Origin of the sequence: Streptomyces sp. TLI_053, from assembly GCF_900105395.1 — a bacterium.
Classification (GTDB): Bacteria; Actinomycetota; Actinomycetes; order Streptomycetales; family Streptomycetaceae; genus Kitasatospora.
This window is the reverse complement of sequence record NZ_LT629775.1, coordinates 3,831,374-3,887,822: the sequence shown is the minus strand read 5'-3', so window position 1 is coordinate 3,887,822 and position 56,449 is coordinate 3,831,374. Positions and strand designations below refer to the sequence as shown.

Genomic DNA, 56,449 nt, shown 5'->3' with positions numbered 1-56,449 from the left:
CGCTGACCGGGGGCACCGACACCCATCTGGTGACCGCCGACGTCGGCGCGCTCGGCGTCAGCGGGGCCGAGGCGGAGCGCCGCTGCGCGGCCGCCGGACTGCTGTTCGGCAAGTGCGCGCTGCCCTACGACCCGGCGCCGCCCTCGGAGGCCTCCGGGATCCGGCTCGGGACCGGCACCGTGACCACGCAGGGCATGGGGGAGGCGGAGCTGGCGGAGATCGCCGGGCTGATCGGACGGCTGCTCGCCGGGGGCACGGACGTCCGGGTGGCGGAGCGCGTCCGGGAGCTCGCGCGGGCCTTCGCCGGGCGGCGTTGACCGCGCTTCCGAATCTCCTACCCGGTAGGGCGAACCGCGATGCGCGCCCCCGGCGTCCGACTCAATAAGGTGTGTGCCGTGGCGACGCACCTCGAACCTCGGACAGGCACGGGAGTACCTTCGGTACCCAACCGTCGGACAGCGCTGCGGGAGGCCAGTGGTGCGTGAGTATCTGCTGGTGCTGTTCTGCACCGCGGCGGTCACCTATCTGCTGACCGGGCCGGTCCGGAAGTTCGCCATCGCGGCCGGGGCGATGCCCCCGGTCCGCGCGCGGGACGTGCACCGCGAGCCGACGCCGCGGCTCGGCGGCATCGCGATGTTCGGCGGACTCTGCGCGGGCATCCTGGTCGCCTCCCAGCTCGACAACCTGAGCAAGGTGTTCTCCCAGGGCACCGACATCCGCGCGCTGCTCTCCGGCGCCGGCATCATGTGGCTGCTCGGCGTGCTGGACGACAAGTGGGGCGTGGACGCCCTGGTGAAGCTGGGCGGCCAGATGATCGCCGCCGGTGTGATGGTCTGGCAGGGCGTCACGGTGATCACCCTGCCGGTGCCCGGCGTGGGTCCGGTCGCGGTCAGCCCGACCCAGGGCATGGTCATCTCGGTGGTCCTGGTCGTCGTCATGGTCAACGCGGTGAACTTCATCGACGGGCTGGACGGTCTGGCGGGCGGCATGGTCTGCATCGCCGCGATGGCCTTCTTCCTGTACTCGTACCGGCTCTGGTACGGCTACACGATCTCCGACGCCGCCCCCGCGGTGCTGTTCAGCGTGCTGCTGATCGGGATGTGCCTGGGCTTCCTGGCGCACAACATGCACCCGGCCCGGATCTTCATGGGCGACTCCGGCTCGATGATGCTCGGCCTGATGCTGGCCGTCGCCGCGATCTCCATCACCGGCCGGGTCGACCCCGACCTCATCACCAGCGAGCTGGGCTCCCAGACCGCCACCGTGCACGCCCTGGTGCCGATCTACATCCCGCTGCTGCTGCCCCTGACGGTCATCGCGCTGCCGCTGGCGGACCTGCTGCTCGCCGTGGTCCGCCGCACCTGGGCGGGCCAGTCCCCGTTCGCCGCCGACAAGCGGCACCTGCACCACCGACTGCTCCAGGTCGGCCACTCGCACAGCCGCGCCGTACTGATCATGTACTTCTGGGCCGCGCTGATCGCGTTCGGGACCGTCGCCTTCTCGGTCACCAACACCGGCCGTACCGTCGTCCTCACGCTGGCCGGTCTCTGCCTGGTCGGCCTGGTGGTGCTGCTCACCCCGCGGTTCCGGCCCCGGGCCCCGCGCGCGGTGCAGGCCTTCGTGCCGCCGCGCTACCGCCGCCGTCCGGTGCGCCGGACCGCCGCCGCCCCGGTCGCGGAGACCGCCGGGAGCACCGAGGGCACCGAGCTCACCGCCGACTCGGCCGGGCGTACGAGTCCCGAGCCGATGGCCGAACTGTCGGCCGAGGACAAGCGTCTGCTCGGCGGAGTGCCCAAGGGATCGTCGGCGGTCACCGGCCGCGGGCACGGCAACGGACGCGGCCGCTGGGAGAGGTGAGGGCGCGTCAAGTCGGTTCACCCGATCGGCGGCACCCTTGAGCCATCGGTGTGACAGGTGCCACACATTCATGGTAAAGCTCTCATCAAATAGTTTGTGATACCGTTCACGAGTACCGAGAACGCGCCGAAAGACCTGACAGGTGGATGACTTCCGTCCCTGGCGGGTCCCACTCGACGGGCTCGCCGTCGAGAGGCCGGCCCGCGGTGGTTCCGGTCCGGTACCACCCACCGAGTTCTGTGCCCGTCCCCCCGCCACATCGACATGCCGCCGGAGTTGCCGACATGCCGTCCAACGACGCCCGGATCCTCCGAGGCGCCGCGATCCCCACTGCGGTCGCCGGAGTCATCGCGATGGCGATCTCCTTCGCCGTCGCGGGGGGCAAGGGCCTGCTCGGGGCCTTCCTCGGCGCTCTGCTCGTGATGGTCTTCTTCGCCTCCGGCCAGGTCGCCCTCGACCGGCTGACCAGGTCGAATCCGCAGATGATGATGGCCGTCGGGCTGCTGGTGTACACCACTCAGATCCTGCTGGTCGGCATCGTGCTGGCGGTCTTCAAGAACACCGAGCTCTTCAACCGGCAGGCCTTCGCCTTCACCCTGCTGGGCTGCGTACTGATCTGGACCGGCTTCCAGGTCCGCGGCTTCCTCAAGGCCAAGACCTTCTACGTCGTGACCGACGCCTCCGAAAACAAGGCCGAGAAGCCCTCGGACAAGGGGCGTCAACAGTGACGACGGCCCACTGTCCCCCCAACGAGGGGGGCGGTGTTTATGCCGCACTGACGGACTGCTATCGTCCGTCGCAACAACGGAGTACGGGAAGAGGCCTGGTCCATCCGCAGCGCGGATCGATCGCCCCCCGGATCCGCGCAGTCTTCGATGATCCCGCTGTGGTGCAGTGCTCTGCCGCGCGGGGTCGGCGAGAAACCCATCAAGTTCCAGTGCCGCTCCGTGGCCGCAGGCCATGCCGACACACCGAGGTTGCCGTAACCATGCGTCACGACGAAGGAGTCCGTGGTGAGTGCTGAACTCACGTCCCTCGCCTCAGGCAGTTGCCACTTCGGGGACGCTGGCTGCGGCTTCCCGGCCCCGGGTCTGAACGAGTTCCAGTTCGAGCCGATTTTCACCATCGGCAGCTTCGAGTTCAACAAGCCGATGCTGCTGTCGATGATCGTGGCTGTTCTGGTCATCGGCTTCTTCTGGGCCGCCTTCGCGAAGCCGAAGCTCGTCCCGGGCAAGCTGCAGCTGGTCGGTGAGATCGGCTACGACTTCGTCAAGCGTTCCATCGTGCTGGAGACGATCGGCAAGCGGGGCGAGAAGTACGTCCCGATGCTCGTCTCGATGTTCTTCATCATCTGGCTGATGAACATCCTGTCGGTCATTCCCTTCGCCCAGTTCCCGGTGACTGCGGCGATCGCCTTCCCGGCCGGCCTCGCGGCCGTCGTGTGGGTCACGTACATGGGTCTGACCTTCAAGAACCACGGGTTCGTCGGTGGTCTGAAGAACCTCTGCTGGCCGTCGGGGATCCCGGGCTGGGTCATGTTCATCCTGGTGCCGATCGAGTTCTTCTCGAACATCTTCGTGCGCCCCTTCACGCTCGCGGTCCGAGCCTTCGCGAACATGTTCGCCGGCCACCTGCTGATCGTGATGTTCTCCATCGCCTCCTGGTACCTGCTCAGCCCGACCCTGGGCGCGCTGTACGGCTCGGCCTCGTTCGTCGTCGCCGTCGGCCTCACCGCCTTCGAGCTGCTGGTCCAGTTCCTGCAGGCCTACATCTTCGTGATGCTGGCCAGCAGCTACATCGCCGGTGCCCTGGAAGAGGCGCACTGAGCCCCGGGCCCGTCAGGGCCCGCCACGATCCACACCTCCCGGAATGCCCGGTGGCCAATCACCACCGGTTCACCACCCTGCAAAGGACAACTGCAATGAGCTTCCTCGCTGAGGGCACTGTCTACGGTTCCGTCGCCTCGATCGGCTACGGCCTCGCCGCCATCGGCCCCGGCATCGGCGTCGGTCTGATCTTCGGCAACGGCGTCCAGGCCATGGCCCGCCAGCCCGAGGCCGTCGGCCTCATCCGCTCCAACATGTTCATCGGCTTCGCGCTCACCGAGGCCCTCGCGCTGATCGGCATCGTCATGCCGTTCGTCTTCGGCAACAAGTAATCCCGCCGCAGACCCATTCGAGGAAGGTCCAGATATGAGCATCGCGGCTCAGCTCGCGGCCGAGGAGAAGATGAACCCTCTCCTCCCCGCTTGGCCCGAGATCATCATCGGCCTGCTCTGCTTCTTCATCGTCTTCGGTCTCCTCGGCAAGAAGATCCTCCCCAGCATCGAGAAGGTGCTGGCGGAGCGCCGGGATGCCATTGAGGGCGGCATGGAGCGCGCCGAGGCCGCTCAGAACGAGGCACAGGCCCTGCTCGAGCAGTACCGTGCCGAGCTCGCCGAGGCGCGCCACGAGGCGGCTCGCATCGTCGAGCAGGCTCGCGAGCAGGGCGCTGCCCAGCTCGTCGAGATGCGCGAGGAGGGCCAGCGTCAGCGCGAGGCCATCGTCGCCGCCGGCCACGCCCAGATCGAGGCCGACAAGAAGCAGGCGACTGCCGCCCTGCGCCAGGACGTGGGCTCGCTGGCCACCCAGCTGGCGTCCCGCATCGTGGGTGAGTCCCTCGAGGACCAGGCGCGACAGAGCGGCGTCGTCGACCGCTTCCTGGACGAGCTGGAGGCCAAGGCCGCCGTTGCTCAGGGTGCGGCGAAGTGATCGGCGCCAGCCGTGAGGCCCTCGCCGCCGGGCGGCAGAACCTCGAGAGCCTGACCGACTCCACCTCGGTGGACGCGGCCCGGCTCGCCGAGGAGCTCACCGCCGTCACGGTCCTGCTGGACCGCGAGGTCTCGCTGCGCCGCGTCCTGACCGACCCGTCCCGGTCGGGTCAGGACAAGGCTCAGCTGGTCTCCTCGCTGCTGGCCGGCCAGGTCTCCGGCGAGACGGCCGACCTGGTCTCCGGCCTGGTCCGCTCCCGCTGGTCGGGTGGCCGTGACCTGGTCGACGCCGTGGAGGAGCTGGCCGCGTACGCGGAGGTCATCGCCGCCGACAGGGCCGGTGCCCTGGACGACGTCGAGGACGAGCTCTTCCGCTTCGGTCGGGTGGTGAGCGGCTCGCACGAGCTGCGCGCCGCGCTGACCGAGCCCAAGGCCGGCGCCGTCGCCAAGGCGGGCCTGATCAAGAAGCTGCTCGGCGGCCGCGCCAACGCGGGCACCGTGCGGCTGGTCACCAGCCTCGTCAACAACCCGCGTGGCCGTAGCCTGGAGCAGGGGCTGGAGTCCTACTCCAAGCTCGCCGCCGCCCGGCGCGATCGCATGGTGGCCCAGGTCACCACCGCGGTGCCGCTGTCGGACAGCCAGAAGGAGCGCCTGTCGGGCGCCCTCGGCCGGCTGTACGGCCGCCAGGTCCACCTGAACATCGACGTCGACCCCGAGGTCGTCGGCGGTGTCCGGGTGCAGATCGGTGACGAGATCATCGACGGCACCGTGTCGAGCCGCCTCTCGGGCGCTCGCCAGGTACTCGAAGGCTGAGCACCGAAGCAGCACATCCGACCCTCGGTCGGGAAACCGGCTCCACCGGAGTCGGCAAAACGTACGGCCGGTTCATACGACCCGGCCGAGAGTCGAGCACTTGCGGCCCTCAATGGCGGGCCGAGGATCGCAAACTAGGAGAGCAGGGAAGCCTGATGGCGGAGCTTACGATCCGTCCGGAGGAGATCCGGGACGCGCTGGCCGACTTTGTCCAGTCGTACCAGCCGGACGCCGCCTCTGTGGAAGAGGTCGGCACGGTCACTGACGCGGCGGACGGCATCGCGCATGTCGAGGGCCTGCCCTCGGTCATGGCGAACGAGCTGCTGAAGTTCGAGGACGGCACGCTCGGCCTCGCGCTGAACCTCGACACCCGCGAGATCGGTGTCGTCATCCTCGGTGAGTTCGGCGGCATCGAGGAGGGTCAGACGGTGCGCCGCACCGGCGAGGTCCTCTCCGTGCCGGTCGGCGACAACTACCTCGGCCGCGTCGTGGACCCGCTGGGCAACCCGATCGACGGTCTGGGCGACATCGCCGCCACCGGTCGCCGCGCCCTGGAGCTGCAGGCCCCGGGTGTCATGGCCCGCAAGTCGGTCAAGCAGCCGCTGCAGACCGGCATCAAGGCCATCGACGCGATGACCCCGATCGGCCGCGGCCAGCGCCAGCTGATCATCGGCGACCGCCAGACCGGCAAGACCGCGGTGGCTGTCGACACGATCATCAACCAGCGCGACAACTGGCGCTCGGGCGACCCGGAGAAGCAGGTCCGCTGCATCTACGTCGCCGTGGGCCAGAAGGGCTCCACCATCGCGTCCGTCCGCGGCGCCCTGGAGGAGGCCGGCGCGCTGGAGTACACCACCATCGTGGCCGCTCCCGCCTCCGACCCGGCCGGCTTCAAGTACCTCGCTCCGTACACCGGCTCCGCCATCGGCCAGGAGTGGATGTACGACGGCAAGCACGTCCTGATCATCTTCGACGACCTGTCGAAGCAGGCCGAGGCCTACCGTTCCGTCTCCCTGCTGCTGCGCCGCCCGCCGGGCCGCGAGGCGTACCCGGGCGACGTCTTCTACCTGCACTCCCGTCTGCTGGAGCGCTGCGCGAAGCTGAACGACGCCCTGGGCGGCGGCTCGATGACCGGTCTTCCGATCATCGAGACCAAGGCCAACGACGTGTCGGCGTACATCCCGACCAACGTCATCTCGATCACCGACGGCCAGTGCTTCCTGGAGTCCGACCTGTTCAACGCCGGCATCCGCCCGGCCGTGAACGTCGGTATCTCGGTCTCCCGCGTCGGTGGCTCCGCCCAGATCAAGGCCATGCGCTCGGTCGCCGGCCGTCTGCGCCTGGACCTCGCCCAGTACCGTGAGCTGGAGGCCTTCGCCGGCTTCGGTTCCGACCTGGACGCGGCCTCCAAGGCCCAGCTGGAGCGCGGTGCGCGCATGGTCGAGCTGCTGAAGCAGGGCCAGTACCAGCCGTTCCCGGTCGAGGAGCAGGTCGTCTCCATCTGGGCCGGTACCACCGGCAAGCTGGACGACGTCCCGGTCGCCGAGATCCGCCGCTTCGAGCGCGAGTTCCTGGACTACGTGCGCCTGCAGCACAAGGACCTGCTCGCGGGCATCGTCGAGACCGGTCTGCTCGCCGACGGCACCGTCGACGCGCTGACCGCCGCGATCGGCGAGTTCAAGCAGGGTTACCAGACCGCTGACGGCAAGCTGCTCTCCGAGCAGGCCTGAGTCCGGTAGCGAGGGAAAGGACGTAACGACCCATGGGAGCACAGCTTCGGGTCTACAAGCGCCGGATCCGCTCTGTCACCGCGACGAAGAAGATCACCAAGGCGATGGAGATGATCTCCGCGGCGCGCATCGGTAAGGCGCAGCGCGCGGTGGCCGCCTCCACCCCGTACGCCGATGAGCTCACCCGGGCGGTGACGGCAGTGGCCACCCGGTCCACCGCCAAGCACCCGCTCACCAGCGAGAACCCGAACGCCACGCGTGCCGCAGTCCTGCTGATCACGGCGGACCGCGGTCTGGCGGGCGGCTACTCGTCCAACGCCATCAAGGCCTCGCTGGCGCTCTCCGAGCGCCTGCGGGCCGAGGGCAAGGAAGTGGTGACGTACGCCGTCGGCCGCAAGGGCGTCTCGTACTACGGCTTCCGTGACCTCGCGGTCGCGGACTCGTGGACGGGCTTCTCGGACAAGCCGACCTACGGCGACGCCAAGCTCGTCTCGGCCGCGCTGATCGAGGCCTTCACGGCCGAGACCGGCGGGGTGGACGAGGTCCACGTGATCTCGACCAAGTTCGAGTCGATGCTGACGCAGACCGCCGTCGACGCGCGGCTGCTGCCGCTGAAGCTCGACGAGGTCAAGGTCGGCGAGGAGTCGGCGACGAAGGAGATCTTCCCGCTCTACGACTTCGAGCCGTCGGCGGAGGGCGTCCTCGACGCGCTGCTGCCGCGGTACGTGGAGAGCCGGATCTACAACGCGCTGCTGCAGTCGGCCGCCTCCGAGCACGCCGCCCGCCGCCGCGCGATGAAGAGCGCGACGGACAACGCCGGCGAGCTCATCAAGTCGCTCACGCGGCTTGCCAACTCGGCCCGTCAGGCCGAGATCACCCAGGAAATCAGCGAGATCGTCGGTGGCGCGAACGCGCTCGCTGACGCGAGCCGCGGGAGCGAATGAGTATGACTACCACTGTTGAGCCGACCACGGCGACGGGCCGCGTCGCGCGGGTCATCGGCCCGGTCGTCGACGTGGAGTTCCCCGTCGACGCGATTCCGGACATGTTCAACGCCCTGCACGTCGAGGTGGACAACCCCGACGGCAGCGGCAAGAAGGTCCTCACCCTCGAGGTCGCCCAGCACCTCGGCGACGGCCTGGTCCGCGGCATCTCGATGCAGCCGACCGACGGCCTGGTCCGTGGTTCGCAGGTCACCGACACCGGTGCCGCCATCTCCGTGCCGGTCGGCCAGATCACCAAGGGCAAGGTCTTCAACGCCCTCGGTGAGGTGCTGAACGTCGACAAGGACGAGTTCGAGTCGCAGGTCCAGGTCCGGTGGCCGATCCACCGCAAGGCCCCCGACTTCAAGGACCTCGAGTCCAAGACCGAGATGTTCGAGACCGGCATCAAGGTCATCGACCTCCTCACCCCGTACGTCACCGGTGGCAAGATCGGTCTGTTCGGTGGTGCCGGTGTCGGCAAGACCGTTCTGATCCAGGAGATGATCTACCGCGTCGCCGAGAACTTCGGTGGTGTGTCGGTCTTCGCCGGCGTCGGCGAGCGTACCCGTGAGGGCAACGACCTCATCGACGAGATGGTCGACTCGGGCGTTCTGGACAAGACCGCCCTGGTCTTCGGCCAGATGGACGAGCCGCCGGGCACCCGTCTGCGGGTCGCGCTCTCCGCGCTGACCATGGCGGAGTACTTCCGTGACGTCGAGAAGCAGGACGTGCTCCTCTTCATCGACAACATCTTCCGGTTCACCCAGGCCGGTTCCGAGGTGTCGACCCTGCTCGGCCGTATGCCCTCCGCGGTGGGCTACCAGCCGAACCTGGCCGACGAGATGGGCCTCCTCCAGGAGCGCATCACCTCGACCCGCGGTCACTCGATCACCTCGATGCAGGCGATCTACGTCCCCGCGGACGACCTGACCGACCCGGCCCCGGCCACCACCTTCGCCCACCTGGACGCGACCACCGTTCTGTCGCGCCCGATCTCGGAGAAGGGCATCTACCCGGCCGTCGACCCGCTGGACTCCACGTCCCGCATCCTCGACCCGCGGTACATCGCGCAGACCCACTACGACACGGCCATCCGTATCAAGGGGATCCTGCAGAAGTACAAGGACCTCCAGGACATCATCGCCATCCTCGGTATGGACGAGCTGTCGGAGGAGGACAAGATCACGGTCCACCGTGCCCGTCGCATCGAGCGCTTCCTCTCGCAGAACACCTACGTGGCGAAGCAGTTCACCGGTGTCGAGGGTTCGACCGTGCCGCTGTCCGAGACCATCGAGGCGTTCAACTCCATCGCGGACGGCAAGTACGACTCCGTCCCGGAGCAGGCGTTCTTCATGTGCGGTGGCATCGAGGACCTCGAGCGCAACGCCGCCGAGCTCGCGAAGAAGTAGTCGCGGCCGGTAGCAGCCGAGCGTGATCGTGAGGGGTGGGCCCCAGCCCTGGGACCCACCCCTCGCGTCGCATCGGCTGTGATTCCGGTCAAATCCGTGCCGCCGGTTTCATGCCGGGGGCGCGGGCCCGTTATTCTTACCGAAACTCCCGAGTAATCGGGGGTTGCATGAGCCTAGGAGCCCACGTTGGCTGAGCTGCACGTCGAGCTGGTCGCAGCCGACCGCAAGGTGTGGTCCGGTGCGGCCACCATCGTCGTCGCCCGTACGGCCTCCGGCGACACCGGCATCATGCCGGGTCACACCCCGGTGCTGAGCGTGCTGGAGACCGGTCCGGTCACCATCCGCACCACGGACGGCGGCACCGTGATCGCTGCGGTGCACGGCGGCTTCATCTCCTTCGCCGACAACAAGCTGTCTCTGCTCGCGGAGATCGCCGAGCTGGCGGACGAGATCGACGTCGCGCGCGCCGAGCGCGCACTGGACAAGGCCAAGTCCGACCTGGACGCGCACGCCGAGCGGCGTGCCGAGGTCCGGCTGTTCGCGGCACGCGGCCTCAAGGCCCGCGCCTGATTGTGCCGGACCCCGCCTGAGCGGGGTCGACCGACGGTCCCGGGGACGCGTGAGCGTGACCCCGGGACTGTCGTCTCAGTTGGTAGGTCAACGCGGTCGCCTGGTACGACCGAACGGGGAACGCGGGTAGCGAGGAGGTAGGTGAGCATGGTCCTCGCCCTTGTGGTGTGTGCGGCGGTCGTGGCGCTCGGAGTGATCGGGTTGGTCGCGTTCGCGGTACGCCGCCGTGTGATCCAGCGGGTCGGCGGCACGTTCGACTGCAGCTACCGGCTCAAAATGCCCGTCGACGCCTCCACGCAGCCCGACCTCGACGAGAACGGCAAACCCACCTCGGCCCCGGTTCCCCAGACCGACGGCAAGGGGTGGGTTTTTGGTATCGGCCGGTACAGCGGTGACTCCATCGAGTGGTTCCGGGTCTTCTCCTACGCCCCGCGCCCCCGCAAGGTGCTGCCGCGCCGGGAGATCGAGGTGCTGGGCCGGCGCTACCCGGAGGGGCAGGAGGAGCTCGCCCTGCTCTCCGGTTCGGTCGTGCTGCGCTGCCTGCACGAGGGCGCCCCGCTGGAGCTCGCCATGAGCGAGGACGCGCTCACCGGCTTCCTCGCCTGGCTCGAGGCGGCCCCGCCCGGGCAGAGGGTCAACGTCGCGTAGCGGCGGACCCTCGGGGTGGGGGCACCTCCCGGCCGGAGGCCGGGGGAGGTCAACGTCGCACAGCGGCGGACCCTCGGGATGTCGGGGGTTAACGCACCCTAACCGGCCCGGCTAGGGTGGCCGCATGGTCAATCTGACGCGCATCTACACCCGTACCGGCGACGACGGCACCACGGCGCTCGGTGACATGAGCCGCACGAGCAAGACCGATCCCCGTCTGGTCGCCTACGCGGACACCAACGAGGCCAACGCCGCGATCGGCGTGGCGATCGCGGCCGGCGCGCTGCCGGCCGACGTGGTCACGGTGCTCACCCGGGTGCAGAACGACCTCTTCGACGTCGGCGCCGATCTGGCCACCCCGGTGGTGGAGGACCCGAAGTACCCGCCGCTGCGGGTCGAGCAGTCCTACATCGACAAGCTGGAGACGGACTGCGACCACTACCTGGCGGAGCTGGAGAAGCTGCGCAGCTTCATCCTCCCCGGCGGCACCCCGGGCGCCGCGTACCTGCACCTGGCCTGCACCGTGGTCCGGCGGGCCGAGCGGGCCACCTGGGCGGCGATCGACACCCACGGGGACACCGTCAACCCGCTGACCGCCAAGTACCTGAACCGGCTGTCCGACCTGCTGTTCATCCTGGCCCGGGCCGCCAACAAGGAGCGCGGCGACGTGCTCTGGGTGCCCGGCGAGAACCGCTGAGGCGACCGCGCGCCGATGCGGTGGACCGTCTCCCGTTCGGTCCACCGCACCCGCCGCCGTTCTAGAACTGCTTCGCCTGCTCGGGGACGTGCCGCTCGACGATCCGGCCGTCCTCGACGACCGCGCCGGCCGGCGGCTGCTTCGGCCAGAGGGTGTAGCTGGTGGCGATGACGAGGTTCACCACGGCGGCGATGCCCAGCCGCCAGTACCACTGGTCGAACACCCCGGTCCCGGTGGCGTCGGTGAACAGCTTCAGCGCGGTGATCAGGGTGAGCGTGATCGCCACCGAGACCAGGGTGCGCAGGCAGATCCGCCACTCGTACCGGCTCCGGGCCGTGCCGTACTTGGGCGAGGGCAGCGGCTTCGGGCCGCCGCCGAAGCGGTGCTGGAACCACCCGTCGGCCCAGCGGACCACGGACGGCCCGAAGCCGACCGAGAAGCCCAGGTAGCTCGCGGCGAGGGCGTGCGTCCAGGAGGCGGTGGCGCCGCCGCGCAGGTCGAGGAAGGTGAGCAGGAACAGCACCAGGTCGATCACGGGCAGCCCGACCAGCAGGACGGTGCTCACCTTCCGCCACCGCAGCAGGTAGCGGGCGGCCAGGCCCAGTGCGAGAACCACCCAGAAGGCGACCTCGGCGGCGAGGACAAGGGTGACGATCATGGTGCGCTCCAGTTCTCGACGACGCCTCCAGCCTCCCCGCGGCACCTCCGGGCGCGCGTCGTCGGCGGGGACGGACCGTGGCTGCATCTTTCGATGTAGCCGGGCTCCTCCCGCCTCCGGAGCCGGGCGCGGTCCGGGGATGATCTGATGGGGTCGTGCGCAGACCCACACCCACCCCACGGCAGGTCGATGCCACGATCGCGCTGGCCGGGCTGGCCGGCGGACTGCTGCTGATCGCCTTCAAGGTGTACGACCAGTCGTCGTCGATGCCTCGCTGGCAGGTGCTGCCGGCGCTGCTGGCGATGGCGGCCCTGGAACTGGTCCGGCGGACCAGGCCGATCACCATCGCGGTGCTCGGTGGGCTGGTCTTCGCCGGGAGCATCTTCTCCGGCGCCCTGCTGGCGACCACCATGATGTACACCGACCTGCTCTACGCGGCGGTGGTGTACGGGCCCCGGCGGATGTCGCCGGTCCTGCACGTCACCGGGACCGCCTCGGTGCTGGTGCTGACCACCCTGACCCTCGTCTACGGCGACACGGGTTCGGCGGTCGCGGTGGCCGTGATCACCACCCTGGTCTTCCTGGGCCCGCTCTGGAGCGCCGACATCGTGCGCAAGCACCGGCAGGAGGCGGAGTCCCAGCGGCTGCGGGCGGAACAGACCGCGCTGCTCTCGGAGATGGACCGGCGCGAGGCGGTGGTCGCCGAACGGTCGAGGATGGCGCGCGAGTTGCACGACGTGGTGGCCAACCACCTGTCGGCGATCGCGATCCACGCGACCGGCGCGCAGTCGATGGCGCGGCGTCAGGGCCGGCCGGCGGACGATCCGGTGCTGGAGGTGCTGGGCGTGATCCGCGAGAACAGCGTCCAGGGGCTGGCCGAAATGCGCCGCATCGTCGGGCTGCTGCGGGAGAGCGGCGGGGGCGAGGCCGACGAGTCGTACGCCGCGCCGGACCTGTCGGCGGTGGACGCGCTGCTCGCCAAGGCGCGGGCGGCCGGGCGGGACGTCGGGCTGGACTTCGAGCTGACCGAGAGCGGCGAGCGCGGGGTCCTGCCGGTGCCGGTCGGCCTGGCCGCGTACCGGATCGTGCAGGAGTCGCTGACCAACGCGCTCAAGCACGCCGGCCCGGGGGAGGTCCGGGTGCTGCTGGACTTCCGGCCCGGGGAGCTGAGGATCAGTGTGGACAGCCCGTTCCGGACCGGCGCCGGGCAGGCGCTGCCGGGGGCCAGGGCCGGGCTGGTCGGCATGGCGGAACGGGCCTCGCTGCTGGGCGGAGGCTTCGAGGCCGGGCCGAAGGACGGGAGCTGGAGCGTGCGCGCGGTGCTGCCGAGGGAGCACTCGACGGAGGAAGGGGCGGGACGGTCATGACGATCCGGGTACTGGTCGCGGAGGACCAGGCGGCGGTGCGCGCGGCACTGGTGATGATCCTGCGGGCCGAGCCGGACCTGGAGGTGGTCGGCCAGGCGGCGGACGGCGAGGAGGCCGTCCGGCTGGCGCTGGAGCTGCGGCCCGACGTCGTCCTGATGGACGTGCAGATGCCGCGGCTGGACGGGGTCTCGGCCACCCGCCAGGTGGTGACGGCCGGGGCCGCGCAGGTGCTGGTGCTGACGACCTTCGACCTGGACGAGTACGTCTACGGCGCGCTGCGGGCCGGTGCGGCCGGGTTCCTGCTGAAGGACCTGGAGGCGGACGCGCTGGTCGACGGCATCCGCACGGTGGCGCGCGGGGACGGCATGCTGGCGCCCTCGGTGACCCGCCGGCTGATCGGGACCTTCGCCCGGCCGGAGCGGCAGGTGGGGCCGGAGGTCCGGACGGCGGTGGCCGGGCTGACGCCGCGCGAGCGGGAGGTGCTGGCCTGCATCGGTGCCGGGCTGTCGAACGGTGAGATCGCCGGGCGGCTGGAGATGGCGGAGGCGACCACCAAGACCCATGTCAGCCGGATCCTGGCCAAGCTGAGGCTGCGCAGCCGGGTGCAGGCGGCGATCCTGGCCCAGGATCTCGGGCTGATGATCTGACCGGTCCGATCGATCCGATCAGCTGACCTTCTCGCCCGCTCAGGTCTGTCGCAGATCACACCCCCGGATGCCACCACGGGCGCCGGATCGGCATTAAAGTCCCGCCCATGAGTGATGCGGCTCGGTGGGTGACCCCTGCCTTGAGCCGCCTTCAGGGCCCGCCCACCAGGGCGGCGACGGCATCGGGAGACCAAGCCATGAGCAGTGCGTCCAGCAAGCAGATCGCCGTGATCGGGGCCGGCCTGATGGGCGCCGGCATCGCCCAGGTCTCCGCCCAGGCCGGCCACCCGGTGGTCCTGCGCGACGTGACCGAGGAGGCGCTGCGCCGGGGCCTCGACGGCATCCGCGCCTCGTACGACAAGTTCGTCTCCAAGGGCCGGCTCACCGCCGAGGACGCCGAGGCGGCGCTCGGCCGGATCACCACCACCACCGACCTCGGCGCGGTCGCCGAGGCGGACATCGTGGTCGAGGCGGTGTTCGAGCAGCTGGAGGTCAAGGAAGGCGTCTTCAAGGAGCTCGACAAGCTCGCCAAGGACGGCGCGGTGCTCGCCTCCAACACCTCCGCCATCCCGATCACCCGGATCGCCGCCGCCACCTCGCGCCCCGAGTCCGTCGTCGGCGTGCACTTCTTCTCGCCGGTGCCGCTGATGAAGCTGGTCGAGCTGGTCCGCGGCTACAAGACCAGTGACGAGACGCTGGCCACCGCCCGGGCCTTCGCCGAGGGCGTCGGCAAGGACGTCGTGGTGGTCAACCGCGACGTGGCCGGTTTCGTCACCACCCGTCTGATCACCGCCCTGGTCGTCGAGGCCGCCAAGCTCTACGAGTCGGGCGTCGCCTCCGCCGAGGACATCGACACCGCCTGCCGGCTCGGTTTCGGCCACCCGATGGGCCCGCTGGAGACCGCCGACCTGACCGGCGTGGACATCCTGCTGCACGCCGCGCGGAACATCTACAGCGAGACCCAGGACGAGAAGTTCGCCGCCCCGGAGATCATGGCGCGCATGGTCACCGCCGGTGACCTGGGCCGCAAGAGCGGCCGCGGTTTCTACCCGTACCCGGGCAAGTGACGGCCGCCGGCTGAGCCGACGGACCGGACGGGCCGCGCGGTCGCGGGACCGCGCGGCCCGTTCTGCCGGACCTGGTGAGTTTCCTCACGCCGGTGCCGCAGACGGGTGATTTGGGCGGTAATCGAGCGTAAGTGTGGAGAGTTCCTGCGTATATTCCCTCGGACGAGTGAAGTTGCTTCAGATCCGGCCGGAACCAGCAACCCGAGGGCCCGGCTCGCCGTCAGATGGATGACGGGGAACCCGGCATTCCGTCCGGGGCCGGCGCGCGGGGCCGCAGCGCCCGCCCGACGCCCGGAGCGTCACCGCCCCCGGTCCGGCACCGCCGGCGGCACCCGTACCGACCGAGACCCACCCGGCCACCGACCCCACCGAGACCCACCCGGCCACCGACACCCGGCGGCACCGACCGCCAGGACCGGCGCCGAGCCCGGTCCGCCCCGGCACGCCGGGCCCGCCCCGCGGAGGAGGAGAGCATGCGCATCACCGGCAACCACGTGGCGCTGGCCCTCGAAGGCCGCCTCGACGTGCGTACCGCCGCCGACGCGCGGGCGCGGCTGCACCAGGCCGTCGACGGCGGCCTCGGCGACCTCGTGCTCGACCTCGGCCGGCTGGAGTTCTGGGACGCCACCGGCCTGGGCGTGATCATGGGTACCCACCGCCGGGCCGGACGGATCGGCCGGCGGCTGGTGCTCCGCTCCGTCCCGGCCCAGCTCCAGCGCCTCCTGGTGGCCACCCGGCTGCACCGCATCCTCGCCGTCGAGGGCGTCACCGCCGACTCCCTGGGCGCCACCCTGCCGGCCCTCTGACCGCCCCGGCGCCGCCCCCGGAGCGGCCCCGGACCTCGCGATCCCCTGCGCCGCTCGGCCGGTGACGGCCCGACGCTGCGCGGGCGGGTGCGGATGTGCGAGAGTCTGGCGTCAGGAAACGGCCGCCGGGGCCCGGCCGCGGGCCGCGGACGCGGCCGGCCGGTACGGAGCGACGGCGCGAGCGCGGGGCGGAGCAGAACGTGGCACAGCCAACCGGGGACTTCCGGCAGGAGTCCGTGCGCACCCGGAACGGTGAACTCGTCTCCGGCGGACTGCTGGTGGGGGTCGGCGGTCCCGAGGGCTCCGAGGTCCGGCCCTGTCCCGAGGAGTGGCGCCCCCGCCCCCGCCGGACCGGGCCGGGAGCACCCGCTCGCGGCCCGGTCGGTGATCCCGGCCGCCAGGTCGGCCCGCTGGCGCTCGGCGCCGGCCCCGCCGACCTCCCGCTGCTCGACCGCGAGGCCGACATCGCCCAACTGCTCGGCCTGCTCGCCGAGGGGCGCTCGATACGCCTGGTCGGCCAGGCCGGTTCCGGCCGCAGCACCCTGCTGTCGGCCGTCGCCGCGGCCGCCGGCGACCTCGCCCCCGGCGGCGTGGTCCAGCTCCGCGGCCACCGGCGCACCGCCGCCGACCTGCTCCAGGAACTCTTCGCCGCGACCCACCACGCCCCCGGCTTCCGCCCCGACCCCGGTCAGCTCGCCGAGCACCTCGCGGGTGTCGGCGCGATCGTCGTCATCGACGAGGTCGAACCCGCCGGCGCCGAACTGGAGGCGCTGCTCGCCACCGCGCCCGACTGCGCCTTCCTGATCTCCTCCGCCGCCGACGGCCCGCTGCTCCCGGCCGACTCCCGGCTCCAGGACCACCTGGTGGCCGGTCTCTCCCGGCAGGCCTGCCTGGCGCTCGCCGCGCGGCTGGCCGGACGGCCCCTGGACGCGGCCGAGAAGGCCTGGGCGGTGGACCTCTGGTTCGAGTCCGAGGGACTGCCGCTGCGCTTCGTCCAGGCCGCCGCGCTGCTGCGGCAGCGGGACGTCGCGGTGGACGCCCTGGTCGCCGCCGAGGAGGACCGGATGGACGTCTTCGGCGCCGTCCGGGAGCCCGTCCACGACCCCGACCCGGCGGTCCGCGAGGCGTCGCTGCGGGGCAGCGTGCCGCTGCCCTCGGTCGCCGAGTCCACCCTCCCCGCCGTCCGGCTGGCCGAGGGGCTGAGCGAGACCGCCCAGGCCGTGCTGAGGCTCGCGGTGGCCCTCGGCGGCGAGTGCCCGACCGCCCCGCACCTGCCCGCCCTGATCGACGTCGGCCAGGGCGAGAGCGCGCTCGCCGAACTCGCCGACGCCGGACTCGCGGTCTCGATCGGCGGCCACCACCGGCTGACCGCCGGGGCGCTGGACCTGCTCGCCCCGCACTGGCCGGCCCGGGACAGCGTGGACGGCGCCGCCCAGCACTTCTCCTGGTGGGTCGGGCACTCCTCGGTCTCGCTGCCGCAGATCGCGGCCGAGGCCGAGGTGGTGATCGGCGTGCTGCTCGCCGACCGGGCCGCCGGGCGGCACGACTCGGTGCGAAGGCTGGCGCGGGCGGCTGCCCCCGCACTGGCCCTGGCGCTGCGCTGGGGGGCCTGGGAGCGGGCGCTGGAGCTCGGCCTGGAGGCGGCCCGGCGGACCGGTGCCGGGGCCGACGAGGCCTGGTTCCGCCACGAGCTGGGTGTGTACGCCGTCTGCGTCCACGAACCCGGGCGGGCCGTGGCCGAGTTGGAGGCCGCGCTGAGGCTGCGGTCCGCGCTCGGCGAGGTGCGGGGGGCGGCCGGGGCGCGCCGGATGCTCGATCTGCTGCGGGCCGAGGGCCGCCAGTTGACGGCCGCGGCGCCGGCGGGCCCGGGTTCGGTCCGCAGGCCCGGTATCCGGGCCATCGCGCGGGTGCCGCTGCGGATCGGCGCGGCGGCGGCCGGTCCTGGCCGGAGCAGACGGACGGTCATAGCCGCCTCGGCGGCGGTGCTGGCGCTGGGCGTGCTCGGGACGGCGGTCGGGCTGACGGTGACCGGGGAGGACCGCGGCAACGACCCGCACAGCAGCAGCGACGACGGTTCGACCCTGCCCGGCGCCGGGACCTCGCCGCGTCCGTCCTCGCCCCGGCCGTCGGCCTCGGGGGCCTCCTCGCCGGTCACCCTGCCGGCCGGCGGAGCGTCCGAGGGGGCGGTCGGGCCGGTGCAGCAGTCGACGGCCGGCACCGTGCCGAGCGGCGGCGCGACGGCCTCCCGGACCCCCTCGGGGTCGCCGTCGGCCTCGGGCTCGGCCTCGAAGAAGCCGACCGGCTCGCCGAGCCCCGGAGGCAGCACCGCCGCCACACCCCCGCCGACCCAGGCCCCCAACCCGCCGCAGCCTCCCGGGGGCGGCACGGGCGGCGGCGGGACGACGGGCGGCACGACCGGCGGGACCACGGGCGGAACGACCGGCGGCACCGCGGGCGGGGGGAACGGCGGGAACGGCGGCACCCAGCCGACCGGGGACCCCAGCCCGTCGCCGTCCACGTCGTCGCCGACGGCGACCCAGACGCCGACCCAACCGCCGACCCAGCCCCCTAGCGGGACGGCCACGCCGACGGGCCCGGCGAGCCCGACGACGTCCGCCCCGGTGTCCTCGTCGATGTCCTCACCGGCCGGCTGACCGGCCGGCCGGGGGTCAGAACAGCTTCAGCTTGTCGTCGTCGATGCCGCGCAGCCCGTCGTAGTCCAGCACCACGCAGCCGATGCCGCGGTCGGTGGCCAGCACGCGGGCCTGGGGCTTGATCTCCTGCGCGGCGAAGACGCCCTTCACCGGGGCCAGCAGCGGGTCCCGGTTGAGCAGTTCCAGGTAGCGGGTGAGCTGTTCGACACCGTCGATCTCGCCGCGCCGCTTGATCTCCACGGCGACCGTGGTGCCGTCGGAGTCGCGGCACAGGATGTCCACCGGGCCGATCGCGGTCGGGTACTCGCGGCGGATCAGCGACCAGCCGGCGCCGAGCACCTCCATCCGGTCCGCGAGCAGCTCCTGGAGGTGCGCCTCGACGCCGTCCTTGATGAGACCGGGGTCCACCCCGAGTTCGTGGGAGGAATCGTGCAGCACCTCCTCCAGCGTGATGATGAGCTTCTCGCCGGCCTTGTTCTCCACCGTCCAGACCCCGTCGGCCTCCCTGAGGACGCACGGCGGGGACATCCAGTTGAGCGGCTTGTAGGCACGGTCGTCGGCGTGGATGCTGACGCTGCCGTCGGCCTTGACCAGGATGAGCCTGGTGGCGGAGGGCAGATGGGCGGAGAGCCGACCGGCATAGTCGACTGAGCAGCGGGCAATTACGAGACGCACGGTCGACCACGCTAGCCCACCGGGGCCAGTTGATGCGATTCCACGACGACGGGGTGAAGAATCCGCGAACCCCGCCACGATGGATGCCCTGCGATCCCGTCAAAGCCTGTCGGCACCCTGGCGGCCACCACCATAGACAGCTACGGTGTGTGACGGCTTGCTTGCGGGAGCGCTGTCAACGGGGATGGAGACTTCAGATGAACGATCCGACAGGTTCCGGCCAATCCGCCGCACGGGGGCGTATTCCCGGAGGAATCCGCCGGAACCACCGGCCTGGTCCGTCGTTGGCTGCCACGCTGTTCTGAGCGGCGGCGCCCCGGCCGCGTCCCTCGACGGACCAGCGGCGCCCCTGCCTCGGCGCGCGTTGCCGGGAACAACGGTCGTCCGACGGCGTCACACCCGTCCGACGGTGTTCCGGACACGGACGCGCCTACACCCTCACCCTCAGCTCTGACTTGGACCACGCATCACCGCCCGCGCGCCGCGCGGGCGGTCCCGAGAGGAGAATCCATGTCGCTCGACGTCTCACCGGCCCTGCTGGAGAAGGCCGAGCGGGACGAGGTCGACGAGCGGGAGTTCGTCGACTGCGTCCGCGTCTCCCTGCCGTACGCCTGGGAGCTGATCAGCTCGCTGGTCGCCCGGGCCGAGGTCGACGGCACCGACTTCGCCGACAACCATGTACCGCCGCCCAGCGAGCAGGCCCGCGGCCAGCTCCTGCGGGCACTGGCCAGCGACGCCATCCGGGGAGCCCTGGAGCGGCACTTCGGCGTCCGGCTGGCCTTCCAGAACTGTCACCGGGTGGCGGTCTTCCGGCCGTCCTCCGCCAACAAGAAGCGGTACGAGCGCTTCACCTCGGTCCGCGAGCAGCTCCTCAACCAGTCCGACGAACTCCGGGACTGTTAGTCGCCCGCTCGCTGTGTTGTCGCCCGCTCGCCTCTGTCGTGGGGCTCGGGGCGGTGCTTTCGCCCGCTCGCCTCCCTCGTGGGGCTCGGGGCGGGAGTCGCCCGCTCGCCTCCGGGCGCTCTGCTCCGGCGCCGGGGCGCAGGCCGGCCGCCGGCAACCCCTCGGGTCCCGGCGGCCGTGCGTCAGCCGAGTTGCGGCAGGACCTCGGAGCCGAGCCGCGCGATGTTGTGCAGGGTGGCCTCCCGGTCGCCGCTGCCTTCGGCGAGCAGCGCGAACCGGCGGATGCCGGTCCGCTCGGCGGTGGCCAGCAGCCGGTCCGCGCACTGCCTCGGGGTTCCGACCGCGTGCAGGTCGCAGAGCAGCTCGGTGTACTGGTGCGGATCGCGCATCTTCCGCTCCCGGCCGTCCACCGTGCGGTGGGCGCCGAGCCCGAACTCGAACCAGCCGGGCATGGCGCCCAGCAGGGTGGCCCGGGCGGTCGAGGCACGGTCGTCGACCTGGGCGACCCCGGCCGCGACGTGCTGACGGGTGATCCGCCGCAGTTGCTCCTCGCCGCGCCCGGCCGCCAGCCAGGCGGAACGATACAGCTCCAGCATGTGCAGCTTGTCCTCGTCGCCGGAGTGCATGCCCAGCAGCATCGGCAGGCCCCGCTCGGCGGCGGTGCGGACCCCGCCGGGCGAGGTGCAGGCCACCACCATCGGCGGGCCGGCCACCGGCCGGCCGGTGGCGGTGAGCTCCTCGGCGGAGCCGTCGGCGTCCAGGCGCTGGCGGGGGAAGCGCAGGGTGCCGGCCCGTTCGTCGAGGCCGAGCCAGGCGCCGAGGTCCGGCTGCCGCGGTGGCTCGGTGGCCCGTGGCACCACGGCGACCTCGGGGAAGGTGAACTGCGGCCCGGCCGCGCCCACCCGGGTCCCGCGCAGCCAGCGCAGCAGCAGGTCGAGCCGCTCCGGGAAGCCCCGTTCGAAGGCGTCGACACCGCCGCCGAACACCTCCAGGTCGATCCACGGGCCGCCGCGCCCCACCCCGAGCGTGAAGCGTCCGTCGGAGGTGAGGTGCAGCAGTGCCGCCTGTTCCCCGAGAGCCACCGGATGGGTGGTGGAGAGCACGCTGACCGCCGTGCCGATGCCGATCCGCCTGGTCCGGCCGAGCAGCAGTGCGGCCAGCGTGGCGGCGTTGGGGCAGACCCCGTACGGGACGAAGTGGTGCTCGGCCAGCCAGACGCTGTCGAGTCCCGCCTGTTCGGCCGCGACGGCGGCGCGGACGGTGCGGTCGAGCGCCTCCCCGTGGGTCTGGCCGGGGAACTGCGCCGAGAGCAGGAACGCCCCGACCTGGACGGGTGCGGTGTCCGCGCCGGCGGCGGCGGTGCGCCGGTCCGCCGGCAGCGGGGTGCCGGCGGCGGCCGTCACGGTGGTGGGGGTCAGCGCCGGGCCGGGGGCCGGCGGGCGTACCCCGACGGGCCGGCGGGTCTCGGCGCGGGTGCTGGTTCTGGTCATGGTGAGGCCTCCTCGGGTGCGCGCAGGGTCTGCGGGCCCCGCCTGTCCCCTCGTGAGTAGCCCATGTCATGTGCCAATGGCACGCCGAACCACCAATTTCCCAGAGAATCGGGTGGATCTCACGGGAAACAGCCGATCATCCTCCGATGCCGTGATAGTGGCCCGCCCCGGCGGTGCGCGGCCGTACGCTGGAACGGTTCCCGACACCCCGCAGAGAGGTAGTCCGACGTGTCGCCCCGACGCAACCGGATCAAGAGCGCCGCCGAACCGGACCGGGCGGAGCCGGCCGCCCCGATGGGCAGCTCGATGCGCCGGACCGAGAGCTACCAGGGCGACGACTGGGTGGTGCAGACGGTCGCCGGGACGGCCGGCCGGCACTACCGCTGCCCGGGCTGCGACCAGGAGATCCCGCCCGGGACGGGGCACCTGGTGGCGTGGCCGCTGCACGGCGCGGGCGTGGACGACCGGCGGCACTGGCACCGGGCCTGCTGGGGCGCGCGGGAGCGCCGGGCCTCGAACCTGCTCCGCGGCCGCGGCGCTCCCCGCTACTGACCCGTACCGGTCGGTCCGCACCGACCGGTTCCGGCGTCCCGCCCGGCTCAGGCGTCGCGGTTCTTCAGCACCAGCGCCCCGCCGGCCAGCGCGGCGACCGTCCAGGCCAGGCAGATCAGGAAGCCCGCCCACGGCCCGTACGGCTGGCCGTGCTGCTCGTAGACCAGCAGCATCCGGGAGCCCGCGTAGTCGGGGAAGTAGTGGGCGACGGTCTTGGCGCCCGGCACCGCGGAGAGGATCGGCGAGAGCAGGAAGAAGAACGGCACCAGCACGCCCAGCGCGAGGGTCTGGTTGTGCAGCATCGTGGTGACCCCGGCCGAGAAGAGGCAGAGCATCGTCAGGTAGAGCGCGGCGCCGAACACCGCGCGCAGCACGTTCGGCTCGCCCAGCGAGGTCGAGTGGTCGCCGAGCAGCGCCTGGCCGGTGAAGAAGGTCAGGAAGGCCGTCACCAGCGAGACCGCCAGGGCGAGCCCCCCGAGGACCACGGCCTTGCCGGTGAGCAGGGTGCCGCGCTGCGGGACGGCCGCCAGGGTGACCCGGATCATCCCGCTGCTGTACTCGTTGCCGATCGCCAGGACGCCGAAGACGATGATCGCCAGCTCGCCGAGGAGAATGCCGGAGAAGGCGGTGCCGGTGGCGTCGAACGGGGTGTTGTCGCTGCGGAACTCCTCGAAGTTGTTGTTGGTCAGCAGCGACAGCAGGGCGCCGACGCCGAGGGTGACCACGAAGGTCAGCGCGAGGGTCCAGATCGTCGAGCGGACGCTGCGGATCTTGGTCCACTCGGAGCGCAGGACCGCGGGGAAGGACGCCATCTCAGTTCTCCTCCGTGCCGCGGGCGGCCGGCTGCCCGGCCGCCCCGCCCTTCCAGTCGGCGCCCCAGACGCCGGGTGCGCCGGCCGCGTCCCGGCCCGGCCCGTCGCCGGCGTGGTACTCCACCGCGTCGGCCGTCATCTGCATGAACGCCTCCTCCAACGAGGCCTGCTGCGGGCTGAGTTCGTGCAGCACCACGCCGTTCGCGGCGGCCAGGTCGCCGAGTGCGGCGAGGTCGCCGTCGACCACCTCGACCGAACCCCCGGGGCCCGCCTCGTGCCGCAGCCCGGCTCCGGCCAGCGCGTCGAGCAGCCGCTCGGGCTGCGGGGTGCGCAGTCGGACGGCGGAGCGGGAGTTGCGCCGGATGAATTCGGCCATCGGCAGGTCGGCCAGCAGCCGGCCCCGGCCGATGACCACCAGGTGGTCCGCCGTGACGGCCATCTCGCTCATCAGGTGGGAGGAGACGAAGACGGTCCGGCCCTCGGCGGCGAGGCGCTTCATGAGGTTGCGGATCCAGAGGATGCCCTCCGGGTCGAGCCCGTTCACCGGTTCGTCGAACATCACGATCTCCGGGTCCCCGAGCAGCGCGCAGGCGATGCCGAGGCGCTGGCCCATGCCGAGCGAGAAGCCGCGGGCCCGCTTGCGGGCGACCGGGGTGAGGCCGACCAGGGCGAGCGCCTCGTCGACCCGGCGCTCGGGGATCCGGTTGCTCTGGGCGAGCCAGAGCAGGTGGTCCCGGGCGGTGCGGCCGGGGTGGACGGCCTTGGCCTCCAGCAGCGCGCCGATGTACTTGAGCGGTTCGCTCAGCTGTCCGTATCTCCTGCCGTCGATGGTGACCCGGCCGCCGGTGGGGCGGTCCAGGTCGAGGATCATGCGCATCGTGGTGGACTTCCCGGCACCGTTGGGCCCCAGGAACCCGGTGACCACGCCCTGCGGGACCTTGAAGCTCAGCCGGTCGACGGCCAGGGTCGAGCCGTAACGTTTGGTCAGGTCGTGCAACTCGATCATCGCTGCTCCCTTACTCTCCGTCAGGCTATGACAAAGCGGACAAGGTGGCCCGCTGAGTGGGCCCGCCGGGCGCACCGGAATACGGTGGCCCCATGACCCAGCTCCCCTCCGCAGTGTCGGTCCGCGAGAGCGGTACCGGAACTCCCCTCGTGCTGCTGCACGCCTTTCCGCTCAGTGCCGCCATGTGGTCCGCCCAACTGGAGACGCTGCCCGGCCCGACCGGGGACCGGGCCCGGGTGATCGCCCCGGACCAGCGCGGCTTCGGCGGTGCCGGGCTGGGCTCCGAGGAGCCCTCGCTGGACACCGTCGCCGACGACGTCGCCCGGCTGCTGGACACCGCCGGGATCGACCGGACGGTGCTCGGCGGGCTCTCCATGGGCGGCTACGTGGCGCTGGCCTTCGCCGAGCGCCACCCCGACCGGCTGGCGGGCCTGCTGCTGGCCAACACGAAGGCCACCGCCGACCCGGAGCCGGCCAGGACCAACCGGGAGCGGATCGCGGCCGCGGTACTGGCCCGGGACAGCGTCCGGCTGCTGCTCGACGAGCGGATGGCGGCCGGCCAGCTGGGGCCGGACTCCCAGCATCTGGTGGACCGGGTGGAGGGGATGGTCGCGGCCGCCCCGCCGGCCACCGTCGCGTGGGCGCAGCGGGCCATGGCGGCCCGCCCGGAGCGGCTGGAGGTGCTGGCCGGGGTGCGGGTGCCGACCGCCGTGCTGGCGGGCGCGGAGGACGCGCTGATGCCCGTCGGCGAGGCCGAGCTGATGGCGCGGGCCCTGCCGGACGCCGAGCTGACCGTGCTGCCCCGGGTGGGGCACCTGAGCGCGATCGAGGCACCGGAGGCCTTCGACGCGGTCGCGCGCCGGCTGCTGGAGCGGGTGGTGGCGGCGGGATGACGGAGGACCGTGCGGAGGCCGGCGGCTGGGACTTCTCCGCGTTGGAGGTGACCGGCCGGATCCCGTTGACCAATCGGGGCGAGGGGCTGCTCGAACTGACCCTGGAGCCGCTGGGGGAGGACTACTGGATGCGTCCGGGGGAGACGTTCATCGTCACCTCGTACGGCGACTACGGGTCGGGGCACCCGTTCGAGGTGCAGTACTGGCCGGACTCGGTGTCGGTCTGGTGCACCTCGTGGTTCGGCACCGTCTCGGACGACGAGGGCAACCAGCTGAGCCACGGCCACCAGCGGCCGGACGGCGCCTACCCGCGCTGAGCCGCCCGCCCGCGCCGAGGAAGCGTGACGGCCCCCGCCCGGGAGGGGCGGGGGCCGTCGGGGTTCGCGGACCGCGTCAGCGCGACTGCTGGGCGGGCACGCCCATGGTGTCGTCGTTCGGCAGCGAGGCGGCGGCCACGGCCGCGCCGGTCAGCGTCGCCAGCATCTCGCGGACGTTGGTCAGCTGGGCGTTGATGCTGTCGCGGCGGTTGGTCAGCGCCGCCAGCTCGCGCTCGGACTCGCTGCGGATGCGGTCGGCCTTGGCGTTGGCGTCGGCCACGATGTCCTCGGACTGGCGCTGGGCCGTCTCGACGGTCTGGCGGGCGCGGCGCTCGGCGTCGGTGCGCAGCTTCTCGGCCTCCAGGCGCAGCTGCTCGGCCCGGTGCTCGATCTCGGCCAGCCGCTTCTCGGCCTTGGCCTGGCGGGCGGCCAGGTCGCGCTCGGACTGCTCGCGGCGCTTCGCCAGGTTGGTCTCGAACTCCAGCGCGGCCTGGGCGGCCTTGGTGCGGGTCTCCTCGAAGAGGGCGTCCGCCTCCTCGCGCTTGTTCTGCGCGTCCTTGTTGGCCTCGGCGCGCAGCTGGGCGGAGTCGCTCTTGGCCTTGTCGACGATCCGCAGACCCTCGTCCTCGGCCTTGGCCTTGCGGTCCTTGGCGTAGTTCTCGGCCTCGGTGCGCACCTGCTGGGCGGCGGCCTCGGCGAGCTCGCGGTGCTGCTCGGCGGCGCGGTGCGCCTCCTCGCGCAGGTCCTTGGCCTCCTCCTCGGCGAGGCGCAGGATCTTCTCGACCCGGGCACCGAGACCGGCGTACGACGGCTCCGCCTCGGCGACCGCCGCCTGGGCGGTCTGGGTCTCCAGGTGGAGCTCCTCGATGCGCTTCTCGAGTGCGCTGATCCGGGTCAAGGCACTGTCACGGTCGGCCACCAGCTTGGTGATCCGCTCGTCGACCTGGGCGCGCTCGTACCCACGGCGCACCAGGTCGAAGCCGTGAGGGGAGTGACTGTCGCTCATGGGGTTCTGGGCTTCCTGTCGTCAAACCGCTGAGGTGGTTGAGGGAATCCTGACACGGTACCGGAGTGTCGGCGGCGAAACGCCGTTGTCCCGCGGACAATGTCCGCTCAATCGGGTGGTGCGCTCTTGGAGCGATTGCCACCCGATCGGGGAGAGCCAATTCCGGCACCGGCCTTGGCACTCCCTTCCTTCTTGGTACTTCCCCCGTTTGCCTGTGCGACCGGTGACGGTGCCTCGAAGGCCTCGAGCGCGGACAGCACGTCCTGCACCCTGGAGATCTCGGTGTTGATGTCCTTGCGCCGGCGCACCAGTTCGTCCAGCTCGCGCCGGCCCTCGTCGGTGACCCGCTGCGCCTCGGCCCTGGCCTCGGCGAGCAGCCGCTCGGCCTCCGCCCGGGCGAGCTCGATCTGCTCGTCCGCGGTCCGGTCGGCGGCCCGCAGCCGCTTCTCGGCCTCGGCGGCGGCCGACTCCAGCCGCTCCTCCGCCTCGTCCTGGGCGGACTTCAGCTTCGCCTCGGCCTTGACGATCAGGGCCTCGGCGCGGTCGGTGGAACTGGCGAGCTTGGTCTCGGCCTCCTTCAGCAGGCCCTCGGCCTTGCGGACGGCGGACAGCCGGACCTTGCTGGCCTCGCTCGACGCCTCCGAGGTCAGCTCGTTGGCGCGGTCCTCGGCGCCCGCGACCAGCGCCGCCGCCCGGTCCTCGGCCTCGGCGACGGTGGCGACCGCCTGCTCCTCGGCCTCGGTCAGCTGGTCCTGGGCGGCCGTCACCAGGGCGTCCACCCGCTCGCCGGCCGACTTCATGGCCTGCGCGTTCTCCTTGCGGGCGCGCTCGTGCAGGGCCTCGACCTCGGCGTCGGTGCGCTCGCGCAGCTCCTCGGCGCGCTCGCGGATCGCGGTGGCGTCCCGGCGGGCCTCGGAGAGCAGCGCGTCGGCGTCGGAGCGGCCCTTCTCGACCGCCTCCTGCCCGGTGGCCTCGCCGGCCGCGACCAGTCGGTCGGCCTCCTTGCGGGCGGCGGCGACCATCGCGTCGGCCTGCTCCTCGGCGGCGGCGGTGGTGGCCAGCGCGGTGGTGCGGGCGTCCTCGCCGAGCGCCTCGGCGTCCGCGAAGGCCTTCTCCAGGACGGACTTGGCGTGCTCGCGGGTGGACTTGTCGAACTGCTCGGCGGCCTCGCGGGTGTCCGCGTCGTAGGCGTCCGCGCGGGTGTGGGTGTCGGCGTCGTAGTCGTCGGCGAGGGTGCGGGTGGCGAGCGCGTACTCCTCGGCCTCGGCCCGCAGCGCGGCGGCGAACTCCTCCGCCTCCGCGATGCCCGCGGCGGCCCGGTCCTCGCCCGCGGCCACCGTCCGGGCAGCGAGCTCCGCGGCCTCGGCGCGCTGCCGGTCGGCGTCCTCCTGGGCCGCCCGCAGGGTGTCGTCCGCCTCGGCGCGCAGCTGCTCGTCCCAGGCCAGGGCCTCGGCCCGGTGCCGGGCCAGCTCGGCCTCGGCGGACTCGCGCTCGGCGGCGAGTTCCAGCTCGGTCTGCTCGCGCAGTGCGGTCGTCTCGGCGTCGGTGCGGGCCCGCAGGTCGGTGGTCTCCCGCTCGGCGGTCGCCCGCAGCTCCGCCACCTCGTGCTCGACCGCGTCGCGCAGCTCGGTGGTCTCGCGGTCGGCCAGTGCCCGCAGTTCGGTGGTCTCGCGGTCGGCGGTGTCGCGCAGTTCGGCGGCGGCCCGCTCGGCCTGCTCGCGGTGCTCCGCGGCCTCCCGCTCGGCGGTGGCCCGGAGTTCGGCGATCTGCTGGGAGGCGGTCTCGTGCAGCCCGGCCACCGACTGGCGGACCCCGGCGGCCTCCTCCTCGGCGGCCTCGACCAGTGCGGCGGCCTCGGTCCCGGCGACGGCGACCAGTTCCTCGCCGTCGCGCCGGGCCTGCTCCAGCTCCTCGCCGGCCTCGGCCCGGATCGTCGCCGCCGTGGCCCGGGCCTCGGACAGCTCGCGGCCGGCCTCGGCGCGGACCGTCGCGGCCTGCTCGTCGGCGAGCGCGCGCTCGGCCTCGGCCCGCTCGCGCAGCTCCGCCGCGGCCGCCTCGGCTTCGGCCCGGAGCCGGGTGGTCTCGGCGGTGGTGTGCTCGGTGAGGTCGGCGGCGGCTGCCTCGGCCTCGGTGCGGACGCGTTCGGCGTGGGTGTCGGCGGCCTCGCGGACGGCGGCGGCCTCGGTGGCGGTGCGTGCGGCCAGTTCCTCCGCGGCCGCCTCGCTGTCGGTCCGCAGCCGCTCGGCGGCCGACTCGGCCTCGGCGCGGAGCTGCTCGGCGGCGGCCCCGGCGGCCTCCAGGGCCCGCTCGGCCTCGGCCTGGAGCCGGGTGGTCTCGGCGGTGGTGCGTTCGGTGAGGTCGGCGGCGGCCGCCTCGGCCTCGGTGCGGACGCGTTCGGCGTGGGTGTCGGCGGCCTCGCGGACGGCGGCGGCCTCGGTGGCGGTGCGTGCGGCCAGTTCCTCCGCGGCCGCCTCGGCCTGCTCGCGCGCCGTCCTGGCGGCGGCCAGCTGCTCGGTGGTCTCCTCGCGCTCCCGGAGCAGCCCGGCGGAGGCCTCCTCGCGCTCGCGGCGGCTCTCCTCGCGCAGCGCCTCGGCGGCGGACTGGGCCTCGGCCCGGCTGCGGGCGGTCTCGCCGTCGGTCTCGGTGCGCAGCCGCTCGGCGGCGGCGACGGCGGCGTCCCGGACGGCGTTCGCCTCGGCCTGGGCGTCGGCCCGCAGGGCCTGCGCGGCGGCGTTCGCCGAGGCCCGCAGCTGCTGGTCGAACTCGGTTGCCTCGCGGCGGAGTTCGGCGGTCTCGCGCTCGGCGGCGGAGCGGTTCTCGGCGGCCGCGGCCTTGGCGGCGGTGAGCGCGTCCTGGCCCTGCTGCTCGGCCGTCGCGGTGATCTTCGCGGCCTCGGCGCGGGCCCGCTCCAGGGTCTGCTCGGCCCGCCCCTGGGTCTCGGCGGCCTGCTCCTTGGCCTGCTCGCGCAGCCGCTCGATCTCGGCGGCGGCACCCGAGCGCAGCTCGTCCGCGTCGGACTTGGCCGTGGTGAGCAGTTCCTCGGCGGTCTTCGCCGACTCCTCGATCTGCACCACGGCCTGCCGGCGGGCCTCGCCGCGCACCCGCTCCGCCTCGGCGGCGGCCTGGGCGCGCAGCTCCTCCGCCTCGGCACGCAGCCGGGCGGCCTCGTCCTGCATCTCCTGGATCCGCTCGCGGATCGCGGCGGCGTCGTCCAGGGCGGCGTTCTGGGCGGCCTCGACCGCGGCCCGGGCCTGCTCGCGCAGCCGCTCGGCCTCGGCGGCGGCCTCGGTCCTGATCCGCTCGGCCTCGGCGGTCGCCCCGGTACGGGTGGCCTCGGAGTCCCGGCCGGCCCGGTCGAGCATCTCCTCGGCGCTCTTGGCCGCCTTGGCGAGGTGGGCGGCGGCCTCCGCGGCACCGGCCGCCCGGCCGGCCTCCTCGGCCTCGCCGCGCAGCCGTTCGGCGGCGCTCTCGGCCTGGGTCCGCAGTTCGGCGACGTCCCGCTCGGCCTGCGCCCGCATCTCGGCGATCGCTGCCTCGGCCTCGGCGCGCAGCTGTCCGGCCACCGACTCGGCGGTGGCGCGCAGCCGCTCGCCCTCCTCGGCGGCGGCGGCCTTGGCGGCGTCCGCCTCGGCCTTCCGGGTGGCGGCCCGGGCACTGATCGCCTCGGCCTCCTTGGTGGCCTGGGCGACCATCCGGGCGACCTCGGCGCGGGCGGTCTGCGAGCGCTGCTCGCTGGCGGCCTCGCCGTCGGCGACCCGCCGCTCGGCGGCGGCCTCGGCCTCGGCCTGGAGCTGCTCGGCGGCGGCCTCGGTCCTGGCGCGCAGCTCGGCGGCCTCCTGCCGGGCCCGCTCGGCCTCGGCGGCGACCTCGGCGCGCAGTCGTGCTATCTCCGCCTGGGCGTGGGACAGCTGCTGCTCGGCGTGGGCCTGCTCGGCGGCCGCGACCTCGGTGAGCCGGCCGATCTCGGCGCGGGCGGCGGCCAGCTCCTGCTCGGCGGCGGCGTGCGCGGCGGCGAGCTGCAGCTGGGCCTCGCCGCGGGCGGCGTCCACGTCGGCGGCGGCCTGGGCACCGGCCTGCTGGGCCTGCTCGGAGGCGGCCCGCAGCAGTCGCTCGGCGTCGTTCTGGGCACGGTGGAGGGCGGCCTCGGCGGCGGCCTGGGCCTCGCCGCGGGCGGCGTCCACGTCGGCGGCGGTCTGCGCGCGGGCCTGGTCGGCGAGGGCGGCGGCCTCGGCGCGGGCCGCGGCCATCATCCGGTCGGCCTCGCCGCGGGCCTCCTGGAGCAGGCGCTGGGCCTCCTGCTCGGTGCCGGCCCGGGCCTGCTCGGCCCAGCTGACGTTCTCGTTGACGTGCTGCTCGGCGCTGCGCCGCAGCTCGGCGAGCTCGTCCTCGAGCTGGCGGCGGCGGGCGGCGAGCTCGGCCTCCAGCCGGGCGGTGCGCTCGGCGGCCTCGGCCATGATCCGCTGGGTCGCGGCCTGGGACTCGCGCAGCTGGCGCTCGGCGTCGGCGCGCAGCTGCTGGGCCTGCATCTCGGCCGTGCGGAGCATCTGCTCGGCCTGGCCGGAGACGGCGTCGAAGGCGCGCGGCTGGGCGAGCATCCGGCGGGATTCGTGCAGCTTGGCCCGGAGCACCTCCACCTGGTAGGCGAGGTCCTCGGCATGCTCGACTGACTTGTCCCGCTCCTTCCGAGTCCGATCCATCTCGGCCTCGAACTGGGAGAGGTGATCGTCAACCTCGTAGCGGTCGTAGCCCCGCACTCCGCGGTCCCATCCATCTCCTGGTCGCGTCCTCGACCCGGCCGGTCCGCTCCCGTGGTCCGGGCGCTGTCCGACTGGTCCTTGCATCGCGGCCGTCCGGACGCCCCCGTCGTACCGGGAACGTCCGCCGCGTCGTCGGAGTCCGGGGCGTGGGAGCGCGGTCGATCCGCATTCCCCCGTCCGGGTGGACTCCTGGGCGAACTCTTGCCTTGTGGAGAATGGTGACAGATCCGTCTTGCGACTGTTCAGCCGTGCCCGCGTAGTGGACTCCCCTGCGACGGGCCTCCCACCGGGGCGGACGGGCCTGTCTTCGGCCGTGCCCGTCGCCTCCGTCCCCCGGAGTCTCCGCGCACCTGGGCATTGTAGTGGGAGCGTGTGGCGGGGGAATGGTCGCGTGGGGGTTTTCCGGCCCGACCGCCGAGGTTACCGGCCGGTCGGGGCCGCGGCGGGGCCCCGGAGGCCCGGGTGCCGCACCGCGACGGCACCCGGGGAGGCGTCAGTGGCCCTCGTGCGAGCCCGGCTCGGCGGCGGTGACCAGCTCGGTCAGCACCCCGCCGCAGTCCTTGGGGTGCAGGAAGGTGATCCGCGAGCCCATCGAGCCGGTCCGCGGCTCGTCGTAGAGCACCCGGACGCCCTTGGCGCGGATCTCCTCGGAGTCGGCGTCGACGTCGCCGGTGCCGAAGGCGATGTGGTGGACGCCCTCGCCGTTCTTGGCCAGCCACTTGCCGACCGGGGAGTCCTCCCGGACCGGCTCCAGCAGCTGGAGGTAGGAGGCGCCGCCGTCGCCGGTGTCGTTGATCTTGAGCATGGCCTCGCGGACCCCCTGCTCCTCGTTGACCTCGGTGTGGAACACCTCGAAGCCGTAGGTGGCACGGTAGAACTCGACCGTCTTGTCGAGGTCTCGGCAGGCGATGCCGATGTGGTCGATGCGGGTGAGCACGGATGGCCTCCGGTGAGGGGCGGGCGCGACAGGACGGCAACAGTGCAGCGCATGACGGTCTGCGGCGCCACCGATCGGCGTGCGAGCCTGCTCACACGGACCCCGGCACGGTTCACCCGGACCGGGTCGGCACGGTGTTGACCGGAGCGTGCCAGTGCGCTCGATCACACCATGGGTCCGGTGACGGGGGGGTAACAGGTCAGTACATTGAGCGGAATCCTCCACCTGGCCACGACGTGCGAAGGGGCTCGTCCCATGACCAACACCACCTCTGTGATCGTTGCCGGGGCACGGACCCCGATGGGCCGGCTGCTCGGCTCCCTGAAGGGCTTCTCCGGCGCGGAGCTCGGCGCCTTCGCGATCAAGGCCGCGCTGGAGCGGGCCGGCGTCACCGGCGACCAGGTCCAGTACGTGATCATGGGGCAGGTGCTCCAGGCCGGCGCGGGCCAGATCCCGGCCCGCCAGGCCGCCGTCAAGGCCGGCATCCCGCTGAACGTCCCGGCGCTCACCATCAACAAGGTGTGCCTCTCCGGCCTGGACGCCATCGCGCTGGCCGACCAGCTGATCCGGGCCGGCGAGTTCGACATCGTGGTGGCCGGCGGCCAGGAGTCCATGACCAACGCCCCGCACCTGCTGCCGAAGTCCCGCGAGGGCTACAAGTACGGCGCGATCGAGCTGCTCGACGCGATGGCCCACGACGGCCTGACCGACGCCTACGAGAACATCCCGATGGGCGAGTCCACCGAGAAGCACAACACCCGGCTCGGCATCCCGCGCGAGGTCCAGGACGAGATCGCCGCCGCCTCGCACCAGCGCGCGGCCAAGGCCCAGGCCGATGGGATCTTCGACGCCGAGATCGTCCCGGTGGAGATCCCGCAGCGCAAGGGCGAGCCGGTCGTGTTCGGCCAGGACGAGGGCATCCGCGCCGACACCACGGTCGAGGGCCTGGCCCGGCTGCGCCCGGCGTTCACCAAGGACGGCACCATCACCGCCGGCACCTCCTCGCAGATCTCGGACGGCGCCGCCGCCGTGGTCGTGATGAGCCGGGCCAAGGCCGAGGAGCTGGGCCTGAGCTGGATCGCCGAGATCGGCGCGCACGGCAACGTCGCGGGCCCGGACAACTCGCTGCAGTCGCAGCCGTCCAACGCGATCAAGCACGCGGTGGCCAAGGAGGGCATCACGGTCGAGGACCTCGACCTGATCGAGATCAACGAGGCCTTCGCCGCCGTCGCGCACCAGTCGACCAAGGACCTCGGCGTCTCCCCGGAGATCGTCAACGTCAACGGCGGCGCGATCGCGCTGGGTCACCCGATCGGGATGTCCGGCGCCCGGGTCGTGCTGCACCTCGCGCTGGAACTGAAGCGCCGCGGCGGCGGCATCGGCGCGGCCGCGCTCTGCGGTGGTGGCGGCCAGGGCGACGCGCTGATCGTGCGGGTCCCCAAGGCCTGACCGACGCCGGCCCACCGACCGAATCACACCGGGGCTGCGCACCGCCACAAGCGGGGCGCAGCCCTTCGGCGCAAGGAGACCCACCCATGATCGATGTGCCGACCCTGGTCGAGCAGGCCCGGCAGGGCCGTCCGCGGGCCGTCGCCCGCCTGATCTCACTGGTCGAGAACGCCGCGCCGGAGCTGCGCGAGGTGATGGCCGCGCTGGCGCCGTACACCGGGCACGCCTACACGGTCGGGCTGACCGGCTCGCCGGGCGTGGGCAAGTCCACCTCCACCTCGGCGCTGGTCTCCGCCTACCGGCGGCTGGGCAAGCGGGTCGGCGTGCTGGCGGTCGACCCGTCCTCGCCGTTCTCCGGCGGCGCGCTGCTCGGCGACCGGGTCCGGATGCAGGACCACGCCACCGACCCCGAGGTGTTCATCCGCTCGATGGCCACCCGGGGCCACCTGGGCGGTCTGTCCTGGGCCGCGCCGCAGGCACTGCGGGTGCTGGACGCGGCCGGCTGCGACGTGATCCTGGTCGAGACCGTCGGCGTCGGCCAGTCCGAGGTGGAGATCGCCGCGCAGGCCGACACCGCGGTGGTGCTGCTCGCCCCCGGCATGGGCGACGGCATCCAGGCCGCCAAGGCCGGGATCCTGGAGATCGGCGACCTGTTCGTGGTCAACAAGGCCGACCGGGACGGCGCCGACGCCACCGCCAGGGAGCTGAACCACATGCTGGGCCTCGGCGAGGCCCGCGAGGCGGGGGCCTGGCGCCCGCCGATCGTGAAGACCGTGGCGGCCCGGGGCGAGGGCGTGGACGAGGTGGTGGAGGCGCTGGAGAAGCACCGCGCCTGGCTGGAGGAGCACGGCGAGCTGGAGGTGCGGCGCCGCCGCCGGGCCGCCCAGGAGATCGAGGCGATCGCGCTGTCCGCGCTGCGGGCCCGGATCGGGGACCTGCACGGCGACCGGCAGCTGGCCGCGCTGGCCGAGCAGGTGGTGGCCGGCGAGCTGGACCCGTACGGCGCGTCCGACCGTTTGGTGGCCGGCCTGACCACCGGCTGAGCCCGTGCCACGGCCGGCGCCCCCCGCCGAGGGGTGCCGGCCGCGGGGCCCGGTCGGGACGCTCAGCCGCGTCCGCGCAGGCCGCGCAGGTGCTCGGCGACCGGGGCGAGCGCCTCGTACATCGCGTCGAGCTGCTCGGGCGAGAAGCGGTCGATGAAGTGCGCCCGGACGCTGCGTACGTGGCAGGGCGCGACCCGCTGCATGGTCTTCCAGCCCTGCTCGGTGAGGTTGGCGTAGAGGCCCCGGCGGTCGCCGGGACACTCCTGGCGCAGCACCAGCCCGGCGTTCTCCATCCGGGTGATCTGGTGCGAGAGCCGGCTCTTCGACTGGAGGGTCGCGGTGGCCAGGTCGGTCATCCGCAGCCGCCGCTCGGGCGCCTCGGAGAGCACGACCAGGATCTCGTAGTCGTTGATCGCCAGGTTGTGCGGCTGGAGCTCGCGGCTCAGCTGGTACTCCAGCAGCTTGGCGACCTCCAGGTGGGCGCGCCACAACCGCTGCTCCCGGACGGTCAGCCAGGGGGTCTCCTCCTCGGGCCCTTCGGGCTGCGGGGCCGAGGCGTCTGCCGGGTCGACGATGTGCGTGTCCATGGTTCTACGATACCGCACTTAGTTCAATGTTGTACGACTTTACCGGCGTTCACACGGCTGCGGTCGCGGTCCGGCGGTCGCGGTCCGGCCGCGGCGCCGCGCGGGTGGCGCGGCGCCGCGGCGGTCGGACCGGCGGGCGGGGGCGGGTCAGAGCCCGAAGCGCCGCCCGAGGTCGCCCAGGTTGCCGAGGCCGGGCACGTTCACGTTCGGCAGCTGGCTGCCGTGGCCGGCGCCGTGCTGGCCGGGCACCCCGCCCATCGGCACCCCGGCCTCGGCGTGCACCTGGCCGACGGCGCGCTCGGCCATCAGCACCTCGCTGGACTGGAGCAGCACCTGGCCGGCGCCGATGAACTCGAACTGGTGCTCCTCGCCGGAGGCCCCGCCCAGCCCGGTGAGCCGGCGCAGGCCGCCGATCACGCCGTGCATGTAGTCGTGGTCGTAGTGGTGGCACGGTGCCGGGCAGTCGGCCCAGCCGACCAGCGCCTGCGGGTCCACCCGGATCGGCGGCTCGACGAAGTGCACCGGCCCGTTCGAGGCGGCGACGAACTTGCCGCTGCCGATCAGGGTCAGGAAGCCCGGGATGATCGACTGCTTGAGCCGCAGGGTGGGCTCGTAGGCCAGCAGGTTCCCCGAGCGGACCGTCAGGTTCCCCTCCTCCAGGTCGTAGGAGTTGAGGTCGAAGGCCCGGTCCGCCAGCAGCAGCTTGCCGCGGCCCTCGGCGACCACCCAGTCCGCGGCGTGCATCGGCGAGTTGAAGTGCTGGCCGAGCATCCGGTCGATCGCCCCGGCGCCGACGCCCTTGAAGGAGATGTCGCCGTAGTAGGCGATCATCTTGCCCTTCTGCAGGAAGTACGAGCCGTTGAGGTCCACCGAGAAGGCGTACGGGTTGACGTTGTCGTTGGACGGCAGGCTGTGCACGTCGTGGACGACCGGCCCGGTGCCGTCCTGCGCCTTGGGCAGCGGGGCCTGGGCGCCGCCGTACTGCTCCTGGGCGTACTGCTGCGGCGGCTGGGCCGGGTAGCCCTGCGGCGGGGGCGGCGGGTAGCCGCCCTGCTGCGGGTAGCCCTGCGGCGGGTAGGGCTGCTGGCCCTGCTGGGGGTAGCCCTGCGGCGGGTAGCCGGGCGGCGGTGCGGCGGGGTAGCCGGGCTGGGTCGGCTGGCCGTACGGGGACTGGCCGTAGGGGTCCTGGGGCTGCCCGTACGGGGGCTGCGGCGGGTAGGACATCAGAGCTTCTCCTCGCTCGCCTGCACGTACACCGTGCCGTGCCCGGACAGCTCCAGCTGGAACGCCTCGCCGGAGCCGCGGCCGATCATGTCGCGCCACCCCAGCGCGGTCGACAGCTTGTTCTGGACCTGGCCGCGGTGCGCGACATAGGCCTGCGGGTCCACGTGCACCGGCTGGTGCGGGGTGATCGGCAGCTCGAAGACGCCGCCGTGCGCCATCACCGCGACCGCGCCGTGGCCGTCCAGCTTGGTGGTGAACAGGCCCTGGCCCGTCACCTGGCCCCGGACCATGCCCATCACACCGCCCTGCGAGCCCATGAACATGGTGGACTGCTGCAGCGAGCCCTCGAAGGCGAGCAGCCGGTCGGCCTCGACGTACAGGGTGTCGCCGGTCAGGTCGATCACCTGCACGTGGTGCCCGCCGTGGCCGAACATCACGCTGCCCTGGCCCTCGACGGTCATCAGCGGGGTGTCCTCGTTGGCCACCCGGCGGCCGATCATCGACATGACGCCGCCCTGGCCGCCGGTGATGTTCGGCGTGAACCGCACCTCGCCGGTGTACGCGAGCATCGCGCCGCGCTGGCTGAACAGCCGCTGGCCCGGTACGACCCGGGCCTCGATCATCTTGCTGTTGATCTTCGTGAACGCCATCAGACGTCGCCCCCGATGGTGAGCTTCTCGGAGGGCTGCACGTAGACCAGCCCCTCGCCGGTGAACTCCACCTGGACGGCCTCGCCGCCGCCCTCGCCGATGAAGGTGCTCCAGCCGGCGCCGGACTTGATGGAGCGGTTGAGGTTGCCGGTGTGCGCCACGTAGGCGCCGGGGTCGACCCGCAGCGGCATGCCCTGGGACACCCGGAGGATGATCGCCGGCCCCTTGGAGGTGACGGCGGCCCAGCCGTGCCCCTCGACCTTGGTGGTGAACAGGCCGTTGCCGGAGGAGACGCCGTTCAGGCCGGTGAAGCTGGTACCGGTCTTGAGGGTGCCCTCGGTGCAGAGCAGATTGTCGGACTCGACGTAGAGCGTCTCGCCGTTCAGCCGCACCAGGTTGATCTCGGTGGCCTGGTCGGCGAAGTAGCAGGTGCCCTGTCCTTTCACCTCCATGACGGTCATCTGCTCGCCGGTGAGCCGACGGGTCACCATGCCGCGGATGCCGTCACCGCCACCGCTGAGCTTCTTGAAGTTCATCTGGCCGGTGTACGCGACCATCGAACCGTTCTTGGCCTTCACGAGGTCGCCGGTCATGTCGACGGCGAGCGTCTTGGACCCCTGGAGTCGAAACTGTGCCACGGCCGCAATGTAGCGGTCGGCGGGCCGGGCGGGGGAGGGGGAGGCCCGGTTCTGGTACGCGTCCGGTACAAAGCGGCCGTCCGGACTCCGCTCCCCGCACCCCGGCGACGGGGTCGGACATGTGCTCGGTGATAATGGGGCGGATGCTTGTGAGTCGGTTCACAAGCGATCTCCGAGCCCCCGTATCGAGGTACCCATCGTGAACAGCAGCGCCGTCCACCGTCTGCGCCTGGTCTCCGGCCCCGAAGGGGTCTCGTTCCTGCTCCTGCTGCTGTGCTCGGTGCTCAAGCGCACCACCAGCTTCAACGGCGTGCCGGTGATGGGCATGGTCCACGGGATCCTGTTCATCCTCTACGTGGTCTTCTGGATCATGGCCTGGCAGTCGCAGAAGTGGGACGTCAAGCGCGGTGCCGTGCTGTTCGTCCTGTCGGTGCTGCCCGGCGGCGGCTTCGTGGCCGAGCGGATGCTCGCCAAGGAGGAGCGCGCCGGGGCCGCGGCCGCGGTGCCGGCCGCGGCCTGACGGGCCCGCGCGAGCCCTCCCGACGCCCGACGCCGACAGGCTGCCGGGGCCCCCTCTCCCAGTGGGCCCCGGCAGCCTGTCGCATTTCCGGGAGTGGTCCGGTCCCGACTAGTTGACGTTCACCGCGCTCCAGGCCGCGGCCACCGTGTTGTACTCCACGCTGCCGGCGCCGTAGAGGTCCTTGGCGGCGTTCAGCGTGCCGGTGCGGGCGGCCTTGTAGTTGGTGCTCGAGGTGAAGTAGGTCGTCAGCGCGCGGTACCAGATCGCGGCGGCCTTGTCGCGGCCGATGCCGGTGATCGTGGAGCCGTTCGAGGTCGGGCTGTTGTAGCTGACGCCGTTGATCACCTTCGCGCCGCTGCCCTCCGACAGCAGGTAGAAGAAGTGGTTGGCGACACCCGAGGAGTAGTGGACGTCGATGCTGCCGATCCCGGAGTACCAGGAGTCCTTGGACGAGCCGTCCTTGGAGGGCTTGTCCATGTAGCGCAGCGGCTGACCGTTGCCGAAGATGTTGATCTTCTCGCCGATCAGGTAGTCCGGCACGTCCGAGGGCAGGTTGGCGTACCACTCGACCATGGTGCCGAAGATGTCCGAGGTGGCCTCGTTGAGGCCGCCGGACTCGCCGGAGTAGGTGAGGTTGGCGGTCGCCGCCGTGACGCCGTGGCTCATCTCGTGGCCAGCCACGTCGATGGCGGTCAGCGGGTTGACGTTGCCGGTGCCGTCGCCGTAGGTCATGCAGAAGCAGGAGTCCTGCCAGAAGGCGTTGACGTAGGCGTTGCCGTAGTGCACCCGGTTGCTGGCGCCGACACCGTTGTTCTTGATGCCGTTCCGGTTGAACTTGGCCTTGTAGTAGTCCCAGGTCGCCCCGGTGCCGAACTGCGCGTCGACCGCGGCGGACTGGGTGTCCGAGGCGCTGCCGTTGCCCCAGTTGTTGTCCGCGTCGGTGTACAGCGCGTTGCCGCTCTTGGCGTTGCCGGTCCACTGGTTGCCGCGGGAGGCGTCCTTGAGCTGGTAGGTGGACCCGCTCTGGGTGGTGGTCAGGGTCACCGTCCCGACGTGCACGCCCTTGCCGGTGCCGGTGGCGGTCTGCACCTCCTCGTGGGTGGAGAGCAGCTGGCCGGTGGCGGCGTCGGTGACCAGCCGCTGGCTGCTCGGGGTGCCGTCGGCGCGCTCGCCGTGGACCACGGTCTGGTACGCCAGCCGCGGGCTGCCGTCGCCCGCCCAGACCACCAGGGTCGGGCTGCTCGCGCCGTCGACCCGGGTGACCGGCGACGCGTCCTCGTCGGCCGGGGCGATCCCGACGGTGGCCCGGACCGAGTCGACGGCCTGGGTGGAGGCGGTGCCGGCGGAGAGCTTGGGGGTGAGGCTCGGCAGCGAGAGCCGGCCGTCGAAGGCGCGGTCCACGGAGGCGACGGTGCCGTTCGCCTTCTGGTGGACGATGAGGTCGCCGCCCAGGACCGGCAGGCCGGCGTAGGTCCGGTCGTAGCGCAGGTGGCGGGTGCCGTTGGCGTCGACGATCGCGTCCTTGACGATCAGCTGCTCCTGGCCGCCGAGGCCGATGGCCTTCGCCACCGGCGCGGCCTGCTGGCCGGCCAGGGCGATGATCGCCTCGCGCTGCTGGACGGGGGCGGCCTGGGCGGGGGCGGCGGCGACCTGGATGGCGCCGGCCAGAAGTGCGGAGGCGGAGAGTACGGCGCCGGCTGTCAGCTTTCGCTTCACGTGCGGGGTTCCTTCCACGAAACCGCGGGTGCGCGGTCACGCCGCGTACCGGGGCGCCGGGGTTGGCGCCTTGGGGCGGTAGGGCGTTGACGTGCTGCTCCGTGCGGCCTGACGGTCCGTCGGTGGGTGGGGCGACGGACGTCCGGACGGGGCTTGGGCAGAAGCATGACAAGTCAGTTCGGCGAACAACAGGGAGCGACCGGGTATTGGCCAGGTCTCGCCAAGGCCCCAACGGGTGGTGGCGGTGCGACGGTTGTGCCGGTTGTCCGCTTTCGTCCGCTGGCGGGATCCCGCCAGCGGCGGCCCTTGTCGGCCTCCGCCGGTCTTGCTACGCGGGCGGAGGAGGAACGGGCGGGCGCGCGGGAGGGACGGGCGCGCGGGAAAGGACGGCCGGACGCGGGGGAGGGGCGGGCGGACGCGCGGGAGGGGCCGCCGGACGCCGGAAAAGGACGGACGTCCGGGGCCTCCCCTCCCAGTGAGGGCCCCGGACGTCCGTCGGACCGCGCGTCAGTTGACGTTGACGCCGCTCCACGCGGCCGCGACCGCGTTGTACTCGGCGCTGCCGGCGCCGTAGAGGTCCTTCGCGGCGCTCAGGGTGCCGGTCCGGGCCGCCTTGTAGTTGGTGGTCGAGGTGAAGTAGACCGTCAGCGCGCGGTACCAGATCGCCGCGGCCTTGTCGCGGCCGATGCCGGTGAGCGTCGAGCCGTTGGAGGTCGGGCTGTTGTACGCGACGCCGTTGACGGTCTTCGCGCCGCTGCCCTCGGCCAGCAGGTAGAAGAAGTGGTTGGCCACGCCCGAGGAGTAGTGCACGTCCAGGTTGCCGACCGAGGAGGACCAGTAGTCGGCCGAGCCGCCGTCCTTGGAGGGCTTGTCCATGTAGCGCAGCGGCGTGCCGTCGCCGTTGATGTCGATCTCCTCGCCGATGAGGTAGTCCGGCTTGTCGGCGGGGAGGTTCGCGGACCACTCGACCATGGTGCCGAAGATGTCCGAGGTGGCCTCGTTGAGGCCGCCGGACTCGCCCGAGTAGTTCAGGCCGGCGGTGGCCGAGGTGACGCCGTGGGTCATCTCGTGGCCCGCGACGTCCAGCGCGGTCAGCGGGTTGGTGTTGCCGCTGCCGTCGCCGTAGGTCATGCAGAAGCAGGTGTCGTCCCAGAACGCGTTGACGTAGTTGCGCCCGTAGTGGACCCGGCTGGTGGCGCCCACGCCGTTGTTCTTGATGCCGCTGCGGCCGAAGGTGTTCTTGTAGTAGTCCCAGGTGGCCGCCGCGCCGAACTGCGCGTCCACCGCGGCCGACTGGCGGTTGGCGGCGGTGCCGTCGCCCCAGGCGTTGTCGGCGTCGGTGAAGAGGGTGCCGGAGCCCGAGGTCTTGCCCTTGAGGTCGCTGGTGGACTGCCCGCCGCGGGTGGTGTCCTTCAGCTGGTAGGTGGACCCGCTCTTGGTGGTGGTCAGCGGGACGCTGCCGACGAAGACGCCCTTGCCGGTGCCGGTGGCGGTCTGCACCTGCTCGTGGGTGGACAGCACCTCGCCGGTGGCGGCGTCGGTGACCAGCAGCTGGCTGCTCGGGGTGCCGTCGGCGCGCACGCCCTGGACGGTGGTCCGGTACGCCAGCCGCGGGTTGCCGTCGGCGGCCCAGACGACCAGCTGGGCGGCCCCGGCCTGGTGCACCTCGGCGAGCGGGGACTCGTCCTTGTCGGCGGCGATGCCGACACTGGAGGCGACCGCGCCGGAGGCCTGGGCGGCGGCCTTGTCGGCCGGGATCGCCGGGGTCAGGCTGGGCACCGCGATCGGCGCGGTGACGGCCTTGTCCACGGCCTCGACCGCGCCGCCGGCGGCCTGGTGCACGACCAGGTCGCCGCCCAGCACCGGGAGTCCGGCGTAGGTGCGCTCGAAGCGGAGGTGGCGGGTGCCGTCGGCGTCCACCACGGCGTCCTTGGCGACCAGGGTCTCCTTGCCGCCGAGGCCGAGCGCCTTGGTCAGCGGGCCGGACTCGCCGTTCGCCAGCGCGATCAGGCCGGCGCGGTGCTCGGCGGCCTGGGCCTGGACCGAGGGGGTGGGGGTGGCCTGGGCAGCGGTGCTCACCTGGATGACGCCGGTGAGGAGGGCGGTGGCGGAGAGTACGGCGCCGGCTGCGAGCGATCGCTTCACGTACAGGTCCTTCCGGGAAACCGCGTGTGCGCGGTCGCGCCTCGCTCCGGGGTGCCGGGGTTGGCACCTTAGGGGCGGAACGGGCGCTGGCGTGCTGCTCCGTGCGGTCCACGGCGGTCACCGGTGAGTGGGGCGGTGGCCACCGGACGGGGCTGGGCGAAAGCATGACAATCCAATAAGTGAAATGACAGGTCTTGTTCATGGATTGGCCAGGTCTCGCCAATGTGGCGGAACGTGAACAGAGTGAGGAATGGGGCGAATCCGCCGGCCCGGCCACGGGTTCCGGCCCGAACCGCCGCCCGGTAGCGGCGCCGATGCCGTCCGCGGGCGGTCCGGGGGCCTCCCGGCCCGGCCGGCGGAACGGTTGGTACCCGTTCACACCCCCGCAACGTGCTGGTACGGACCTGACGGGCCCGCTGGCGTGATCCCGCCACGTGTCGCGCTTGTCCATCCCTCAGGACGCCTGGTAGCACCGACCCCTCCCGCCGGTACGGTTGGGAGGTGGCCAAGCCCCTCGCACTCGACTTCGACCCGATCGCCCGTGCCGACGAGCTGTGGACCCGCCGCTGGGGAGCCGTCCCCGCGATGGCGGCGATCACCTCGATCATGCGGGCCCACCAGATCCTGCTGTCCCGCGTGGACGCGGTGCTCAAGCCGTACGGGCTGACCTTCGCCCGCTACGAGGCGCTGGTGCTGCTCACCTTCAGCCGGACCGGGGAGCTGTCGCTCTCCAAGATCGGCGAGCGCCTGATGGTCCACCCGACCAGCGTCACCAACACCGTCGACCGCCTGGAGCGGGCCGGGCTGGTCGCCCGCCGCCCCAATCCGCTGGACGGCCGGGGCGTGCTCGCCACGATCACCGACCGGGGGCGCGAGGTCGTCGAGGGGGCCACCGGGGAGCTCATGGAGATGGACTTCGGCCTGGAGGAGTTCGACGGCGGGCAGTGCCGCGAGGTGTTCGACCTGCTGCGCCCGCTGCGGGTGGCGGCCGGCGACTTCGCCGAGCTGCCGGGCGAGGGGCCTGCGCCGGGCGGGGCGTGAGGGCGGCTACCCTCGTGGGAGCGGTGCGCGGATCAGGACGTACCCCCCCGATGCTGACGAGGCGATGCAGAGATGAAGGCGACCCCCCTGCTGGGCTGGTACCGCGCCCTGGCCCTTGCGACCGGTGTGGCGCTGCTGGTCTTCTGCGGTTTCATGGTCGCGAAGTACGGCTTCCACGCGGCCGAGGACGTGACCACCTACGTCGCGATGCTGCACGGATACCTCTACATCGGGTACTTCGTGGTGACCTTCCTGCTCGGCCAGAAGCTCAAGTGGCCGCTGGGGCGGATGGTCTTCTTCCTGGCCGCCGGCTGCATCCCGTTCGCCTCCTTCGTCGCCGAGCGCAAGGTGGTCGCCGAGGCGGCCGCCGGGCAGTCCGCCGGTGACGCCGCCCGCCAGCCGGCCGGCGTCTGAGCCCAGCCGCCGCCGGCCCCCGCGCCGAGGCCGCAGAAGCCGCAGAGGGCGCCCTTCCCCGTCCGGGGGAGGGCGCCCTTTCGCATGCTCCCGGTGTGCTTGGCCGGGTGTCCGTCGACAAATAGTAGGACGTCCGAGTAAATTGGTAGGACGTCCTAATAGCTGTGCCGCCCGTTGGTGTGGCGGCCGTACGGAGCGGAGTTCGGGGTCATGGACGCCGAGGAGATCGAGCGCGGACGGCAGCGCTGGCAGCAGCGGTACGACAGCTCCCGCAAGCGGGACGCGGACTTCACCACCCTCTCCGGGGACGAGGTCGAGCCGGTCTACGGCCCGGCCCCCGGGCAGCCCGTCGAGGGCTTCGAGCGGATCGGCTGGCCCGGGGAGTACCCGTACACCCGCGGTCTGCATGCGACCGGCTACCGGGGCCGGACGTGGACCATCCGCCAGTTCGCCGGCTTCGGCAACGCCGAGCAGACCAACGAGCGCTACCGGATGATCCTGGAGGCGGGCGGCGGCGGCCTCTCGGTGGCCTTCGACATGCCGACCCTGATGGGCTACGACTCGGACGACGCGCGCTCGCTCGGCGAGGTCGGCCACTGCGGTGTGGCGATCGACTCGGCCGCCGACATGGAGGTGCTGTTCCGCGGCATCCCGCTGGGCGAGGTCACCACCTCGATGACGATCAGCGGCCCGGCCGTGCCGATCTTCTGCATGTACCTGGTGGCCGCCGAGCGGCAGGGCGTCGACCCGGCCGTGCTCAACGGCACCCTGCAGACCGACATCTTCAAGGAGTACATCGCCCAGAAGGAGTGGCTCTTCGCCCCCGAGCCGCACCTGCGGCTGATCGGCGACCTGATGGCCCACTGCGCCGAGGGCATCCCGGCCTACAAGCCGCTGTCGGTCTCCGGCTACCACATCCGCGAGGCCGGCGCGACGGCCGCGCAGGAGCTCGCGTACACCCTGGCCGACGGCTTCGCCTACGTCGAGCTGGGCCTCTCCCGGGGTCTGGACGTGGACGTCTTCGCGCCCGGTCTGTCGTTCTTCTTCGACGCGCACCTGGACTTCTTCGAGGAGATCGCCAAGTTCCGCGCCGCCCGGAGGATCTGGGCCCGCTGGATGCGCGAGCGGTTCGGCGCCAGGACAGACAAGGCCCAGTGGCTGCGGTTCCACACCCAGACCGCCGGTGTCTCGCTCACCGCGCAGCAGCCGTACAACAACGTGGTCCGCACCGCCGTCGAGGCGCTCTCGGCGGTGCTCGGCGGCACCAACTCGCTGCACACCAACGCCCTGGACGAGACCCTGGCGCTGCCCTCCGAGCAGGCCGCCGAGATCGCCCTGCGCACCCAGCAGGTGCTGATGGAGGAGACCGGCATCACCAATGTGGCCGACCCGCTGGGCGGTTCCTGGTACGTCGAGGCGATGACGGACCGGATCGAGCAGCAGGCCGAGGAGATCTTCCGGAAGATCCTGGACAAGGGCCGGGAGGACCACCCGATCGGCCAGATCACCTCCGGGATCCTGCGCGGGATCGAGGACGGCTGGTTCACCGGCGAGATCGCCGAGGCGGCCTTCCAGTACCAGCAGGCGGTGGAGAAGGGCGAGAAGCGGGTCGTCGGCGTCAACTGCCACCCCCGCAGCGTCACCCCCGAGCTGGAGATCCTCCGGGTCAGCCACGAGGTGGAGCGGGAGCAGGTCCGGGTGCTGGGCGCCCGCCGGGCGGCCCGCGACGAGGCCGCGGTCCGGGCCGGGCTGGACGCGATGCTGGCCGCCGCGCGGTCCGGCGAGTCGATGATCCCGCCGATGCTGGACGCGGTGCGCGCCGAGGCGACCCTCGGCGAGATCTGCAACGCCCTGCGCGAGGAGTGGGGCATCTACCGGGAGACCGCCCGGTTCTAGGGCGTCGAGCGGTCGGGCCGCCCGGTTCCAGGGCGTCGAACGGTCGGGCCGTCCGGTGCCCCGTGGCGCCGGACGGCCCTTCGGCGTGCCCGCGGCCGCCCTCAGCCGTCGAGCAGGCTCGGGAACGGGCCGAGCAGCAGGCCGGTGAAGCGGCGGGTCCACTCCGGGGTGATCGGCTCGCCGCTGACCAGCACCCGGTGCTCGACCGTCCCGGCGATGGTGTCGAAGATGATGTCGATCTCCTCGCGGGCGGCGGCCTCGTCGCAGTCCGGGGCCAGCTCGCCCCGGGCCTGGGCGGCGGACCGGCCCTGCCGGACCAGCCGTTTCTGCGGATCGACGATCGCCTCCCGGATCCGCCGCCGCAGCTGGCGGTCGCGGGTGCCCTCGGCGAACAGGGCGAGCAGCGCGGCCTGGGTCTCCGGGCGGGCCAGCAGATCGGCGAACTGGGTCACCACTGCCTCGATGTCGGCCCGCAGGCTGCCGAGGTCGGGCATCACCAGCTCGTCGAAGAGGCTCGCGACGGCGTCGACCACCAGCTCGTTCTTGGACGGCCAGCGCCGGTACAGGGTGGTCTTGGCGACCCCGGCCCTGGTCGCCACATGGCCCATGGTCAGTCCGCCCCAGCCGAGTTCGGCGAGGGCCTCGCGGGTGGCGTCCAGGATGGCGCGGTCGGCGGCGGCGCTGCGCGGCCGCCCCTTGGCCCGGGCGGCGCCCCCCTCGGGGGGCTCCGGGGAGCGGGTGGGGGTGGGGAGCCCGGGGCCCCGGGGCGCGTCCTGGGGGGCCTCGGCCGGGCGGACCTCGTGCGGCGGGGTCACGGGTGGCTGGGGGGCCGGCACCGGGCCTCCTTGCGATTTACCGGTAAGTAACTTGGGTGGGACCGGTAACGGTAGCGACTCCTCCGCACCCAGGTCAGCCGGGGCGCCCGGGAAAGTGGCCCAGCTCACGTCGGGCGACTGCCGATAGGGGTTGCGGCGGGTGGCCCCGATCCAGTTACGCTACGACTCGTAGCGAAAGCGACGACCAGGCGCCGTGTCCCCGTGGGACGGGAGCGGCGCGGGCGCGGATGGGGATCCGCGCCGAACGGTTCAGGCTACTCGGAGGTGGGCGCACCACCTCGGGGATCGGGACCGCGCAGCCCGCGCGGGGCGATTTCCGGGAGGTTGGTGCCCACCGGCGGCGCGAGCGGGGGAGGATGGTGCCATGCAGCCACGGAATTCTCGTCTCAACAGTGCCGCCCTGCGTGGCGCGGTCGACCTCGCCGCAGTGAAGGCAGCCGGCGAGGCTGCCCAGAAGGCCGAGCAGGCCAGGGCCGAGCGGGCCCGCCAGTCGGCCGCCGCCGAGGAGGCCGGGGTCGCCCCGGCCGGGGTCGGCTACGAGCTCGTCATCGACGTCACCGAGGACACCTTCGAGACCGAGGTCGTCCAGCGGTCCACCGAGGTGCCGGTGGTCGTCGACTTCTGGGCCGAGTGGTGCGGGCCCTGCAAGCAGCTCAGTCCGATCCTGGAGCGCCTGGCCGAGGAGTACGTCGGCCGGATCGTGCTCGCCAAGATCGATGTGGACGCCAACCAGCTGATCGCCCAGCAGTTCGGCATCCAGGGCATCCCGGCCGTGATGGCCGTGGTCGCCGGCCAGTTGGTGCCGCTGTTCCAGGGGGCCGAGAACGAGGCCAACGTCCGCAAGGTGCTGGACCAGCTGATCCTGGTCGCCGAGCAGCGTTTCGGCATCGTCGGCGGCACCGGCGCTCCGGCCGAGGGCGGCGAGGCCGCCGTCCCGCAGCGACCGGAGGACCCGGCGCTCTCCGCCGCCCACGACGCGCTGGACCGGGGCGACCTGGCCGGTGCCGTCCAGGCCTACCGGAACGTGCTGGTCGAGCAGCCGGGCAACACCGAGGCCAGGCTCGGCCTGGCGCAGGCGCAACTGCTGTACCGGGTCGAGGGGCTGGACCCGCAGACGGTCAGGGCGGCCGCGGCCGCCGACCCCAAGGACGTCGCGGCCCAGATGGGCGCGGCCGACCTGGACCTGGTCGGCGGGCACGTCGAGGACGCCTTCGGCCGGCTGGTGACGACGGTCGGCAGGACCTTCGGCGAGGACCGGGACGCGGTCCGGGTGCGGCTGCTGGAGCTGTTCGAGGTGATCGGCACCGAGGACCCGCGGGTCACCGCGGCGCGTCAGGCGCTGGCCCGGGTGCTGTTCTGAGTCGGTCGCCGCGAACGGCGTGCCGCGCCCGGCCCGGTGACACGGCGGGTGACCTGCGGTGCCGCCTGGTGATTTGGCGACAATCCGGTCATCGCCGCTGAGGTTTACCAAATCTTGACAACACCCGTGGACGGTCACGACATGTGACCGTCCACGGGTGTTTCGCTGATGTTTCCGAGGGATTTCGCCCTCACTAATCCTCCATTTCGTCACTCTGCGTGTCTTCCCGGCCGATTCCATGATCGTTTCGGCTCGTATGGGATTACCCGTCAGTAATGCGACCTCTTGTGCTCAGCCCGGGATTCGAGCAGCATCGGCACGCCCGGTCCCCACGATTCGACCTCCGCCGGCAGCCGGTCGGCGGGCCCGACGTAGGGGATCCCCACCGGGCTGCCGACGGCCCCGCCGCCGGCGAGAAGGCAGGGGGGTATCCGCTCCCACGGCGGTTCCTGTCCTTCGCAAGGCCGCGCTGCCCGCGCGGTCACTGGTTGTCGCTCGGGGGGATCGCCCGTGTTGCCACGGCGCTCTCCGCTACCGAGGACGTAGCTCTCTCCCATCCCAGGCCCCCATTGACGCGGGACGCGCCACCGGGGAGCCGGAGATGTACGTCCAGAAGGAGGACACGCATGTCCCAGACCCACGGCAAGACCCGCTGGAAGCGCTTCGCCCTGGTGATGGTCCCGAGCATCGCGGCCACCGCGATGGTCGGTGTCTCCATCGCCAACAGCGCGCTCGCCGCGTCGTTCAGCGTCTCCGGCCAGCAGTTCAAGGTGAAGACCTCGTACCTGAAGGGCGACAACTTCGCCCAGTTCGGCGCGGTCGACGTCGAGGCCAACGGAACGCTGCACCCGGTCGCCGTCTCGGCCTTCGACGACGCCGAGATCCACAACCTCTGCCAGTCGGTCGTCACCGACCTGTCGCGTCTCGGCCTCGGCAAGATCACCCTCCAGCTGAACGCCGGCAACGACGACAAGAAGCCGGTCACCGCGCACAACCTGCTCATCGACCTGGAGCAGCTGGACGCCGACGCGACCTTCACCGACATCAACATCGGCCAGGACGCCTCCACCCTCACCGGTTCGGCCACCCAGGGCTGGCACGGCCACCCGGCGCTGAAGGAGGCCGGTGCGAAGCTCCCGACCGGCGCGGTGGGCTTCTCCCAGGCCGCCAAGCAGGCCGTGCTGACCGACGTCAAGCAGACCGCGCGCGCCACCTCGGCCGGCACCTTCGTGCTCAACGGCCTGAGCCTCAAGCTCAAGAGCGGCGACGGCGCGGGCAACGAGTGCTTCTGAGCCCCGGCTGAGGGCGTGCCCACCGGCACGTCCGGGTGAGGGTTCCACGCGGGCCGGGGGCGGCGAACACCGCCCCCGGCCCGACATCACAGTTCTTCCCTCGTAGAGACATCGAGGAGCTGCACCATGTCCAGCGCAACGGCCGAGGCTCGGCCCGAACATCGGAACCTGGTCGGGGCGTTCTGGCGGGGCTTCCGTGACTTCCGCCGCTCCAGGCCCTTCTGGGGCGGCCTGCTGGCCATGATCGCCGGCGTCCCGATCCTGTACTTCCCCTACGCGCACCTGTCCTTGGGCGGCGTGACCATCGCCATGTCGACCACGGCGGGCGCCGGTTCGCTGATCATCGGCGTGCTCCTGATCATCCTCGGGCTCACCGCCTGGTTCCAGCCCGCCGTCCGGATCTTCGCGGGCGTCGCCACCACGCTGCTGACGCTGGTGTCGATCCCGGTCTCCAACCTCGCCGGCTTCGGCATGGCGCTGCTGCCGGGGCTGATCGGCGGCGGACTGATGATGGCGTGGGCCAAGCTGCCCGAGCCGGCGGTCGCCACCGTGGCCGAGGCGGCCGAGGGCACGACGGCCGAGTCCGTCGCCACCGAGCAGCCTTCCGCCGCGCCCGCCGCGGAGCAGTCGGTCGCCGAGCAGCCGGTCACCGAGGAGCCCGCCGCCGAGCCGCCCGCCGCCGGGGGGACCGTTCCGGCGCAGCAGGCCGCAGAGCCCAAGGAGGTCCGGTGAGCGACCCGCGCGAGGAGCTTCCCGAGCCGGCGGAGCGCCGTTCGCCCCGGCACGCGGCGCCCCGCACACCCGTACGGCTCCGGCTGCGCGGCCGGGCGCTGGCGATGGCGGCGGTGCCGACCGCGCTGCTGATGGCCGCCACGTACACGCCGAACCCGGCGATCGCGGAGACCGCGGCCAGCAAGCCGTGCGCCACCGCCCCGGACGCGCCGCCGAAGGTCGTCGAGACACCGGTGCCCAAGAGCGAGCTGCCGCCGCCGATCCCGGGCCCGTCCGTCCCGATCCCCGAGGCGCCGGCCACCACCGCGCCCGAGCCGACGGCCGCGCCCGCGGCCGGGCCGACGACGGTGCCCGCGGCACCGCCCGTGACGGCGCCCGCCGAGACCGTACCCGCCGCGCCCACGACCGCCCCGGCGGCCGGCACGACCGCGCCGGAGCCGGCCGCCACCAAGGCCCGTACGGCGGGCGGCGGCGGGGTCGTCCAGGCCGGACTCATCGGCGACATCGTCGGCGGGGTCACCGATCTGCTCCTCCCGGGCGGCACGCCGAGCCCGACGGCCACCGCGAGCCCGGCGGCCGGGACCCGTGCCGTCGCCCCGGCCGCCCCCGCGCCCGCCGCGTCGGGCTCCGCGTCGCCGGCCCGGACCGGCGGGCCGTCCACCGCCCCGTCCACCGGGCCGACGGGCACCCCGGCCGGCACCGCCGCGCCGACCGCCCCGGGCACCACGGCGCCGGGCACCACCGCGCCGACGAGCCCGAAGCCCACCGCGGCGCCCACGACCGGCGCCCCGGCCACCGGCGGCACGGCGCCCTCCGCGTCGGCCTCCGCGAAGGCGTCCGGCAAGGCGTCCGCGAAGCCCGCCGCCGGGTCCGCCACGGCGACGCCGTCCGCCTCGGGCACCCCGTCGAAGGACCCGAACTGCCTGGTCGACACCAAGGCGCTGAGCCCGGCCGGCAAGCCGCCGGACAACCCGATCCTGGTGCCGGACCAGAACTGGACCCTCCAGACCAGCCGGCTCACCCTGAACCACGCGGTGCTGCTGGGCGTGGTCAACGTCCAGACGCCGACCGGTACCAAGCGGGTGCTGAAGTTCGAGGTGGAGACGGTCGACATCGAGAACCTGCACATGACGACGCTGCAGGGGAACGGCAAGACCTTCCACGTGAAGGGCGCGCCGGGCTCGGTCTCGACGATGCGCCAGGGCCCGGTCACCATGTACGTCGAGCGGCTCTCCGGCCACCTGGCCAAGGTGCTCGGCCTGCCGATCCCGATCGACCTGGGCGAGCTGACCCTCACTCCGGACGGGCCGCTGCCGCAGTGGCTCTACGACCTGATCGGCCAGCTCCAGCTGCCGCTGTGGATCGAGCTGACCGGGGTGACCGCGATCCAGTCCGGCCAGTTCGGCGGGACCCTGAAGATCCCCGGCATGAAGCTCTACAACGACGACCAGCCGTACCCCGGGGCGGCCTGATCCGCCCCGGCTCCGGAAACGCCCGTGGGGCGGCCCCTCCGACGAGGAGGGGCCGCCCCACGGGCGTGTTCCGCGCCGCTTACGCGCTGCGGGTGCCCAGGTGGTGGACCTGGACCATGTTGGTGTTGCCGGGGATCCCGGGCGGGGAGCCGGCCGTGACGATGACCGTGTCGCCCTCGTTCAGCTCGCCGATGCGCAGCAGCTCGCCGTCGACCTGGGCCACCATCGCGTCGGTCGAGCCGACCTGCTCGGTGACGTGGGCCTCGACGCCCCAGCTCAGCGAGAGCTGGTTGCGGGTGGCGTTGTCCGGGGTGAACGCGATCACCGGGATCGGCGAACGGTAGCGGGAGAGCCGGCGCGCGGTGTCACCGGACTTGGTGAACGCGACCAGCGCCTTGCCGTTGAGGAAGTCGCCCAGCTCGCACGCGGCGCGGGCGATCGAGCCGCCCTGGGTGCGCGGCTTGCGGCCCGGGTTGAGCGGCTGGAGGCCCTGGGAGAGCAGCTCCTCCTCGGCCTTCTCACAGATCCGGCTCATGGTGCGGACGGTCTCGACCGGGTACTTGCCGACGCTGGACTCGGCGGACAGCATGACCGCGTCGGTGCCGTCCAGGATGGCGTTGGCGACGTCGGAGACCTCGGCGCGGGTGGGGCGCGAGGCGTGGATCATCGACTCCATCATCTGGGTGGCGACGATGACCGGCTTGGCGTTCCGGCGGGCCAGGGTGATCAGCTGCTTCTGGACCAGCGGCACCCGCTCCAGCGGGTACTCGACGGCCAGGTCGCCGCGCGCCACCATGATCGCGTCGAAGGCGAGGACGATCTCCTCCATGGCCTCGACGGCCTGCGGCTTCTCGATCTTGGCGATGACCGGCACCCGGATGCCGACCTCGTCCATGACCGCGTGCACGTCCTTGACGTCCGCGGCGTTGCGGACGAAGGACAGCGCGACCATGTCGACGCCCAGACGGAGGGCGAACCGCAGGTCCTCCTTGTCCTTCTCGGACAGGGCGGGCACGTTGACGGCCGCGCCGGGGAGGTTGATGCCCTTGTTGTTCGAGAGCACGCCGCCCTCGACGACCACGGTCCTCACCCGCGGGCCGTCGACGCTGACGACCTCCAGGGCGATGACGCCGTCGTTGATCAGGACCGGGTCGCCGGGCTTGACGTCGCCGGGCAGGCCCTTGTAGGTGGTCCCGCAGATGTACTGGTCACCGGGGACGTCCTCGGTGGTGATGGTGAACTCGTCGCCGTTGTCGACGGTCACCGGGCCGTTGGCGAAGGTCGCCAGACGGATCTTGGGACCCTGGAGGTCGGCCAGGACGCCGATGGCCTTGCCGGTGTCCTCCGAGACCTGGCGGACCTTGCGGTACCGCTCCTCGTGGTCCGCGTGGGTGCCGTGGCTCATGTTCAGTCGGGCGACGTTCATGCCCGCCTCGACGATGGCCTTCAGCTGTTCGTAGGAGTCCGTCGCGGGACCCAGGGTGCAGACAATTTTCGCTCGGCGCATATCGATCAGTCTATCCGTTCGTGTTATGGGTGCATTCGGCCCGAATGGAAAGGAATCGCCGACGAAGGATTCCGCGGAGCGAGACGACGAGGGGTCAGTTTTCGGCCGATCGGTGCACCAGGGCGAAGGTCTGCCGGGCGATCTCCAGCTCCTCGTCGGTCGGGACGACGGCGACCGCCACCCGGGCGCGGCTCCCGGACGGCAGCAGCGCGGGAGAGATGATCCTCGGCTCGCGCGAGCGTACCGAGTTGAGCTCCGGGTCGACGGCGATGCCGAGTTCCTCCAGGCCGGCGGCGACCGCCGCGCGCACCGGCGCGGCGTTCTCCCCGACCCCGGCGGTGAAGGCGATCGCGTCCACCCGGCCGAGGACCGCGTAGTAGCCGCCGACGTACTTGCGCACCCGGTGCACGTAGGTGTCGAAGGCCAGTCGCGCGTCCTGGTCGCCCGCGTCGGCGCGGCGCATGATCTCGCGCATGTCGTTGTCGCCGCACAGGCCCAGCAGTCCGCTGCGGCGGTTGAGCAGGTCGTCGATCGCGTCGACCGACAGGCCGCCGACCCGGTGCAGGTGGAAGACCACGCCGGCGTCGATATCACCCGAACGAGTGCCCATCACCAGGCCCTCCAGCGGGGTCAGGCCCATCGAGGTGTCGACGCAGCGCCCCCCGCTCACGGCCGAGGCGGAGGCGCCGTTGCCCAGGTGCAGCACGATCACGTTGACCTCGGCCGGGTCCTTGCCGAGCAGCCGCGCGGTGGCCCGCGAGACGTACTGGTGCGAGGTGCCGTGGAAGCCGTAGCGGCGCACCCGGTGCTCGTCGGCCACCGCCCGGTCGATCGCGTACCGGGCGGCGTACTCCGGCATCGAGGCGTGGAAGGCGGTGTCGAAGACGGCCACCTGCGGCAGGTCGGGCCGCAGCGCGCGGGCCACCTCGATGCCGGTGATGTTGGCCGGATTGTGCAGCGGCGCCACCGGGATCAGCCGGCGGATCTCCCGCAGCACCTCGTCGGTGATCACGGTCGGCTCGGTGAACCGCAGTCCGCCGTGCACCACCCGGTGCCCGATCGCGGCCAGCTCGGGGGAGTCCAGGCCGAGGCCGTCGGCGGCCAGCTCCTCGGCGACCGCCTTGAGGGCCGCGCCGTGGTCGGGGAAGGCCTGGGCGGCCTCCCGCTCGGTGCCGCCGCGCGGGGTGTGCACCAGCCGCCCGCCGGTCTCGCCGATCCGCTCGACCAGGCCGGAGGCGAGCCGGGCGCCGTCCAGCATGTCGATCAGCTGGTACTTCACCGACGAGGACCCGGCGTTCAGCACCAGGACGCGGGTACCTTCACTCATGCCTTCACCTCGGTGCGCTCCTGGGACTGGATGGCGGTGATCGCCACCGTGTTGACGATGTCCTGCACCAGCGCGCCGCGCGACAGGTCGTTGACCGGCTTGCGCAGCCCCTGGAGCACCGGCCCGACGGCGACCGCGCCCGCCGAGCGCTGCACCGCCTTGTAGGTGTTGTTGCCGGTGTTGAGGTCCGGGAAGATCAGCACGGTCGCCCGGCCCGCCACCGCCGAGCCCGGCAGTTTGGTCGCCGCGACGTACTCGTCCACCGCCGCGTCGTACTGGATCGGCCCCTCGACCAGGATGTCCGGGCGCAGCTCGCGGACCAGCTCGGTGGCCTTGCGGACCTTGTCGACGTCCGCCCCGGAGCCGGAGGTGCCGGTCGAGTAGGACAGCATCGCGACCCTCGGCTCGACCCCGAACTGGGCGGCGGTGGCGGCGGACTGGATGGCGATGTCGGCCAGCTGCTGGGCGTCCGGGTCCGGGTTGACCGCGCAGTCGCCGTAGACCAGCACCTTGTCCGCCAGGCACATGAAGAAGACGCTGGACACGATGGACGCGCCCGGCGAGGTCTTGATCACCTCGAACGCGGGCCGGATGGTGGCGGCGGTGGAGTGCACCGCGCCGGAGACCATCCCGTCGGCGATGCCCTCCTGGACCATCAGGGTGCCGAAGTAGGAGACGTCGGTGACCACGTCCAGGGCCAGTTCCACGGTCATGCCCTTGTGCGCCCGCAGCTTGGCGTACAGCTCGGCGAACTGGCGGCGCAGCGGGCTGGTGGCCGGGTCGACGATCCGCACCTGGGCCCGGTCGGCCCCGGCGTCCGGCTCGGGCAGCGCGATGCCCAGGGCGGCGGCCCTGCGGCGGACGGCGTCGACCTCGCCGAGCAGGGTGAGGTCGCAGATGTTGCGGCGCAGCAGGATCTCGGCGGCGCGCAGCACCCGCTCCTCGGTGCCCTCCGGCAGCACCACGTGCCGGCGGGCCGCCCTGGCCCGTTCCAGCAGCGCGTGCTCGAACATCATCGGGGTCACCCGCTCGGACCGGCCGACCTCGATCAGATTGGTCAACTCGGCGGTGTCCACGTGCAGTTCGAACAGCCCGAGGGCGATCTCGGCCTTCCGCGGGCTGGCCGAGGAGAGCTTGCCCTCCAGATGGGTCAGGGCGGCGGCGGTGAGCCAGCTGCCCTCCGGGACGACCGCCACCGGGGTGCCGGGGGCCAGCCGGGCGGCGAGCGCCATCACGTTCGGGCCGGGGTGCTGGCCGAGGGTGAGCAGCACCCCGGCGATCGGCGGGGCGCCGGCGGCGTGCGCGGCCAGCGAGCCGATCACCAGATCGGCGCGGTCGCCGGGGGTGACGACCAGCGCCCCCTCGGTCAGCGCGTCCAGGAAGGTCGGCAGCATGGCGCCGCCGAAGACGAAGCCGCGCACGTCCCGGGCGAGGCCGGAGGCGTCGCCGATCAGCACCTCGGCGCCGGTGGCCTCGACCAGCTGGGCGACGGTCGGCGCGGCCAGCGCCGGCTCCTCGGGGATGACGTAGGCGGGGATCGGCAGCTTCTCGGTCAGCTTGCGCTGGACCGGCTGCTTGGCCGCCGGGGCGACCCGGTTGGCGACCATCGCCAGGGTCTCGCAACCGAGGTCGGTGTACGCGCGGTGGGCGTTGCGGACCTCGGCGATCACCGCGTCCGCGTCCTCGCCGTGGCCGCCGACCACCGGCAGCACGGCGGCGCCGAACTCGTTCGCCAGCCGGGCGTTGAAGGCCAGCTCGTCGGGGATGTTGGTGTCCGCGAAGTCGGTGCCCAGCACCAGCACTGCCTCGCAGCGGCGCTCCAGCGCCCGGAACCGGTCCACCAGTACCGAGACCAGCTCGTCCTGGCCCTGGGCGGCCTGCAGCGCGGCGGCCGCCTCGTAGTCGAGGCCGTAGAGGTCGGCCGGCGGCAGGTCCAGCCGGTAGCGGGCCCGCAGCAGCTCGACCACGTGGTCGGAGCCGGCGGCGCCCTGTGCGGAGGCGTGCACCAGCGGACGGAACACCCCGACCCGGTCCACCTGGCGGGTGAGCAGCTCCATGACCCCGAGCTCCACCGCCTGCCGGCCGTCGCCCCGGTCGATCCCGGTCACGTACACGCTGCGCGCCACGCGGTTCTCTCCGTCCCGTCGTCCCAGGAAGTGGTCATATCGACCATACATTCGCACCGTGAACGCGTGTCGGCGAGCGGAACGGTCGGGCGGGGGCAAGGGGCCGAAGGTCACCAGGGCGAGCGGTCCGGACCGGCGAGTTCGACGGCGACCCCGGCCGGCCGCTCGGTGACGGTCAGCAGGGTGATCCGCTTGTCCAGCAGCCACCCGTGCCGACGGGCCAGGACGAGGTCCGGCCGGGTGCGCCAGCCGTCCGCCGTCAGCCGCTCCCGCAGCCGGCGGGCGACCTCGGCGGCGGGCAGGCCCTCGGTGCTCACCACCGTGAGCTCGCGCAGACAGGTGTGCAGGCCGCAGTCCCGGTCCGGGCCGCTGTCGTGCTCGACGGCGAGGCCCGGCGGCAGCGCCAGCTCGTACCGCTCGGGGGAGAAGGGCTCGTGCACGGCGAGCTGGTAGAGCAGGCCGACCACGAGG

Annotated in this window: 51 protein-coding genes (2 of these 51 cut by a window edge); 32 read left to right on the top strand and 19 right to left on the bottom strand. The window is 72.5% G+C overall.

Going from position 1 to position 56,449, the window contains the following annotated elements; translation table 11 throughout:
• From glyA to BLU95_RS15325, 13 genes are all read left to right on the top strand, one after another.
• Positions 1 to 317, top strand: the 3' portion of a protein-coding gene (gene glyA / locus BLU95_RS15385; protein WP_093860512.1) for a serine hydroxymethyltransferase. It extends 958 nt beyond the left edge of the window; the window shows 317 of its 1,275 coding nt (coding positions 959–1,275); the start codon falls outside the window, past its left edge; its stop codon occupies positions 315 to 317.
• Between the two features lie 160 nt (positions 318 to 477).
• Positions 478 to 1,857 (top strand): MraY family glycosyltransferase, encoded by a 1,380-nt coding sequence (locus tag BLU95_RS15380; protein ID WP_107452562.1) that lies wholly within the window; start codon positions 478 to 480, stop codon positions 1,855 to 1,857.
• Between the two features lie 284 nt (positions 1,858 to 2,141).
• Positions 2,142 to 2,585: a Cg1360 family ATP-synthase-associated protein gene (locus tag BLU95_RS15375; RefSeq protein WP_093860511.1), complete on the top strand. Its 444-nt coding sequence runs from the start codon at positions 2,142 to 2,144 to the stop codon at positions 2,583 to 2,585.
• Positions 2,586 to 2,870: 285 nt separating this feature from the next.
• Positions 2,871 to 3,683: a F0F1 ATP synthase subunit A gene (gene atpB / locus BLU95_RS15370; RefSeq protein WP_030392787.1), complete on the top strand. Its 813-nt coding sequence runs from the start codon at positions 2,871 to 2,873 to the stop codon at positions 3,681 to 3,683.
• A gap of 95 nt (positions 3,684 to 3,778) precedes the next feature.
• Positions 3,779 to 4,015 carry an ATP synthase F0 subunit C gene (gene atpE / locus BLU95_RS15365; RefSeq protein ID WP_030392786.1) on the top strand — a complete coding sequence of 79 codons (237 nt, stop codon included), beginning with the start codon at positions 3,779 to 3,781 and terminating at the stop codon, positions 4,013 to 4,015.
• Positions 4,016 to 4,049: 34 nt separating this feature from the next.
• Entirely contained in the window at positions 4,050 to 4,607 is a 558-nt protein-coding gene (locus tag BLU95_RS15360) for a F0F1 ATP synthase subunit B (protein WP_093860510.1), read from the top strand.
• Complete coding sequence (locus BLU95_RS15355; protein WP_093860509.1) at positions 4,604 to 5,419, top strand: F0F1 ATP synthase subunit delta; 816 nt, start codon at positions 4,604 to 4,606, stop codon at positions 5,417 to 5,419. The genes BLU95_RS15360 and BLU95_RS15355 overlap by 4 nt, the downstream gene beginning before the upstream one ends.
• Before the next feature lie 155 nt (positions 5,420 to 5,574).
• Entirely contained in the window at positions 5,575 to 7,149 is a 1,575-nt protein-coding gene (atpA, locus tag BLU95_RS15350) for a F0F1 ATP synthase subunit alpha (protein ID WP_030392783.1), read from the top strand.
• A 32-nt stretch (positions 7,150 to 7,181) separates the two neighbouring features.
• A complete protein-coding gene (locus tag BLU95_RS15345; protein ID WP_093860508.1) occupies positions 7,182 to 8,093 on the top strand; it encodes a F0F1 ATP synthase subunit gamma in 912 nt (303 codons plus the stop codon).
• A 2-nt stretch (positions 8,094 to 8,095) separates the two neighbouring features.
• On the top strand, positions 8,096 to 9,541 hold the full coding sequence (atpD, locus tag BLU95_RS15340) for a F0F1 ATP synthase subunit beta (protein WP_093860507.1): 1,446 nt from the start codon (positions 8,096 to 8,098) through the stop codon (positions 9,539 to 9,541).
• 186 nt (positions 9,542 to 9,727) lie between these two features.
• Complete coding sequence (locus tag BLU95_RS15335) at positions 9,728 to 10,111, top strand: F0F1 ATP synthase subunit epsilon (protein ID WP_093860506.1); 384 nt, start codon at positions 9,728 to 9,730, stop codon at positions 10,109 to 10,111.
• Positions 10,112 to 10,258: 147 nt separating this feature from the next.
• Complete coding sequence (locus BLU95_RS15330) at positions 10,259 to 10,759, top strand: DUF2550 domain-containing protein (protein ID WP_030392779.1); 501 nt, start codon at positions 10,259 to 10,261, stop codon at positions 10,757 to 10,759.
• A gap of 124 nt (positions 10,760 to 10,883) precedes the next feature.
• Positions 10,884 to 11,456 carry a cob(I)yrinic acid a,c-diamide adenosyltransferase gene (locus BLU95_RS15325; RefSeq protein WP_093860504.1) on the top strand — a complete coding sequence of 191 codons (573 nt, stop codon included), beginning with the start codon at positions 10,884 to 10,886 and terminating at the stop codon, positions 11,454 to 11,456.
• 61 nt (positions 11,457 to 11,517) lie between these two features.
• On the opposite strand, the gene BLU95_RS15320 is transcribed toward BLU95_RS15325, so the two are convergent.
• Positions 11,518 to 12,114, bottom strand: a complete 597-nt coding sequence (locus BLU95_RS15320; protein WP_093860503.1) for a hypothetical protein — start codon at positions 12,112 to 12,114, stop codon at positions 11,518 to 11,520.
• A gap of 155 nt (positions 12,115 to 12,269) precedes the next feature.
• Here BLU95_RS15320 and BLU95_RS15315 point away from each other — a divergent pair, with 155 nt between their 5' ends.
• The 5 genes from BLU95_RS15315 to BLU95_RS15295 all read left to right on the top strand — a co-directional run bounded on the left by BLU95_RS15315 (position 12,270) and on the right by BLU95_RS15295 (position 18,655).
• Complete coding sequence (locus tag BLU95_RS15315; RefSeq protein ID WP_173862057.1) at positions 12,270 to 13,481, top strand: sensor histidine kinase; 1,212 nt, start codon at positions 12,270 to 12,272, stop codon at positions 13,479 to 13,481.
• Entirely contained in the window at positions 13,478 to 14,128 is a 651-nt protein-coding gene (locus tag BLU95_RS15310) for a response regulator (protein WP_093860502.1), read from the top strand. Before BLU95_RS15315 ends, BLU95_RS15310 begins: the two co-directional genes overlap by 4 nt.
• A 197-nt stretch (positions 14,129 to 14,325) precedes the next feature.
• On the top strand, positions 14,326 to 15,195 hold the full coding sequence (locus BLU95_RS15305) for a 3-hydroxyacyl-CoA dehydrogenase family protein (RefSeq protein ID WP_093860501.1): 870 nt from the start codon (positions 14,326 to 14,328) through the stop codon (positions 15,193 to 15,195).
• 473 nt (positions 15,196 to 15,668) lie between these two features.
• Positions 15,669 to 16,001 (top strand): STAS domain-containing protein, encoded by a 333-nt coding sequence (locus tag BLU95_RS15300; RefSeq protein ID WP_093860500.1) that lies wholly within the window; start codon positions 15,669 to 15,671, stop codon positions 15,999 to 16,001.
• A 200-nt stretch (positions 16,002 to 16,201) separates the two neighbouring features.
• Positions 16,202 to 18,655, top strand: a complete 2,454-nt coding sequence (locus BLU95_RS15295; protein ID WP_159424891.1) for an ATP-binding protein — start codon at positions 16,202 to 16,204, stop codon at positions 18,653 to 18,655.
• Positions 18,656 to 18,670: 15 nt separating this feature from the next.
• Here the strand turns inward: BLU95_RS15295 and nucS are convergent, their stop codons facing one another.
• Positions 18,671 to 19,330 carry an endonuclease NucS gene (gene nucS, locus BLU95_RS15290; protein ID WP_093860498.1) on the bottom strand — a complete coding sequence of 220 codons (660 nt, stop codon included), beginning with the start codon at positions 19,328 to 19,330 and terminating at the stop codon, positions 18,671 to 18,673.
• Positions 19,331 to 19,840: 510 nt separating this feature from the next.
• Here nucS and BLU95_RS15285 point away from each other — a divergent pair.
• Positions 19,841 to 20,233 carry an SCO5389 family protein gene (locus tag BLU95_RS15285; RefSeq protein WP_093860497.1) on the top strand — a complete coding sequence of 131 codons (393 nt, stop codon included), beginning with the start codon at positions 19,841 to 19,843 and terminating at the stop codon, positions 20,231 to 20,233.
• Positions 20,234 to 20,415: 182 nt separating this feature from the next.
• Here BLU95_RS15285 and BLU95_RS15280 read toward each other — a convergent pair whose 3' ends face one another.
• On the bottom strand, positions 20,416 to 21,723 hold the full coding sequence (locus BLU95_RS15280) for an LLM class flavin-dependent oxidoreductase (RefSeq protein ID WP_093860496.1): 1,308 nt from the start codon (positions 21,721 to 21,723) through the stop codon (positions 20,416 to 20,418).
• Between the two features lie 228 nt (positions 21,724 to 21,951).
• Between BLU95_RS15280 and BLU95_RS15275 the strand changes: the two genes are divergently transcribed.
• Positions 21,952 to 22,275, top strand: coding sequence for an Rv1322 family protein (locus BLU95_RS15275; RefSeq protein WP_030392768.1), 324 nt, complete (start codon positions 21,952 to 21,954; stop codon positions 22,273 to 22,275).
• 47 nt (positions 22,276 to 22,322) lie between these two features.
• Here BLU95_RS15275 and BLU95_RS15270 read toward each other — a convergent pair whose 3' ends face one another.
• Positions 22,323 to 23,087 (bottom strand): ABC transporter permease subunit, encoded by a 765-nt coding sequence (locus BLU95_RS15270; protein ID WP_093860495.1) that lies wholly within the window; start codon positions 23,085 to 23,087, stop codon positions 22,323 to 22,325.
• 1 nt (position 23,088) lies between these two features.
• Complete coding sequence (locus BLU95_RS15265; protein WP_093860494.1) at positions 23,089 to 24,093, bottom strand: ABC transporter ATP-binding protein; 1,005 nt, start codon at positions 24,091 to 24,093, stop codon at positions 23,089 to 23,091.
• Positions 24,094 to 24,185: 92 nt separating this feature from the next.
• On the opposite strand from BLU95_RS15265, the gene BLU95_RS15260 reads away from it, so the two are divergent.
• Both BLU95_RS15260 and BLU95_RS15255 read left to right on the top strand, forming a co-directional pair.
• The gene (locus tag BLU95_RS15260) at positions 24,186 to 24,986 is read left to right on the top strand and encodes an alpha/beta fold hydrolase (RefSeq protein WP_093860493.1); all 801 of its coding nucleotides are present in this window, start codon (positions 24,186 to 24,188) and stop codon (positions 24,984 to 24,986) included.
• The gene (locus BLU95_RS15255) at positions 24,983 to 25,303 is read left to right on the top strand and encodes a hypothetical protein (RefSeq protein ID WP_093860492.1); all 321 of its coding nucleotides are present in this window, start codon (positions 24,983 to 24,985) and stop codon (positions 25,301 to 25,303) included. The genes BLU95_RS15260 and BLU95_RS15255 overlap by 4 nt, the downstream gene beginning before the upstream one ends.
• A gap of 76 nt (positions 25,304 to 25,379) precedes the next feature.
• Here the strand turns inward: BLU95_RS15255 and BLU95_RS15250 are convergent, their stop codons facing one another.
• From BLU95_RS15250 to mce, 3 genes are all read right to left on the bottom strand, one after another.
• Positions 25,380 to 26,309, bottom strand: a complete 930-nt coding sequence (locus tag BLU95_RS15250) for a coiled-coil domain-containing protein (protein ID WP_030302799.1) — start codon at positions 26,307 to 26,309, stop codon at positions 25,380 to 25,382.
• Between the two features lie 107 nt (positions 26,310 to 26,416).
• A complete protein-coding gene (locus BLU95_RS15245; RefSeq protein ID WP_093860491.1) occupies positions 26,417 to 31,063 on the bottom strand; it encodes a polarized growth protein Scy-related protein in 4,647 nt (1,548 codons plus the stop codon).
• A gap of 496 nt (positions 31,064 to 31,559) precedes the next feature.
• A complete protein-coding gene (mce, locus tag BLU95_RS15240) occupies positions 31,560 to 32,003 on the bottom strand; it encodes a methylmalonyl-CoA epimerase (RefSeq protein ID WP_093860490.1) in 444 nt (147 codons plus the stop codon).
• 255 nt (positions 32,004 to 32,258) lie between these two features.
• Here mce and BLU95_RS15235 point away from each other — a divergent pair, with 255 nt between their 5' ends.
• Entirely contained in the window at positions 32,259 to 33,452 is a 1,194-nt protein-coding gene (locus BLU95_RS15235) for an acetyl-CoA C-acetyltransferase (RefSeq protein ID WP_093860489.1), read from the top strand.
• Between the two features lie 86 nt (positions 33,453 to 33,538).
• Entirely contained in the window at positions 33,539 to 34,495 is a 957-nt protein-coding gene (gene meaB / locus BLU95_RS15230) for a methylmalonyl Co-A mutase-associated GTPase MeaB (protein WP_093860488.1), read from the top strand.
• A gap of 62 nt (positions 34,496 to 34,557) precedes the next feature.
• Here meaB and BLU95_RS15225 read toward each other — a convergent pair whose 3' ends face one another.
• The 4 genes from BLU95_RS15225 to BLU95_RS15210 form a co-directional block, all read right to left on the bottom strand.
• Positions 34,558 to 35,082 (bottom strand): MarR family winged helix-turn-helix transcriptional regulator, encoded by a 525-nt coding sequence (locus BLU95_RS15225; RefSeq protein WP_093860487.1) that lies wholly within the window; start codon positions 35,080 to 35,082, stop codon positions 34,558 to 34,560.
• Between the two features lie 147 nt (positions 35,083 to 35,229).
• Positions 35,230 to 36,042, bottom strand: a complete 813-nt coding sequence (locus BLU95_RS15220; RefSeq protein ID WP_231978766.1) for an AIM24 family protein — start codon at positions 36,040 to 36,042, stop codon at positions 35,230 to 35,232.
• A 263-nt stretch (positions 36,043 to 36,305) separates the two neighbouring features.
• Positions 36,306 to 36,956 carry an AIM24 family protein gene (locus BLU95_RS15215; RefSeq protein WP_093860485.1) on the bottom strand — a complete coding sequence of 217 codons (651 nt, stop codon included), beginning with the start codon at positions 36,954 to 36,956 and terminating at the stop codon, positions 36,306 to 36,308.
• Positions 36,956 to 37,594, bottom strand: coding sequence for an AIM24 family protein (locus BLU95_RS15210; protein WP_093860484.1), 639 nt, complete (start codon positions 37,592 to 37,594; stop codon positions 36,956 to 36,958). Before BLU95_RS15210 ends, BLU95_RS15215 begins: the two co-directional genes overlap by 1 nt.
• Positions 37,595 to 37,790: 196 nt before the next feature.
• On the opposite strand from BLU95_RS15210, the gene BLU95_RS15205 reads away from it, so the two are divergent.
• The gene (locus tag BLU95_RS15205) at positions 37,791 to 38,114 is read left to right on the top strand and encodes a DUF3817 domain-containing protein (protein ID WP_045941605.1); all 324 of its coding nucleotides are present in this window, start codon (positions 37,791 to 37,793) and stop codon (positions 38,112 to 38,114) included.
• 108 nt (positions 38,115 to 38,222) lie between these two features.
• Here BLU95_RS15205 and BLU95_RS15200 read toward each other — a convergent pair whose 3' ends face one another.
• Both BLU95_RS15200 and BLU95_RS15195 read right to left on the bottom strand, forming a co-directional pair.
• Entirely contained in the window at positions 38,223 to 39,830 is a 1,608-nt protein-coding gene (locus tag BLU95_RS15200) for a M4 family metallopeptidase (protein ID WP_093860483.1), read from the bottom strand.
• 507 nt (positions 39,831 to 40,337) lie between these two features.
• Positions 40,338 to 41,975, bottom strand: coding sequence for a M4 family metallopeptidase (locus BLU95_RS15195; protein WP_093860482.1), 1,638 nt, complete (start codon positions 41,973 to 41,975; stop codon positions 40,338 to 40,340).
• Positions 41,976 to 42,476: 501 nt separating this feature from the next.
• Here BLU95_RS15195 and BLU95_RS15190 point away from each other — a divergent pair.
• The 3 genes from BLU95_RS15190 to icmA all read left to right on the top strand — a co-directional run bounded on the left by BLU95_RS15190 (position 42,477) and on the right by icmA (position 45,326).
• Positions 42,477 to 43,016: a MarR family winged helix-turn-helix transcriptional regulator gene (locus tag BLU95_RS15190; protein ID WP_093860481.1), complete on the top strand. Its 540-nt coding sequence runs from the start codon at positions 42,477 to 42,479 to the stop codon at positions 43,014 to 43,016.
• Positions 43,017 to 43,088: 72 nt separating this feature from the next.
• Positions 43,089 to 43,430 carry a DUF3817 domain-containing protein gene (locus BLU95_RS15185; RefSeq protein WP_093860480.1) on the top strand — a complete coding sequence of 114 codons (342 nt, stop codon included), beginning with the start codon at positions 43,089 to 43,091 and terminating at the stop codon, positions 43,428 to 43,430.
• A 210-nt stretch (positions 43,431 to 43,640) separates the two neighbouring features.
• Positions 43,641 to 45,326 carry a coenzyme B12-dependent isobutyryl-CoA mutase large subunit gene (gene icmA / locus BLU95_RS15180; protein WP_093860479.1) on the top strand — a complete coding sequence of 562 codons (1,686 nt, stop codon included), beginning with the start codon at positions 43,641 to 43,643 and terminating at the stop codon, positions 45,324 to 45,326.
• A gap of 101 nt (positions 45,327 to 45,427) precedes the next feature.
• On the opposite strand, the gene BLU95_RS15175 is transcribed toward icmA, so the two are convergent.
• Complete coding sequence (locus tag BLU95_RS15175; protein ID WP_231978765.1) at positions 45,428 to 45,988, bottom strand: TetR/AcrR family transcriptional regulator; 561 nt, start codon at positions 45,986 to 45,988, stop codon at positions 45,428 to 45,430.
• A gap of 538 nt (positions 45,989 to 46,526) precedes the next feature.
• Between BLU95_RS15175 and BLU95_RS15170 the strand changes: the two genes are divergently transcribed.
• The 4 genes from BLU95_RS15170 (at position 46,527) to BLU95_RS15155 (ending at position 51,018) form a co-directional block, all read left to right on the top strand.
• Complete coding sequence (locus tag BLU95_RS15170; RefSeq protein ID WP_093860477.1) at positions 46,527 to 47,522, top strand: tetratricopeptide repeat protein; 996 nt, start codon at positions 46,527 to 46,529, stop codon at positions 47,520 to 47,522.
• Between the two features lie 626 nt (positions 47,523 to 48,148).
• On the top strand, positions 48,149 to 48,814 hold the full coding sequence (locus tag BLU95_RS15165; RefSeq protein WP_093860476.1) for a DUF6230 family protein: 666 nt from the start codon (positions 48,149 to 48,151) through the stop codon (positions 48,812 to 48,814).
• 126 nt (positions 48,815 to 48,940) lie between these two features.
• Positions 48,941 to 49,546: a DUF6114 domain-containing protein gene (locus BLU95_RS15160; RefSeq protein ID WP_093860475.1), complete on the top strand. Its 606-nt coding sequence runs from the start codon at positions 48,941 to 48,943 to the stop codon at positions 49,544 to 49,546.
• A complete protein-coding gene (locus BLU95_RS15155; protein ID WP_093860474.1) occupies positions 49,543 to 51,018 on the top strand; it encodes a hypothetical protein in 1,476 nt (491 codons plus the stop codon). The genes BLU95_RS15160 and BLU95_RS15155 overlap by 4 nt, the downstream gene beginning before the upstream one ends.
• Before the next feature lie 79 nt (positions 51,019 to 51,097).
• Here BLU95_RS15155 and pyk read toward each other — a convergent pair whose 3' ends face one another.
• The 4 genes from pyk to BLU95_RS15135 all read right to left on the bottom strand — a co-directional run.
• The gene (gene pyk / locus BLU95_RS15150; RefSeq protein WP_093860473.1) at positions 51,098 to 52,525 is read right to left on the bottom strand and encodes a pyruvate kinase; all 1,428 of its coding nucleotides are present in this window, start codon (positions 52,523 to 52,525) and stop codon (positions 51,098 to 51,100) included.
• A 94-nt stretch (positions 52,526 to 52,619) separates the two neighbouring features.
• Positions 52,620 to 53,852: an acetate kinase gene (locus BLU95_RS15145; RefSeq protein ID WP_093860472.1), complete on the bottom strand. Its 1,233-nt coding sequence runs from the start codon at positions 53,850 to 53,852 to the stop codon at positions 52,620 to 52,622.
• Positions 53,849 to 55,978, bottom strand: a complete 2,130-nt coding sequence (gene pta, locus BLU95_RS15140) for a phosphate acetyltransferase (protein ID WP_093860471.1) — start codon at positions 55,976 to 55,978, stop codon at positions 53,849 to 53,851. The genes BLU95_RS15145 and pta overlap by 4 nt, the downstream gene beginning before the upstream one ends.
• 110 nt (positions 55,979 to 56,088) lie before the next feature.
• On the bottom strand, positions 56,089 to 56,449 hold the 3' portion of the coding sequence (locus BLU95_RS15135) for a hypothetical protein (RefSeq protein WP_093860470.1). The gene runs 314 nt beyond the window's last position; 361 of the gene's 675 nt are visible here — the last part of the coding sequence; its start codon lies off the right edge, out of view; its stop codon occupies positions 56,089 to 56,091.

Excerpts from the sequence above, each read along its gene's own strand:
- BLU95_RS15255 (WP_093860492.1), top strand. The coding sequence starts at position 24,983 with ATGACGGAGGACCGTGCGGAGGCCGGCGGCTGGGACTTCTCCGCGTTG.
- BLU95_RS15270 (WP_093860495.1), bottom strand. The coding sequence starts at position 23,087 with ATGGCGTCCTTCCCCGCGGTCCTGCGCTCCGAGTGGACCAAGATCCGC.
- BLU95_RS15375 (WP_093860511.1), top strand. The coding sequence starts at position 2,142 with ATGCCGTCCAACGACGCCCGGATCCTCCGAGGCGCCGCGATCCCCACT.
- atpE (WP_030392786.1), top strand. The coding sequence starts at position 3,779 with ATGAGCTTCCTCGCTGAGGGCACTGTCTACGGTTCCGTCGCCTCGATC.
- BLU95_RS15250 (WP_030302799.1), bottom strand. The coding sequence starts at position 26,309 with ATGAGCGACAGTCACTCCCCTCACGGCTTCGACCTGGTGCGCCGTGGG.
- BLU95_RS15225 (WP_093860487.1), bottom strand. The coding sequence starts at position 35,082 with ATGGACACGCACATCGTCGACCCGGCAGACGCCTCGGCCCCGCAGCCC.
- BLU95_RS15305 (WP_093860501.1), top strand. The coding sequence starts at position 14,326 with ATGAGCAGTGCGTCCAGCAAGCAGATCGCCGTGATCGGGGCCGGCCTG.
- atpA (WP_030392783.1), top strand. The coding sequence starts at position 5,575 with ATGGCGGAGCTTACGATCCGTCCGGAGGAGATCCGGGACGCGCTGGCC.
- BLU95_RS15310 (WP_093860502.1), top strand. The coding sequence starts at position 13,478 with ATGACGATCCGGGTACTGGTCGCGGAGGACCAGGCGGCGGTGCGCGCG.
- BLU95_RS15185 (WP_093860480.1), top strand. The coding sequence starts at position 43,089 with ATGAAGGCGACCCCCCTGCTGGGCTGGTACCGCGCCCTGGCCCTTGCG.
- BLU95_RS15235 (WP_093860489.1), top strand. The coding sequence starts at position 32,259 with ATGACCAACACCACCTCTGTGATCGTTGCCGGGGCACGGACCCCGATG.
- BLU95_RS15345 (WP_093860508.1), top strand. The coding sequence starts at position 7,182 with ATGGGAGCACAGCTTCGGGTCTACAAGCGCCGGATCCGCTCTGTCACC.
- BLU95_RS15160 (WP_093860475.1), top strand. The coding sequence starts at position 48,941 with ATGTCCAGCGCAACGGCCGAGGCTCGGCCCGAACATCGGAACCTGGTC.
- BLU95_RS15360 (WP_093860510.1), top strand. The coding sequence starts at position 4,050 with ATGAGCATCGCGGCTCAGCTCGCGGCCGAGGAGAAGATGAACCCTCTC.
- BLU95_RS15145 (WP_093860472.1), bottom strand. The coding sequence starts at position 53,852 with ATGAGTGAAGGTACCCGCGTCCTGGTGCTGAACGCCGGGTCCTCGTCG.
- BLU95_RS15330 (WP_030392779.1), top strand. The coding sequence starts at position 10,259 with ATGGTCCTCGCCCTTGTGGTGTGTGCGGCGGTCGTGGCGCTCGGAGTG.
- BLU95_RS15280 (WP_093860496.1), bottom strand. The coding sequence starts at position 21,723 with ATGACCAGAACCAGCACCCGCGCCGAGACCCGCCGGCCCGTCGGGGTA.
- BLU95_RS15325 (WP_093860504.1), top strand. The coding sequence starts at position 10,884 with ATGGTCAATCTGACGCGCATCTACACCCGTACCGGCGACGACGGCACC.
- atpD (WP_093860507.1), top strand. The coding sequence starts at position 8,096 with ATGACTACCACTGTTGAGCCGACCACGGCGACGGGCCGCGTCGCGCGG.
- BLU95_RS15285 (WP_093860497.1), top strand. The coding sequence starts at position 19,841 with ATGTCGCTCGACGTCTCACCGGCCCTGCTGGAGAAGGCCGAGCGGGAC.
- pyk (WP_093860473.1), bottom strand. The coding sequence starts at position 52,525 with ATGCGCCGAGCGAAAATTGTCTGCACCCTGGGTCCCGCGACGGACTCC.
- BLU95_RS15170 (WP_093860477.1), top strand. The coding sequence starts at position 46,527 with ATGCAGCCACGGAATTCTCGTCTCAACAGTGCCGCCCTGCGTGGCGCG.
- BLU95_RS15320 (WP_093860503.1), bottom strand. The coding sequence starts at position 12,114 with ATGATCGTCACCCTTGTCCTCGCCGCCGAGGTCGCCTTCTGGGTGGTT.
- icmA (WP_093860479.1), top strand. The coding sequence starts at position 43,641 with ATGGACGCCGAGGAGATCGAGCGCGGACGGCAGCGCTGGCAGCAGCGG.
- BLU95_RS15165 (WP_093860476.1), top strand. The coding sequence starts at position 48,149 with ATGTCCCAGACCCACGGCAAGACCCGCTGGAAGCGCTTCGCCCTGGTG.
- meaB (WP_093860488.1), top strand. The coding sequence starts at position 33,539 with ATGATCGATGTGCCGACCCTGGTCGAGCAGGCCCGGCAGGGCCGTCCG.
- BLU95_RS15260 (WP_093860493.1), top strand. The coding sequence starts at position 24,186 with ATGACCCAGCTCCCCTCCGCAGTGTCGGTCCGCGAGAGCGGTACCGGA.
- BLU95_RS15300 (WP_093860500.1), top strand. The coding sequence starts at position 15,669 with ATGCGCATCACCGGCAACCACGTGGCGCTGGCCCTCGAAGGCCGCCTC.
- BLU95_RS15265 (WP_093860494.1), bottom strand. The coding sequence starts at position 24,093 with ATGATCGAGTTGCACGACCTGACCAAACGTTACGGCTCGACCCTGGCC.
- BLU95_RS15215 (WP_093860485.1), bottom strand. The coding sequence starts at position 36,956 with ATGGCGTTCACGAAGATCAACAGCAAGATGATCGAGGCCCGGGTCGTA.